Source organism: Bartonella sp. TS82HLJMH (assembly GCF_042193495.1).
Classification (GTDB): domain Bacteria; phylum Pseudomonadota; class Alphaproteobacteria; order Rhizobiales; family Rhizobiaceae; genus Bartonella; species Bartonella grahamii.
In genome coordinates, this window is the sequence record NZ_JBHILU010000003.1 from 115,343 (window position 1) to 159,642 (window position 44,300).

30 protein-coding genes, 1 tRNA gene and 3 pseudogenes (1 of these 34 cut by a window edge) are annotated in these 44,300 nt (G+C 35.5%); 27 read left to right on the plus strand and 7 right to left on the minus strand.

Going from position 1 to position 44,300, the window contains the following annotated elements; translation table 11 throughout:
• Positions 1-45 (minus strand): annotated as a pseudogene (locus ACFIKO_RS02500) (integrase); its annotated part reaches 411 nt to the left of the window's first position; the annotation flags it as partial.
• A gap of 726 nt (positions 46-771) precedes the next feature.
• Between ACFIKO_RS02500 and ACFIKO_RS02505 the strand changes: the two are divergent.
• Entirely contained in the window at positions 772-1,101 is a 330-nt protein-coding gene (locus tag ACFIKO_RS02505; protein WP_375673188.1) for a hypothetical protein, read from the plus strand.
• Between the two features lie 579 nt (positions 1,102-1,680).
• On the opposite strand, the gene ACFIKO_RS02510 is transcribed toward ACFIKO_RS02505, so the two are convergent.
• On the minus strand, positions 1,681-1,887 hold the full coding sequence (locus tag ACFIKO_RS02510; RefSeq protein WP_375673189.1) for a hypothetical protein: 207 nt from the start codon (positions 1,885-1,887) through the stop codon (positions 1,681-1,683).
• A gap of 1,120 nt (positions 1,888-3,007) precedes the next feature.
• On the opposite strand from ACFIKO_RS02510, the gene ACFIKO_RS02515 reads away from it, so the two are divergent.
• The 7 genes and pseudogenes from ACFIKO_RS02515 to ACFIKO_RS02545 all read left to right on the plus strand — a co-directional run bounded on the left by ACFIKO_RS02515 (position 3,008) and on the right by ACFIKO_RS02545 (position 14,150).
• The gene (locus ACFIKO_RS02515) at positions 3,008-3,841 is read left to right on the plus strand and encodes an outer membrane protein (RefSeq protein WP_375673190.1); all 834 of its coding nucleotides are present in this window, start codon (positions 3,008-3,010) and stop codon (positions 3,839-3,841) included.
• Positions 3,842-4,167: 326 nt separating this feature from the next.
• Positions 4,168-5,004, plus strand: a complete 837-nt coding sequence (locus ACFIKO_RS02520) for a porin (protein WP_375673191.1) — start codon at positions 4,168-4,170, stop codon at positions 5,002-5,004.
• Between the two features lie 362 nt (positions 5,005-5,366).
• Positions 5,367-6,184: pseudogene (locus ACFIKO_RS02525) on the plus strand (outer membrane protein).
• 182 nt (positions 6,185-6,366) lie between these two features.
• Positions 6,367-7,257 (plus strand): outer membrane protein, encoded by an 891-nt coding sequence (locus tag ACFIKO_RS02530; protein ID WP_375673192.1) that lies wholly within the window; start codon positions 6,367-6,369, stop codon positions 7,255-7,257.
• Between the two features lie 1,473 nt (positions 7,258-8,730).
• Positions 8,731-10,317, plus strand: a complete 1,587-nt coding sequence (locus ACFIKO_RS02535; protein ID WP_375673193.1) for a porin — start codon at positions 8,731-8,733, stop codon at positions 10,315-10,317.
• Positions 10,318-10,564: 247 nt separating this feature from the next.
• Positions 10,565-13,480: an isoleucine--tRNA ligase gene (gene ileS / locus ACFIKO_RS02540; RefSeq protein ID WP_375673194.1), complete on the plus strand. Its 2,916-nt coding sequence runs from the start codon at positions 10,565-10,567 to the stop codon at positions 13,478-13,480.
• Positions 13,481-13,658: 178 nt separating this feature from the next.
• Positions 13,659-14,150, plus strand: coding sequence for a hypothetical protein (locus ACFIKO_RS02545; protein ID WP_375619566.1), 492 nt, complete (start codon positions 13,659-13,661; stop codon positions 14,148-14,150).
• A 639-nt stretch (positions 14,151-14,789) separates the two neighbouring features.
• Here ACFIKO_RS02545 and ACFIKO_RS02550 read toward each other — a convergent pair.
• On the minus strand, positions 14,790-15,242 hold the full coding sequence (locus ACFIKO_RS02550) for a nucleoside deaminase (RefSeq protein ID WP_375619567.1): 453 nt from the start codon (positions 15,240-15,242) through the stop codon (positions 14,790-14,792).
• A 269-nt stretch (positions 15,243-15,511) separates the two neighbouring features.
• Between ACFIKO_RS02550 and ACFIKO_RS02555 the strand changes: the two genes are divergently transcribed.
• The 8 genes from ACFIKO_RS02555 (at position 15,512) to lpxK (ending at position 26,615) form a co-directional block, all read left to right on the plus strand.
• On the plus strand, positions 15,512-16,912 hold the full coding sequence (locus ACFIKO_RS02555; RefSeq protein ID WP_375619568.1) for a pseudouridine synthase: 1,401 nt from the start codon (positions 15,512-15,514) through the stop codon (positions 16,910-16,912).
• On the plus strand, positions 16,893-17,459 hold the full coding sequence (rsmD, locus tag ACFIKO_RS02560) for a 16S rRNA (guanine(966)-N(2))-methyltransferase RsmD (protein WP_375619569.1): 567 nt from the start codon (positions 16,893-16,895) through the stop codon (positions 17,457-17,459). The genes ACFIKO_RS02555 and rsmD overlap by 20 nt, the downstream gene beginning before the upstream one ends.
• A 798-nt stretch (positions 17,460-18,257) precedes the next feature.
• Positions 18,258-18,707, plus strand: coding sequence for a hypothetical protein (locus ACFIKO_RS02565; RefSeq protein ID WP_375619570.1), 450 nt, complete (start codon positions 18,258-18,260; stop codon positions 18,705-18,707).
• Positions 18,708-20,406: 1,699 nt separating this feature from the next.
• The gene (locus ACFIKO_RS02570) at positions 20,407-21,738 is read left to right on the plus strand and encodes a TldD/PmbA family protein (RefSeq protein ID WP_375619571.1); all 1,332 of its coding nucleotides are present in this window, start codon (positions 20,407-20,409) and stop codon (positions 21,736-21,738) included.
• Positions 21,725-22,528 (plus strand): 3'(2'),5'-bisphosphate nucleotidase CysQ, encoded by an 804-nt coding sequence (locus ACFIKO_RS02575; protein ID WP_375619572.1) that lies wholly within the window; start codon positions 21,725-21,727, stop codon positions 22,526-22,528. Before ACFIKO_RS02570 ends, ACFIKO_RS02575 begins: the two co-directional genes overlap by 14 nt.
• Positions 22,529-22,574: 46 nt before the next feature.
• Positions 22,575-22,820 (plus strand): DUF4170 domain-containing protein, encoded by a 246-nt coding sequence (locus tag ACFIKO_RS02580; RefSeq protein WP_375619573.1) that lies wholly within the window; start codon positions 22,575-22,577, stop codon positions 22,818-22,820.
• Between the two features lie 1,442 nt (positions 22,821-24,262).
• Positions 24,263-25,585, plus strand: a complete 1,323-nt coding sequence (gene waaA, locus ACFIKO_RS02585; protein ID WP_375673195.1) for a lipid IV(A) 3-deoxy-D-manno-octulosonic acid transferase — start codon at positions 24,263-24,265, stop codon at positions 25,583-25,585.
• Positions 25,575-26,615 carry a tetraacyldisaccharide 4'-kinase gene (gene lpxK / locus ACFIKO_RS02590; RefSeq protein ID WP_375673196.1) on the plus strand — a complete coding sequence of 347 codons (1,041 nt, stop codon included), beginning with the start codon at positions 25,575-25,577 and terminating at the stop codon, positions 26,613-26,615. Before waaA ends, lpxK begins: the two co-directional genes overlap by 11 nt.
• Positions 26,616-26,634: 19 nt before the next feature.
• Here the strand turns inward: lpxK and ACFIKO_RS02595 are convergent, their stop codons facing one another.
• Both ACFIKO_RS02595 and mutL read right to left on the minus strand, forming a co-directional pair.
• Positions 26,635-26,871, minus strand: a complete 237-nt coding sequence (locus ACFIKO_RS02595; RefSeq protein ID WP_012754677.1) for a DUF2093 domain-containing protein — start codon at positions 26,869-26,871, stop codon at positions 26,635-26,637.
• A 109-nt stretch (positions 26,872-26,980) separates the two neighbouring features.
• Positions 26,981-28,834, minus strand: a complete 1,854-nt coding sequence (mutL, locus tag ACFIKO_RS02600) for a DNA mismatch repair endonuclease MutL (RefSeq protein WP_375619576.1) — start codon at positions 28,832-28,834, stop codon at positions 26,981-26,983.
• A 284-nt stretch (positions 28,835-29,118) separates the two neighbouring features.
• Between mutL and ACFIKO_RS02605 the strand changes: the two genes are divergently transcribed.
• From ACFIKO_RS02605 to ACFIKO_RS02615, 3 genes and pseudogenes are all read left to right on the plus strand, one after another.
• A complete protein-coding gene (locus tag ACFIKO_RS02605) occupies positions 29,119-30,207 on the plus strand; it encodes a 2'-deoxycytidine 5'-triphosphate deaminase (protein WP_375619577.1) in 1,089 nt (362 codons plus the stop codon).
• 1,158 nt (positions 30,208-31,365) lie between these two features.
• Positions 31,366-32,517 carry an FMN-dependent L-lactate dehydrogenase LldD gene (lldD, locus tag ACFIKO_RS02610; RefSeq protein ID WP_375619578.1) on the plus strand — a complete coding sequence of 384 codons (1,152 nt, stop codon included), beginning with the start codon at positions 31,366-31,368 and terminating at the stop codon, positions 32,515-32,517.
• 2,670 nt (positions 32,518-35,187) lie between these two features.
• A pseudogene (locus ACFIKO_RS02615) lies at positions 35,188-35,636 on the plus strand (integrase); the annotation flags it as partial.
• A 633-nt stretch (positions 35,637-36,269) separates the two neighbouring features.
• On the opposite strand, the gene ACFIKO_RS02620 reads toward ACFIKO_RS02615, so the two are convergent.
• Positions 36,270-36,542, minus strand: coding sequence for a hypothetical protein (locus tag ACFIKO_RS02620; RefSeq protein WP_375673197.1), 273 nt, complete (start codon positions 36,540-36,542; stop codon positions 36,270-36,272).
• Between the two features lie 201 nt (positions 36,543-36,743).
• Between ACFIKO_RS02620 and ACFIKO_RS02625 the strand changes: the two genes are divergently transcribed.
• Positions 36,744-36,950, plus strand: coding sequence for a helix-turn-helix transcriptional regulator (locus tag ACFIKO_RS02625; protein WP_375673198.1), 207 nt, complete (start codon positions 36,744-36,746; stop codon positions 36,948-36,950).
• 85 nt (positions 36,951-37,035) lie between these two features.
• On the opposite strand, the gene ACFIKO_RS02630 is transcribed toward ACFIKO_RS02625, so the two are convergent.
• A tRNA-Thr gene (locus ACFIKO_RS02630) sits at positions 37,036-37,111 on the minus strand.
• Positions 37,112-37,558: 447 nt separating this feature from the next.
• On the opposite strand from ACFIKO_RS02630, the gene ACFIKO_RS02635 reads away from it, so the two are divergent.
• From ACFIKO_RS02635 to ACFIKO_RS02665, 7 genes are all read left to right on the plus strand, one after another.
• A complete protein-coding gene (locus ACFIKO_RS02635; protein WP_375619581.1) occupies positions 37,559-37,762 on the plus strand; it encodes a SlyX family protein in 204 nt (67 codons plus the stop codon).
• 1,072 nt (positions 37,763-38,834) lie between these two features.
• Positions 38,835-40,262 carry an amino acid permease gene (locus ACFIKO_RS02640; RefSeq protein ID WP_375619588.1) on the plus strand — a complete coding sequence of 476 codons (1,428 nt, stop codon included), beginning with the start codon at positions 38,835-38,837 and terminating at the stop codon, positions 40,260-40,262.
• A 40-nt stretch (positions 40,263-40,302) separates the two neighbouring features.
• Complete coding sequence (locus tag ACFIKO_RS02645; protein WP_375619582.1) at positions 40,303-40,983, plus strand: energy-coupling factor ABC transporter ATP-binding protein; 681 nt, start codon at positions 40,303-40,305, stop codon at positions 40,981-40,983.
• A complete protein-coding gene (locus ACFIKO_RS02650; RefSeq protein WP_375619583.1) occupies positions 40,980-41,618 on the plus strand; it encodes an energy-coupling factor transporter transmembrane component T family protein in 639 nt (212 codons plus the stop codon). The genes ACFIKO_RS02645 and ACFIKO_RS02650 overlap by 4 nt, the downstream gene beginning before the upstream one ends.
• Before the next feature lie 15 nt (positions 41,619-41,633).
• On the plus strand, positions 41,634-42,203 hold the full coding sequence (locus tag ACFIKO_RS02655) for a biotin transporter BioY (RefSeq protein WP_375619584.1): 570 nt from the start codon (positions 41,634-41,636) through the stop codon (positions 42,201-42,203).
• A gap of 220 nt (positions 42,204-42,423) precedes the next feature.
• On the plus strand, positions 42,424-42,969 hold the full coding sequence (locus tag ACFIKO_RS02660; RefSeq protein WP_375619585.1) for a biotin transporter BioY: 546 nt from the start codon (positions 42,424-42,426) through the stop codon (positions 42,967-42,969).
• Between the two features lie 993 nt (positions 42,970-43,962).
• Positions 43,963-44,300, plus strand: a 338-nt coding sequence (locus tag ACFIKO_RS02665) for a POTRA domain-containing protein (protein WP_375673199.1), incomplete at its 3' end; no start/stop codon positions are given.

Below are 44,300 nucleotides of genomic sequence, written 5' to 3' on the forward strand. Positions count from 1 at the left end.
CAATATTGTGGTCCCTTGGCACTTAAGACGGTTCATAAGAGGCATTTTTAGTGTTTTTTGTTTATACGCCTCTCCCCATTTGTAACATGCAATCAAATGGTTTTGATAGATTCAACATGAAAAAGATTTGGAATGAGAGAATCTTACGGTATTCAGGCTTTTTATTCAATATAAATAACGCTAAATTATCATTATAAATCAATATATTATATGATTAATGTATACAGATAACTACGATTGTATTGAATAATGCAAAGAGCAACTCCTAGAAGAGTGTGCTAGAAACAAGTCAGCAAGAGCGCTTTTTACTAAGTCAAAACGTTGCAATAGCTTTTGCATTTAAACAGATTCGTAAGAATCCCCCTGTTTTCAAGAGTTTTATCCACATACAAACTTCATTTATGATGTGGAAGCGAATAAATTTGCTTAATGTATAATGAACAAGTTTGGAATGAGAGAATATTCTGATATTTGAGGGGCTCATTTTGTGTGAGGAAATAATAAATTATATTTATAAATCAATATGTTGATGTGATATTCGTATAGTTTATTATTTTCAGACGATACTTCGTGCCTTTAATTTATTACTCAATAAGTGATTTCTATGTTGGCAGAGCAGGGCAATTTGCTTTTATTTTAAAATCAAAAGGCTCCAAAGCTTTATTTTTAAGGACTTTCACTTTTTATCTATAAACATATTATTTTTCTCTAGAAATTTGCAACGAAGGCACTAGGTAAAATCCATTATGGATATTTGATGAGGTTAAATTTATGAACATAAAATATTTTATTACAGCTTTTGCTACTTTTGCTTCAATCTCTATCGCTCAGGGTGCGAGTTTTTTAGCATCTCAAAACCTTATACAGAGAGCATTTTCGGCTGTTCCTCCAATAGATCTTTTTTCTGGTGAACAGCTTCGCAAGGTTTTATCTGAAGTTTTTCAAATAGAACTTTCTTGCACGGATAACAGCGAATTCATAACATCAGCTAAGTTAGTACCTGTGTCACATTCTGGTAAAAAAAGAGGATATAGTCCTAAAAAAGGACCAGGGAAAGGAGGACGACCAAACCTATTTAGACGAGGTCCAATGAGTTTTTAAAAAGTGAGAAAACAATATTGAGAGGTGTAACGTATGCTCGAAAAATGAAGAAAGGAGATATTATCACTTGAAAAAAGGGGGGGAGTTATTTGTTTAAAGGGTGTTATGATTGTGCACGATGAGAATGAAGAGTACTGTTCGGAAAAGACATGAGAAGGGAGATTTCAGTGAACGAATAACACTATATAATAGCAATCAGTCATTACAAAATTCATGGGTCTAGATGAATATAGCCTAGAGATTCTGCGTTATTTTCTTATGCCGTAAATATCGTCATTTTAAGTGTGATTATATAAGGCATGTAGAACGCCTTGATCAGTGTTTTTAGAGTACGTGGTGGGATTAGTGAAGGACTTGTCTATAGAACCTTTGGAATGATACATGAATGGGAAGCTAAATGAAATCTACTCGACAAAAATCTGGACTATTTGCAGACAGGGCCTGATAGAAAGCTTTATCTAAATCGAGGAGAAAACAAAGTATTTATTTTAATGTTAAACTTTTGATCTTAGTGTGTTTCAAAAAATAAAATGCCATTGAGTTGCATACTTACGTGCGCTTGTTTTAAAGAAACATTTCTCAATGCTCCCAAGCCCATTTCGCGACGCTATCTATGAAGGGTATAATGGTAAATCCATTGAGTACCATCATATTTATGCTTATGAAGGGGGCAAGACGGCATTCATCACGCACTTTGCTAGCTTTCAATGCTGTGACAGTTTTTGGTATGTGAGACGGTTCATAAGAGGCGTTTTTAATCCTTTCTTGTACAGTTTTTATCCACACGGCTTTTCCTGCTTGTAACATGCAATCAAATGGTTTTGAGTAATTGCAACATGCGACCGGTTTGGAATAGAGAATCTTACGATATTCGGATTTCTTATTTAATATGCGAAATGATGAATTATATTTATAATCAATCCATTATTCGACTTAGATTTAAAAATACTTTTTATTTGTCTATGATTCAACATCAGATATTTTTTTGCCAAATTGTTTGCTCAATTAATGACTTTCAAAGCAAAGTTTTGTGTGAACACTTTAAAGAAAGATCTCTCATCTTTTTTGCTTTAGGGAGAGTTTTAATATAGATTTCAGTATTTGTCATACCAGTTGCCTGTCTTGAGGCGTTTTTTACAGTTTCGTTTATAAATTCGTTTATAAAAGAGTATGAAATAGATAGCCTAAAAATAAGACTGAAACTCTGAAAAAGACTTTCTATGAGGTTGAGATAAGCAAAAAATGGTAAATATTTAAAAACAATAAATACCTAAAGTAAAAACAAAGAGCAGGTAAGTTGCATATGATCTTGTTTCAATCCGTGGATTATTGGAAGAATTGTTTATGTGCGATACAAGTTTATTTGTAATATAAACATTCTTTTTATGAAAAAAAACAAATATATAACTTTCACATTTTGTCATGCTAAGGATGAAGGTAAAAACGTTATTTGTATAAATTTAAATAGAACGATTGTATTTGACTGTTCTTGATATTGAAAACATTCATAAGTGACCTTTTTAGTTTTTTAACGGTTTCACATACTTGCTCGTTTGTAATGTATAGAGGGACGATTTTTGTTGCTTGAATATACAATGGTTTAAGATGAAAGCATTTAAATTTAATATAAAAGGATAATCTTGTCATTAGACAAGAGCACATGCTTTTCACGGTGATAACGCAGATATTTTTGAAAAATTTATAAAGAAGAGCAAATATAACGAGAGACAATCATTTGTGTATTGGCATAGTTCAATTCTTATTTATTAAGAGATCAAGCAATTCAGGATGCTTTCATTGGCTTTTTATTTTTTTATGAGTGTATCATTTTTGCTACAGATATCTGAAGTTTGGGCTCTATATGAAATGATGTGTTCAAATAAATATTCAGCTATGGAGAGAAAATATGAATATGAAATGGTTAATAACAGCTTCTGCTTTCGCTTTTGTTTCAGTTTCAGCGGCGCAAGCAGCAGATGTTATTGTTCCCCCAAGTCCAACACCTGTTGCTCCCGTTATTGTTGCTCCAACTTTTTCTTGGACAGGTTTCTACCTTGGTGGGCAACTTGGTGGTTTTTCGGGTAAAACGAAAATGGATATTCTTGCTAAAGGGCAAAAGATTCCGGTAGATGACGATTATTTGCCTAAACTATCTGGTTTCATGGGTGGTCTTTACGCAGGTTCCAATATTGATCTCGGCAATGGCCTTATTCTAGGTGTTGATACAGATATCATGTGGTCTAATAAAGATGACACGAAGACAGGAAACACATATGTTATTCTTCCAAATCACATAAATTATATTAAGAAGATATTAACAGAATCTGGAATTAGTATTGGTAAAGATGCGCTTGAAGCTGGTGCTAAACGGACCCACAGTTTCACTTTTAAAGAAAAGTGGGTTGGTGCGACACGTGTACGTATTGGTTTTGCAGCTGAACGCATTATGCCTTATGTTGCTGGTGGTATCGCTTATACACAGCTTCAAGATAGTGCATCGATTTCAATAACAGGCAAAGATTCAGATAAAGTAATAGCTTCTGGCACCTTGTCTGATGAAACAAAGACCCTTGTTGGTTACACCCTTGGTGCTGGTGTTGATTTAGCAATGACCAATAACGTTATTGTTCGTGCGGAATATCGTTACTCTGATTTTGGTAAAAAGAAATTCTCAAATGATAAATATGAGACATCTTACAAAACCAATGATTTCCGTGTTGGTGTTGCTTACAAATTTTAACAGATGGTAAGTTAAATAACAGAGGCGCTGTCTTTGACAGCGCCTCTGTTATTCTCTGTTGCTATATTATCACACAATACATAATTTATTGTGGATGTGAAAAGATATTATTCAGATTTTCTTAAAAAAATCATAAACAATAATTACATTTAAAAATCAATAAGTTATTTATATATATTTTTTAGGTTTTTCGTGCAAAACAAAGCTATGAAGCGATTTTGTCTTGGGTATGTTCTCCATTTTCTGTGACTGTATCATTTTTACTACAGATTTTCTTTCTGTAATCTTGTAGCACTGTGCTCATAAATAAATTAGGAGCAAAGTTTATGAATATAAAATCTTTAGTAACAACTTCTGTTATCGCTATGGCAGCAGCTTCTGCAGCGCAAGCTGCTGATGTTATCATCCCTCGTGAAACAGCCCCAGCAGTCATCTCAGCAGCCCCTTCATTTTCTTGGACAGGCTTTTATATCGGTGGTCAAGTTGGTAACTTTTCAGGTAAAGTTGATGTAGTTGATTCAGAAACAAAAAAGAAAATTACAGATAAAGACTGGTCACCTAAGCCTTCCGGTTTCATGGGTGGTATCTATGTAGGTTCCAACGTGGATCTTGGTAATGGCCTCATTCTAGGTGTTGAAACTGATGCAGTTTGGGCAGACCGCGAAGATTCAAAAACGCATTCAGAAGTTATTGGGGATGCAAAGCTTCAAGCTTTCAAAGATAAGCTTACAGCTGCTGAAGCTACAGTTGCTCCAGAAAAAACTATTGCTGGTATCGCGGCGACTGACAAACGTGTGACTAGCGCCTCTATAAAAGAAAAATGGTCTGGTGCAACACGCGTTCGTATCGGTTTTGCAGCCGTTGATCGCATTTTGCCTTATTTCGCCGGTGGTATTGCTTATACGCAGCTGCAAGTGGTTAATTCTCTTAAGGCGGAAGAAGCTGGTGGTGCCGAAATTGCTTCTGCTAAAGTGTTTGATGAAACGAAAACGATGGTTGGTTTCACTGTAGGTGGTGGTGTTGACTTTGCAATGACAGACAATGTTCTATTGCGTGCAGAATACCGTTACTCAGACTTTGGTAAAAAAGCATTTGTAAAGGATGGGGATAAAATAGCTTACAAAACCAATGATTTCCGTGTAGGTGTAGCTTACAAATTCTAATTTCGTAAACAACGAAATAAACTTCCAAGAGGCTCTGTCAAAGACAGAGCCTCTGTTATTTTTCTATTGTTATATTATTACTCACTCCATATTTATTGGAGATATAAAAAGATTTTTATAAACGACATGCAATGATTACATTCAAAATCGATAAGTTAACTTACGAATTCTCGTACGGAGTGAAGTTAATAGCGTTGTAAAGTCATGCAGCGATTTTGTTTTGAGCGCATCCTCCATTTTCTATGACTATATTATTTTTTACTACAGTTTTTCTTTATGTAATCTTGTAGCATTATCCTCTAAATAAATGAGGAGCAAAGTTTACGAATATAAAATCTTTAGTCACAATTTCTATTATCGCTATGGCAGCAGCTTCTGCAGCACAAGCTGCTGATATTATCGTTCCTCGTAAAACAGCCCCAGCAGTTGTTATAACAGCCCCTTCATTTTCTTGGACAGATTTTTATCTCGGTGGTCAAGTTGGCAACTTTTCAAGTCAAAGTTGATGTATTTGATTTAGAGACAAAAGAAAAAACTTTAGATAAAGATGGACTACCTAAGCTTTGAGGTTTCATAGGTGGTATTTATTTAGGTTCCAACATAGATCTTGGAAATGTCCTCAATTCTAGGTGTTGAAACCGATGCAGTCTGGATAGACCGAGGAGAGACGAAGACGGTCTCAAAGATTCTTGCGATTGATGAATTTGATGATTTTAATGATGAATTTGAAGATGATGGTGTTGCATTGGTGGTGTTACATTGGATTAAAATGAAAAGTTTCAAAAGGGTGACACAGCAGTGTGTCGCATTGGTTTTAAAGCAAAAAGGTCTGGTGCAACACGGGTTCGTGTTGGTTTTTCCGTCGTTGACTGCGTTATGCCTTATGTTGCCGATGGTATTGCCTATGCGCAAATACAAGGTGTCGATAAAGTTTCAGAAACAAAAAAGTCGGCAAAATGGTAAATCAAGTAAAGCAGTTTCTGCTACGATATTTGATAAAACAAAAACGATGGTGGGTTTCACCCTTGGTGGTGGTATAGATTTCGTTATGACAGATCATATTCTGCTTCGTGCGGAATACTGCTACTCAGACTTTGGTAAGAAGGAATTTAAAAAGGGTTACCTTAAACTAGGCGACAAAACCAATGACTTTCATGTAGGTGTAGCTTACAAGTTCTAATTTCATCAAAAGTGCGATTATGAATAAAAAGTATTAATAAAAAATTAAATTTTCAAGAGATCTTGACTTTGACAAAACTGCTGTTTTCTGGGCTTTTATTTGTATGACTGTGACATTTTTACTACAGCTTTTCTATCTATAATCTTGTAAGGTCATTTTATAGTTAATTTAGGAGCAAAATTATGAATACAAAATATTTAATAGCAACTTCTGTTGCCGCTTTAATTTCAGCTTCTGCAGCACAAGCTGCTGATGTGATGATCCCTCATGAAGTCGCACCAGCAGTTATCGCAGCAGCCCCTTCGTTTTCTTGGACGGGTTTTTATCTTGGTGGTCAAGTTGGCAACTTTTCGAGTAAAACTAAAGTAACTATTCCAGGAGCAGATAAAGAACTTTTCAAAAAAGATAACATACCTAGTCCTTCTGGTTTCATGGGTGGTATTTATGCCGGATCTAACGTAGACCTCGGAAATGGTCTCATTCTCGGTGTTGAAACCGATGCAGTTTGGGCAGATCGCGAAGAATCAAAAAAAGCCCGTGAATTGACTCTTACTGAAAAAGATGCAGAAAAATTTAATGCTGCCCTTGAAAAAGCTAAGGTTGAACTAAAAGATCAGCAACAGTTTCAAAAAGATGACAAGGTAACAGAAACGCACAGTTACAAAGAAAAATGGTCTGGTGCGACACGCGTCCGTATCGGTTTTACTGCTGTTGACCGCATTATGCCTTATGTTGCTGGTGGTATTGCCTATGCGCAGGTACAGGGCATTCAATCCGTTGCAGGAAAAGGAGAGAGAGCTAAAGTTGAGCAGAAAGCTGACGGGGATGAAAAAGTGCCAGATGCAGGGGCTAAGCAAACCATAGATTTGACTGGTGGTACTTGGGCTGATGACACGAAGACAATGCTTGGTTTCACTATTGGTGGTGGAGTTGACTTTGCAATGACAGACAACGTTCTTTTACGTGCAGAATACCGTTACTCCGATTTTGGTAAAAAGAAATTTGCAAACGATACGCGTGAATTCAATTACAAAACCAATGACTTCCGTGTAGGTGTCGCTTACAAATTCTAATTTCGTAAAAATGAAATTAGAAGCATAAAAAATACTAAGGCCTCGTTTAACGGGGCCTTTATTTTATTAGCTCTCTTATTCTATATCTCTTAATCCCCTCTATTTTTATTTTATATCATTTTGTAATATAAGACTTTAAAGAAAAAAGTTTTATATTATAGAGGGCGAATTGGTGCTCCATATGGATTTTATAGCTACTGATTACATAAAATCTTATATCATGGCTATCATTTTACGCTTAAGTGAAAAGTATTCAATTAATCCCAGAAATAGGAAGAGATCATAACTAGTGACTAACGTTATTCTGCATGTGCCAGATTAGAGCGGGCATATTGCGTATATCTGTTGGAGTAATCTTTGGGAAATACAGTCTCATTGGGGAAGAATATGAAGATGTAAAGATAAAGATAGAAACCAGTTTCCAACTTTACCATCTTCTTTTAATTTAGTTTTACGATTTTCAAAAGTATTTAGAGCAATGTCTTTTAAATAATGAAAATGAAGATGACGCATTGTCTTACGTTTTTGTTTATTGCATTCTTTTTATGGGATTACACTCCTCATGCAAAACAGAACGCCCCAAACGGAATACACTTGTTGTTGTGTATTCACACATTTGTTTTAAAGAAATATTTTTCAAAGTACATCAAGCCCACTTCATGTCAGTATTCGTGAGTGATATAAGACGGTAAAGCCTCCCAATAAAATAATATAAAATCTATAGAGCACCGCTATCTTTACACGCTTAATAAAAAGAGCAAGCTAGCATCATCATACAACTTTGCCAGCCATCAATGTTGTGGACAGATATTGGCTGTTAAAAGCGTTTATAAGAGGCATTTAAAATTCTTTTAATGTTTTTGATTAATACAATATGGAACAGGTTCTAAATGATAGAATCCTAAAGTATTAGTTTTTCATTCAACATGAAAACAATAAATTATCCTTATAAATCAAAATGATGTGTCATGATGAAGATGTTTATACAAAAAATCTAAAAGTTTTTTTGCGAGTGTTTGAATAAGTCCTTTGTTTTTCTTAATTTTAGATACAAAATACTATCGCTAAAGCACCAAAAGTAGATCATACTGATAAATAGATGAAACTTTGATGGCGCTTGGTTTTAAAAAAGGCAATATTTGATTTCACTGTTTGCGCTGGCATTGATTTTGCGATGACAGATGATAGTTTATTACATGCAGAATACTGTTATTCAGATTTCGGTAAAAAGAAATTTATAAAGAGTATTATCATTAATAGTTATGCGAAAATTTAATGAAAATGAATCGAACGTTAAGACACATAATTCTAGTGTGATTTAGTTTACAAATTCTCATTGAATGCAAAATTGAAGGTTTAAGAAGCCTTATTTTCAAAAAATTTTTATTTTTTTGTGAGTGTGTCATTTTTGCTACAGATCTTTCAAAAAAGATGCTCTATATACATTTCATTTTGGATATTTGGAGAGATTTTATGAGTACAAAACGTTTAATAACAGCGTCTATTTTTTCATTAATTTCAGCGTCTACAGCGCTAGCTGCTGATGTTATGATTCCTCATCAACCAGCACCATCGACTTCTTCTACCATTGTTGCCCCCACTTTTTCATGGACAGGTCTTTATTTAGGTGTCCAAGCTGGTGGTTTTTCGAGCAAATCTGATATGGCTCTTGTTGATCAAGAAAAGAATTTGCCACTAGATAAAGAGTTCTCTCCTAAACTTTCGGGTTTTGTAGGTGGTTTTTATGCAGGTTCTAATATTGATCTCGGTGATAACTTTATTTTTGGTGTCGACACGGATTTAATGATATCTGGTAAAAAACACACAAAGACAATTACCATAGGTGCGGCTGATAATACTACAGTAGAAAATGCAGTCGTAAGATCCCGCAGGTCCGCACCACAAACGCTTCCAACTTCACAATCAGTAACATCAACAGGAACACAAACACAAAAAACCACCTCAGAAGCACCCGCAGGTGCAGGAGCTACAACAGAAGGAACTCCAGCAGCAGGATCTGCGCCAGGAAAATCTCCTACACAGAAAGCCGATCAAGCACCAGCTAAGCCAGCAAGTTCAGGTCAACAACCACAAGCAGGAGCAGGACAACCAAATCAACCAGTAGCAACTGGAAATTCTGGCAAGACTAATTCAACATCACCATCAAAAACGCTCTCAGCCTCACAAGCAGGAACAGGAGCACAAACACAAAAAACCGCTTCAGGAGTATCTGCAGGTGCAGGAACTACAACAGGAGGAACTCCAGCAGCAGGATCCGCGTCAGAAAAATCTGCTGTAACGCAATCCAGTTCAGCACCAGCTAAACCAGTAAGTGCAGCTCAACCATCACAAGTAGGAGCAGCACAATCAAATCAAGCAGCAGCAGAAAGAACAGTACCGAGTAGACCCCTTGTACTGGCAAGATCAGGGTCATCTAGATCAGAGACAAACACTTCCAATGGAATAAGCGGAGCCCAGCATGGAGGTTATCATAGTCCTTCCCATGGTAGCGGAAATGCTAATCCGCATGGTGCTAATTCACATGCTTCTCGTTCTCATGGTGGACAGAATATGGCTGGATACGGTGCACAGAGTACACAAGCGGTGGATAAGAACAATTCCAGTGTATATGGTATAGAACAAATGAAAAAGCTGGCTTCTGAACTTGGTCTTGATCAAGAGGATGAAGTTGAAACTTTAAATCATACTTTCAAACAGAATTGGGGTGGTGCTACACGGGTACGTATTGGTTTTGCGGCTGATCGCTTTATGCCTTATCTTGCTGGTGGTATTGCTTATGGGCAGTTCCAAGACACTGTATCAATATCCGTTAAGGATGAGGATGGAAGAGTCGTTTCTTCTAAGAACTTAGCTGATGAAACAAAAACCATGATTGGTTACACACTTGGTGGTGGCGTTGATTTCTCGCTTCTGGATAATGTGATTGTACGTGCCGAATATCGTTACTCTGATTTTGGTAAAAAGAAATTTGCAAAGGAAAAACTTGAAGTTAATTACAAAACCAATGATTTCCGTGTTGGTGTAGCTTATAAATTCTAATCTTTTAAAGAGTAAATTTCTAAAAGGCTCCACTGTCAGTGGAGCCTTTATTTTTTTAAGATCACTTTTTGGTTTCTTTTCTTGTTAATTTCATGATAAAGCCCATAGAGTGTAATGATATATTTTCCTGATCGCTGCTTAATACGAATGATAAGCTCGGCTTTCCCTATAGATAAAAACCAGAGTTGCAGGATTCAGGGAAGTTATGCAAAAATGAAATTGTAAAAGTGGACAGGGATATTTCACAATGACTGTGAAAAATGAAACAATAGATTATTCAAAAACTCTTTATCTCCCACAGACAAATTTTCCTATGCGTGCAGGGCTTCCGCAAAAAGAGCTTGAATTGATGGCGCGTTGGGAAGATATGGGGCTTTATGCGCAATTGCGCCAACAAGCAAAAGATCGTCCATTTTATATTCTTCATGATGGTCCACCTTATGCAAATGGTCATATTCATATTGGGCATGCTTTAAACAAAGTTCTAAAGGATGTGGTTGTCCGTTCATTCCAAATGCGCGGTTTTAATGCAAATTATGTACCTGGTTGGGATTGCCATGGGCTTCCAATTGAATGGAAAATTGAAGAAAAATATCGAGCACAAGGAAAAAATAAGGATGAAGTACCTCTTAACGAGTTTCGCAAAGAATGCCGTGAATTTGCACAGCATTGGGTAACTGTTCAAAGTGAAGAATTTAAACGCCTTGGTGTCGTGGGAGATTTTAACACGCCTTATACTACAATGGCGTTTCATGCAGAAGCACGCATTGCCAGTGAATTGATAAAATTTGCTATGTCAGATCAGATTTATCGTGGTTCCAAGCCGGTGATGTGGTCTGTTGTGGAGCGTACGGCTTTGGCAGAGGCTGAGATTGAGTATCATGATCATGAATCAGAGGTGATTTGGGTTAAATTTCCTGTTTTTGAAGCAAATTCTGATGATTTATATGGTGCTTATGTCGTCATTTGGACAACAACGCCGTGGACAATTCCTGCTAACCGTGCAGTGAGTTATTCTTTGCAGATTTCTTATGGTATTTACGAAGTTGAAAGTACTGAAAATGATTTTGGTCCTCAAGTTGGGGAAAAACTTCTCTTTGCTGATGCGTTAGCTATGAGTTGTGCAGAAAAAGCCAAACTTGTTTTGAAGCGTTTGCGTGTTATTTCTGCTGAAGAATTGAAAGCTCTTGTTCTTTCTCATCCACTCAAAGGTTTGGCTGGGGGGTATAACTTTAAAATTCCATTGCTTGATGGTTCGCATGTAACAGAGAGTGCTGGTACAGGTTTTGTTCATACAGCGCCAAGCCATGGGCGTGAGGACTTTGAAATTTGGAATGATTATAAGTCCTTACTGGAGCAAGCGGGGATTGATTCATCTATACCGTTTCCTGTTGATGATGCAGGGTTTTATACGAAAGATGTTCCAGGTTTGGGACCAGATCGTGAAGGAGGACCTGCACGTGTTATTGATGATAATGGAAAAATGGGTGATGCTAATAAAGAGGTCATTAACGCTTTAATTAAAGCAGATCGATTGTTTGCACGGGGGCGTTTAAAGCATTCCTATCCCCATAGTTGGCGTTCAAAAAAACCCGTTATTTTTCGCAATACACCGCAATGGTTTATTTCAATGGATAAAGATTTTGGGGATGGTTCAACTTTACGTAGTCGGGCTTTGGAAGCTGTTTCAAAAACGCGTTTTGTGCCGTCTTCTGGGCAAAACCGCCTAGCTTCGATGATAGAAGATCGTCCTGATTGGGTTCTTTCTCGTCAGCGTTCTTGGGGTGTTCCTATCTGTATTTTTGCGAATGAGGATGGTGTTATTCTAAAAGATGAAGGTGTGAACGAGCGTATTTTACGGGCTTTTGAAGCAGAAGGGGCAGATGCATGGTTTGCTGAAGGAGCACGTGAACGTTTTTTAGGCGAGCGTGCACATGAGCCTTGGATACAGGTTTATGATATTTTGGATGTTTGGTTTGATTCTGGTGCAAGCCATAGCTTTGTGTTAGAAGATCGGGCTGATTTGAAATGGCCTGCTGATGTTTATTTTGAAGGTTCAGATCAACATCGCGGATGGTTTCAGTCTTCTCTTTTGGAAAGCTGTGGTACGCGTGCTTGCTCTCCCTATAAGGCGGTGATCACACACGGTTTTACTTTGGATGAGAATGGTAAGAAAATGTCTAAATCTTTAGGCAATACGGTTGTTCCGCAAGAGATCATTAAAACATCTGGAGCTGATATTTTTCGTCTCTGGGTTATGACAACTGATTATTGGGAAGATCAGCGTTTAGGCAAAAAAATCCTTCAAACAAATGTGGATTCATATCGTAAACTACGCAATGCAATTCGTTGGATGCTTGGAACTTTAGCATATGATGATGGAGAAGAAATATCTTATGGTGCACTGCCGGATCTTGAAAAATTTATATTGCATAGGCTTTTTGAACTTGATCAGTTGATTAATCGCGCTTACGATGAATTTGACTTTAAAAAGATTATGCGTGCATTATTGGATTTTTCAATCATTGAGTTATCGGCATTTTATTTTGATATCCGCAAGGATTCTCTTTATTGTGATGCGCCTTCATCAAAAAAACGCAAATCCTCCTTGCAGGTTGTCCGTGAGATTTTTGAGCGTATGGTAACATGGCTTGCTCCAATGTTGCCTTTTACTATGGAGGAAGCTTGGTTAGAGCGTTACCCAGAAAGCCAATCGGTGCATTTAGAACAATTTCGCTCTGTACCAGAAGAATGGCAAAATCAATCTTTGTCTGAGCGTTGGAAAAAAATTCGGCAGGTCCGTAAAGTTGTTACAGGTGCTTTAGAGCTTGAACGCGTTGATAAGCGTATTGGATCCTCGTTAGAAGCCGCTCCTGTTGTTTTTATTTCCAATCCGGCTTTACGAGAAGCAATAGAAAATGTGGATATGGCGGAGATCTGTATTACCAGTGCACTCACAATTACGCAAGATACAATACCTTCCGATGCTTTTACTTTGAATGATGTTGAAGGTGTTGGTGTATATCCAGAGAAGGCATTAGGAAAAAAATGTGCTCGATCATGGCGTTATACACAAGATGTTGGGAGTGATCCTGCTTATCCGGATGTATCTGCTCGTGATGCAGCTGCTTTGCGGGAATTGCAGATTCTTGGCAAGATTTAAAATTTTAGATCAAAGGAAAGAAATGCAAGTAAATTTCTCATATTGATGAATATAGTTTTTTGTGGTACGAGGAAAATTTCGTTGTTTTATCTGCAGGGGGGGAAATTTGTGTATGGACCGTTCTCTCATAAATAACGGGAATATTAATCAGCCATATACTTAGGAAATGGAATAGGCAGTGAGAAAACGTGAAATAAAAATATTTCCAATAGGAATTTTAGGGATGTGCTTTGTTTTAACGGGATGCAGTTTATCCGCTCCTACCTATGGTACCGATAAACCAGTTTCGATACAGTTTTTTGAAGATGTTGCTAATATTACTTCATTAACACCAACAAATAACAGTAGCCAGATTGTTATGAAACCTCATCCAAAACTTGTAATACCAAGCCCTAGTTCGCGCAGATTTTTACCGATTCCACAACAAGATAGATCTGTCCATGAAATAGCAGCATCGAAGAAGCATCAAGGAATTACTTCTTTTCCTCACAAAGGATCGTCAGTTAATGGCGCTGGTTCAGAAAACCCTTCACAGTTGAATGCGAAGCAACGACAGGAATATTTACGTCGTCAGAGAGCACAAGTTGGAAGTTCAAAATACCGTCGCTATCTTACTGAACCACCTTTAATTTATCGCCAACCAGCAAAAACCGCACCTATTGGTCGATAGGGAAAAGACAAAATATTTAAAGTAAAGTATTTTTCCAATTACTTATGATACCAGGCTCTTATTCACGCAGAGTTATAATGCTGCTGAGGGGTATTATTCTCATGAAATAGCAACATAATAACAGCATCGAGAGAATCCTTACGCGTTTCCTAAAAAGAAACATTTCTCAAGCTCATTTTACAACATCGCTCATGTGAATAGTATAACGTAAAATCTATAGTGCTTCACTATCTTTATGCTTAGGAAGGAGAAAGCTGATACTATCATTTTATTTTCTAGACTCCATTAGTTGCGACAATTCTTGCATTTGAGAGCCTTCATAAGGGACATTTTTAGTCTTTTCTAAAACGTTCCTTATCTAGACGATAATCCCGTTTATGATATGCAAGGAAGAGATTTTTATTGATTCAATATAATTTGAAATGAGAGTATATCTACGATATTTTGGACTTTGTATTTTATATACAAAATAATGAATTATTCTTATGAATGAATGTATCATCTAATAGAAGCAATATGCAGCATTAAAAGAGAGAAAAAATGCTTCGAAATGGCTTTTGCTATATATATCAGAGGAATTAATAGTTTTTTTTCGAGAAATAGGATAGTTTTTAAAGAGTGAAAGTTATGGAAGAAGAATTATTTTTCCTCACGCTTTTGTACAAAAAAATCTTTAAGTAATTGAGCAGCTTCTTTTTCTTTAAAACCAGAATAAATCTCAGGTTTGTGATGACAGGTTGGTTGCTGATAAAAACGTGGGCCATTTTCTATAGCTCCCCCTTTGGGATCATTTGTTGCGTAATAGAGACGTCGTATACGTGCAAATGAAATGGCAGCAGCACACATAGCACAAGGCTCAAGTGTTACATAAAGATCGCAATCAGGAAGCCTTTCGCTTTGCAATATTTCGCAAGCCATACGGATTGCACGCATTTCTGCGTGTCCTGTAGGGTCATATGCAGATTTTATAAAGTTACCAGCGCGTGCAATGATAGCTTTTTCACGTGTAATGACAGCGCCTACGGGAACTTCATTTTTTTTTGCAGCCCATTGCGCTTCTAAAAGGGCTATTTCCATGGGCGTCAAAGTCATAATATTCTTTCTACTGAAGGTATAGAAAATCTAAAGGTTATCTCGATAAGAAATGCGATGGAATGAATAATTTATTACGCTTTTATAATGAAAGGAATACCTCTATTTTTTAAAGTGTTTAAAACAAACGTGCAAGTCAACAGATACATTATTGTCGTTAAAGGATAGAAAATGATAAATGATTATGCTACTTCCTTTTTCAGGATAAGCGGTATGGTGCATGTGAATAATTTTCTGAACATACTGGCAAAGATTGGTTTGAAACGCAAATGAATGAAAATAATGAGAGTGAACGAATTGCTAAAAGGTTAGCGCGTGCTGGTGTTGCTTCGCGTCGAGATGCAGAAATGATGATTGTTGCAGGTCGCATTTCTGTAAATGGGACGGTCGTGACAACGCCTGCTTTTAATGTTAGCCGCTCTGATGTTATTAAAGTTGATGGCAAACCTTTACCTCCTATAGAACGAACGCGTTTATGGCTTTACCATAAGCCAGCAGGACTTGTCACCACGAACCGTGATCCTGAAGGCAGACCTACGGTATTTAGTAATTTACCAAAAGGAATGCCGCGTGTTCTTTCTGTTGGAAGGCTTGACATTAACACGGAAGGGCTTTTGCTTTTAACCAATGATGGTGGCTTAGCGCGTGTATTAGAGCTTCCTGTAACAGGATGGGTTCGCAAATATCGCGTCCGTGCTCATGGAAGAGTAAAGAAGAGCGCGCTGGATAACCTTAAAAATGGTATTGCGATTAATGGCATTTTTTATGGTTCGATTGAAGCATCAATTGAACGTGAACAAGGATCTAATATATGGCTTTCTGTCGCTTTGCGTGAAGGAAAAAATCGTGAAATAAAGAATGTTTTAGGGGCATTGGGATTATCAGTTAATCGATTAATACGTGTATCTTATGGTCCATTTCATCTCTCTGATTTAGAAGAAGGAGCCGTGCAAGAGTTAAAAGGGCGGATGTTACGAGATCAGTTGGGGGAGCGTTTGATTATGCAAGCCAATGCAGATTTTGATGCTCCTATTCTTAAGCCATTTTCAAATTCTGCAGTTGTTGCAGAAAAGCAAAGCCAGAAAGATCTTTCTGTTGCAAATGATGGTTGGGTTTTCTCAAGCGAAAGGGCGATACGGCGCCGACCAAGAGATGGTTCTGTTGAATATAGTCGTGCACGATTAAGTACAAAGTCTCATGAGAATGTAAAAAAGGAGAAAAGTGAGGAAGGAAAAGTAGAGCGTTTTCTACCGCGTTCTCGCCGTGCTAATGTTTGGATGGCTCCTGGTGCACGTCCGCAGAGTACACGTAGAAAGCCTCCCTATAGTGAGGAGAAATCGCATGATCATAAGAGCGATTTGGATGGTAGAAGATCCTTTCATCGAGGCAAGGAAAAACTAAAAGAAACTCCGTCACACAAAGAGAAGAGGGGAGGTTTTGTTCAAAAACGTGGCAAAACATCTTATGACGAGACGCATCCCTTTGGTAAGAAAGATCGCTTTTTTAAGGATAAAGAGAAAATGATAAAAAGTGGCCATGATGAGCATTCTTTTGAGAGAAAGAAAAAGGTAAAATCGTTTGGTGGTGCTATGAAAAAATCTAAACCACATAGGGATGGTGCAAAAACTTCAAAGCGATTTGGAGGTTCACGTGCGGATCATAGGCGGTAAATTTGCTGGGCGTGTTTTGTTTTCGCCTGTTAATCAGTCGATTCGCCCAACGAGTGATCGTACACGTGAAAGCCTTTTTAATATTCTTTCTAGCCGTGAAGAACAATTTTGGACCAATAAACGCATTCTTGATCTTTTTGCTGGTACTGGTGCTTTAGGCATCGAAGCACTTTCACGTGGAGCAAAGGCGGCTGTTTTTGTTGAGAACTCGGTTGAGGGGCGTGGGTTGCTTCAAAAAAATATAGAAGCCTTTGAATTACAGTCGATAGGACGGATTTTGCGTCGTGATGCGACCAAACTTGGCAATATTGGCACAATGCTCCCATTTGATGTTATCTGCGCTGATCCTCCTTATAGCCGTTGTTTAGGTGAACGTGCTTTCGTAGAAGCTTTGCGAGGGGGGTGGGCAAAAACTGATACACTCTTCATACTTGAAGAAAAGAAAGATACAATGATTCATTTACCTGACGTCTTTTATCTAGACGATGAGCGTTTTTATGGTGAGACAGCAATACGTCTCTATAAATTACGATCGTTTACATTTTGAGAAAGTTATTGTTTTGATCTAGGATGAAAAATGCTTCTTTACAGTTTTCTTCATTTTATATGGTTTTTAAAAGGTTAAGCAGAAAGTAAACAAAAGATTCTAATTTTAAAGGAATTGATGAATTTTGATTTCATTATGTTTTTTGTCTCAATCTCTCATTTTTTGAAGTTTTTTATAGCCCCAAGAGCGAGTCTTTTACAATATACGCCCTTTAATATAGAGAGGCCATCTGTTCTTTTGTCTAGCCAAAAATTGCTTTGAGGTGTAATGCTATTGGACCTAAATTAGCAGTATGTATTGCTGCTAATTTTTGTAAGTTATATGCTGATTTGTTAATTTCAGCTACATTAAAAGTGTAACACATTGCCAAAGCTTTAGTGTATTATTAGCTTTACTACCGATGAATGTTTTTTCTCCAATAGGAATATATATTTCACGACAACAGTTATGATACTTTTTTCTAATTTCTTTCGGCTACGCATTAATCCGCAACATCTCATTAGAAGCTGAAAGCTTTCAACTATGTAGTCTGCATTTATATCCTAAATAGTGCGTAACTTTTATTTTTGTTATTGTATAAACTTAAAAAAGATATTTTTTATTTAAGGTAGACAAGAGTGTTCATTATACTGAACTTTTGTGTGTTTATTTTATTAATATCGCTTGTTGAGTTAATAATTATATATTAAGTAAATCTGACAGTATGCAGTGTGTTATCGTTATTACATTTTTAAGAATAATTTTTATATTATTCTTTAGCAATAAAACTAAATGATTTCTAAAACAGGGAAGATTATCGTGTTTAAATGGATATATAGCGAAGAAATTAACACAGAAGCGAGTGCTGAGCAGATTTGGGCTATATGGGAAGATGTGGCATCATGGCCTTGCTGGGATAGTGAACTTGAATGGGTAGAACTTTCTGGTCCTTTCAAAGAAGGCGCTATAGGACGCATGAAACCTAAAAAGGGACCTACAGTAACTTTTACACTTGATAAAGTTATAAAAAATGTTTTCTTTTCTGATTATGCTAAACTTCCTCTTACTCATATGAGTTTTGATCATGAATATATTTGTTCAAAAAAATCTGATTCTTCAAATAACAAAATTCGCCATACTGTAACCATGTCTGGTTTACTTTCTCCTTTCTTTGGAATGATTATTGGGTCAAAAATTAAGTTACACCTTCGTGATGCAATGATTGAAATGAGCAGACGTGCTCTTATTGAAAACAAAATCATCTCGTAAGGGTGTGCATTTATAAAAAAGTTAATATCTTTACAAAGGCGCAGAAATCGTAGCCTTGTTAGAATGAAATCAGTTATGAGTATATAGCAAATCGATGAGCTATGATCTGGTTTTTAGTTAGTGGTTGAAATCGAGTCAAATCATCTGAGAAAATTAATTTTGCACCAAAGATCTTATAAAAGTCATTGAATTTTATTCAATATATAAAAGCTTATAAGGTGCGCATTTTTACTGAAAATAAAGAAAGTTGTAGAAGCTTATTTCTGCTCTTGTAAATCTGTAGGTCGATATTGTCATGATATTTCCTAGTTTCTAGTATTGCGATAGTTTTTGATTTGAGAGCATTTATAAAAGGCATTTTGACTCCTTCTTAAATAGGTTTTATCAATATTACCTCTATTCATGATTTGAGAGCGAATAGTTGTGATTTCCTCAATATAAATAAGTTTAAAATGGAGAAAATTTAATGATATTTGACTCTTTTATGCAAATTACAAAATGATCAATTATGATTATAAATCAAAGTGTTTTTTGATTAAAAGATGATGACTTTCTAGAGACTACAGCTTTAAAAGGCTCTAAAGAATAAATAAGCTCACTCTTAATTTCCGTAAAATTAATTTCGTATCATTGTATATATTTAGTTTAAATGTTTAAAAAAGCGATTTTTTAAAATGTGTACAGATATCCTAGTTTCTGCAAATATTTTTGTATCTGTTAAAACAATTATGAGCGATAAACTTGTCAAAATTAATTGGAAGAATACGCTTATTGCAGATTGAATTGAAAGATAAATACAACGTTGAGCTTCATATAAAAGTTTTATTGATTATCGTTTTATGACAATATTACGCTTCTTTATTTTTTAATGGAGGGGAAAGAGGAAAGAGTATAGTTCTTAAATCAAAATCTATCCAGTATCTTAGAATTTTTGTTTCAGGAAAAAGAAGTCAGTCAAATTATGCCTGTTTAATAACAAAATAACCGATTAAGGATGACGCATGAAAAAAATGAGATGCTCTCGATTAGACGTATTAGAAACGAGAGAGAATATTATGATTATAACTTATTTCTAATAAATATAAAAAATGAGTTCTTTGTGATACCACGTCCATGAGGGTAAAGAAGTTTATGACTGCTCATTTTATTGAAACCATAATGAAAGGAAAAATTTTTATTCCGTTTATGTTTTTTTGTTTACAAGATTGCCATCTTAATATGAGAGAGTTTATAGAAGAAAAGAAGTATACACAAATATAAGGCATTTTCTTGATTTTTGCTTGGAAATTAAAGAATGCTATAGGAATGAAGGAAGTTATTTGACTATCCAGAGGACATAAGGCTTGTGACTTAAGTCGTTTTATGCTTTTCGAATTTTTGAGGTTTTGGACTTAAATTCAAGTGTTATTGCTAGGTCTTTTGTTGATTGCCAAGTTTTCGGTTAATTTGATTATCAGTACAGATTGGGTTATCTAAAATGATAAGGGGCAATGAGAAATCTTGAAACTAAAGAAATTTTACGACATATTGCGTCTTTTCATAAAGAAGCTAAAAAGGAAATTATTCGATGCATTAAAAGAAAAAATGCATGAAATGTGCGTAATTTTATGAATAAACATACAAGAGTTATATTCTGATTTATATAAATTTGTCAGAGTGCTTATCAATGTAAATAATAAAATATTTTAGGGAGTCTATAATGACTGACAAAAACCAGATTGAGAAAGCTGTTTCACTGGTTGAAGCAGCAAGGCGTTCTGGGGCAGATGCTGCCGATGCCGTTATTGTTCATGCTCATTCTACCAGTGTATCAGTTCGTTTTGGGAAAGTCGAATCAACAGAAGCAGCAGAGAGCAATGATTTTACTCTAAGGGTTTTTGTTGGAAAAAAAGTAGCAAGTGTTTCTGCTAATTTAGCGTCTTATCCGCAAGAACTTGCGGAACGTGCTGTTGCGATGGCTAAAGCTTCTCCCGATAGTTTATTTGAAGGTTTGGCAGATAAAGAGTGTTTGGTTAAGTCTCCTAAAGATCTTGATCTTTTTGATGATTTTGTGCCAAGCAGTCATTTTTTAACAGAAGATGCTTTAAAAACAGAGGCAGCAGCTCTTGATGTTAAAGGTGTAAGTAATTCTGGTGGCGCTGCAACAGCTTATGGCCGGAGTGGGTTTATTCTTGTGACCAGCGATGGTTTTTGTGGAGCCTATCGCTCCAGTTGCTTTTCACGTTCTTGTAGTGCTCTTGCAGGTGAAGGAACACAGATGGAGCGGGATTATGATTATACAACAGCCTTACATTTTTCTGATTTAGAGGCAGCAGAAACTGTTGGAAAGAATGCAGGGTTTGGTGCTGTCCGACGTTTGGGTGCAGTTCGTGCGGCGACTGGGGGCGTTGATGTTATTTTTAATCCGCGTACGGCTCGCGGGATTGCAGGGCATATCGCATCTATGGTCAATGGAGCCTCTGTGGCTCGTAAAACAAGTCTTTTACAGAATTTCCTAGGCAAGGAAGTGATGAAGCCTAATGTTAATGTAACCGATCAACCTTTGCGATTACGTGGAAATGCTTCTCATCCTTTTGATGGAGAAGGGGTAGAGGGGCAAACACTCAATATTATTGAAAATGGTATTTTAAAAAGTTGGCTTCTTTCATCATCTACAGCACGTGAATTGGGACTTAAAACAAATGGACACGGTGTGCGTTCGGCATCATTAGTGCAGCCGACAAGTACAAATTTTGCTATTGAACCGGGTTTAGTATCGCCTTGCGATATGATAAAAGATTTGCGAAATGGATTTTATGTGACCGAATTATTCGGTCATGGCATTGATTTTATTACTGGTCAGTATAGTCGTGGGGCTTCCGGTTTTTGGATTGAAAATGGTGAAATTGCTTATCCGGTGAGTGAAGTAACGCTAGGTTCTGATTTGCTTCATATGTTAGCACATTTAACACCTGCCAATGATATTGATCGGCGTTATGGTACAGCGGCTCCAACATTGTTAATTGAAGGGATGACACTTGCAGGAAAATAACACGCATCATTCTTCTGATTTAAATCTTTTGCGGGATGTTTGTCGAGAGGCAGGAGATTTAGCAATGCGATATTTTGGATGCACGTTGGATGTTTGGATTAAAGAGGGTAATTCACCGGTCAGTGAGGCAGATTTTGCTGTTGATCATTTTTTGAAAGAGAAGCTTCTTGGAGCGCGTCCAAATTATGGATGGATTTCAGAAGAGACAAAAGATGATCGAGAGCAACAAGATTATAAACGCTTCTTTGTGGTTGATCCTATTGATGGAACACGAGGTTTTCTTTCTGGCAGTCCTTATTGGTGTATTTCGGTTGCCATTATTGAGAATGGGCGTCCTATTGTGGGCGTTCTACAATGTCCGGCTCAAGGAGATATTTATGCAGCTGTAATGGGTCGAGGGGCAACATTAAATGGGATAAAACTTCCTCGTTTAGCCTCGGGAGGACATCGAAAATATAAAATTTCACTTGATAAATCGCTCGCACAAAAATTACCAGATGATTTTCTCAATCGAGTCAGTCTTTACCATTATCTTCCTTCTCTTGCTTATCGTATTGTTCTTGTTGCTCAAGATGAAATTGATATCGTATTAGTTCGTCCGAATTGTCATGAATGGGATATTGCCGCTGCTGATCTTATTTTGCAGGAGTGTGGAGGGTGTTTTTTATCGCTCGATGCCCCTTTACTATCTTATGGAATTGAGCCTTACCAATATGGACTTTTAATTGCTGGTAAAAATAATTGCTGTCAAGATATGATAGATGTTGTTCGTCAAACAAAGTTAGTTTAATCACGTAAAAGCGCGCTAAAATAATCTAAATGATATGGAGGCACATATGACTGAAATCAACGAAAAAAAACAATATTTACATCTTGTATTTGGTGGGGAATTAAAAAACCTTAACAGTAACCAATTTAAGAATCCTGATGATTTAGATGTGGTTGGTATTTTCTCAGATTATCAATCCGCTCAAGAAGCGTGGCAGGCAAAAGCACAAAGCAGTGTAGATAATGCATTACAACGTTATTACATTGTAGATTTGCATCAGTTTCTTGATGCTGAGTTAGGCGATGCAGAATAAAGCTTGAATATCTGGTCATTATAGCCTGTAGATTGCTTCACGCTTTTGTTTAGCCGTCCTTTTCATAGGTACGTTTTTTGGGTAAAATAGAACGACGTAAAAAAGAATATGCTTGTTGTTTAAAATTCATATGTTTTCTTAAGGAAACATCTCTCAAGGCACCCAAGCACATTTCATAATGGTGTCCGTTCAGGGTATAAAATCCATTGTTGCATCACCATCTTTACACTTAATAGAAATGCAAGACAGTTCTATTAACCTATTTACAACAGCAATATTATCATGACAGCTATCACTCGAAGTTTATGATTATATTGTGAATAGTCACTCTGCTTTTGAATGGGGTATGAGACATTAATACGTTAAGATTAATAAAAAGAGTAGCATTATTAATGATATTAATTACTACTCCGTTGAGATTATTAGCACTCCCTACTTATCCATTGGAATTTTTCCAACAAATTATAATTATAAGCTTAGAAACCATGAAAGTCGCTAGAAACTTATCAAAATTAGAAATTTAGATAAACTGAATAGATTGATGAAGTTAACTTACCTCATAAGGGTTTCTTGAGTACTCGTTTAACACTACAATCTATAAATTAATCATTTTGTGTTGATTATATACAATATTAAAAGGAATAATATACCATGCGATCTCCTGGAAAGAGAGGATTTAAAATTTTGAAAACTCTTATTTAAATTGCTTTAAGATTTTTAAGAAATTTTTTATTAAACAAGATTGGATTTTTTTGGGTTATCTTTAAGAGATTATATCACAATTTAAAATGAGAACTTTATACCGTTCAAAAGTTTTTTTAAGATTAGTTTTACATATTCATTTTATTGAAATGAAATCATAGAGATTGGGCTTTCTTTTAAACATATTTTATTTGTTGTATTTATATAGGTTATAATATTTATATGGATTATTTTTTGAAAAATTGATAATACATAATATATGTAAAAATAAGTTTTTTCTCTAAAATACCAACGTGCAAAATTCAAAGTTTTACTAAAATCATAAGAAGTATTTATTCAGTGAGCTGAAAAAAATTGATACAATCTATGTTATAGGTTGTATGATATTTATCATTTATATTTTCAAAATTATAATCGACTGAAATGTGGCTTTGTTATTTTTTAAGTAAGATTTTTTATAGGGTGCAGAATGAAGTGATAAAATCGATATAAGTGACAAAATTTCATTAAAAGAGATTTAAATAATGTGTATATGCTATCTTTATAGGAAAATTAAAAAAAATATGGCGATAAAATTACGTTTTTTGTCCTTTATGTGTTGAATTTTCTCATGGGTGAAGCGTTTTTTGTTCAAGATATGGATGATATTAAAAAAATATGGATGTAACCAATAGTGTTGATGAATTTTTTAACAAAATAAGCATATAGATATCTTAAAGTAGCTGGATGAGGTGATTTAAATGGTAGAATTAAAGGCACATACGGCTCTTTTAAGCTATCGGATGATTGGTTTTTGCTTATGTCCTGTTATTCCTTTTTATTTGTTCTTTCGTGCTATTCGTGGAAAAGAAGAGTGGTGTCGCAAAAAAGAGCGTTTAGGTAAAAGTTCTCATGTACGCCCCCAAGGTTCGTTAGTTTGGTTGCATGCAGCAAGTGTTGGAGAAACACTTGCACTTGTCCCACTTGTAAATTATATTTTATCATTGAAAATCAATGTGTTAATGACAACTGGGACTGTAACATCTTCTACTCTTGTGAAAAAACATTTTGGTAATAGGTTGATTCATCAATATGCTCCTTTGGATTTAGATTTTGCAGTGCGCCGTTTTATTAGTCATTGGAAGCCTGATCTCGCTTTGATTTGTGAATCAGAAATTTGGCCTCTTCGTATTAAAGAACTTGCAAAAATGCGTATTCCGCAGATTTTGGTTAATGCCCATATGTCTGAACATTCTTTTAAAGCTTGGCAAAAACGACGCTTTCTTGCCAAACATATTTTTAAGGATATTGATTTGGCGATTGGTCAAAACGAAAGAGATGTAGCTTATTACCATACACTTGGCGTAAAATCTGTTACGTTTTCTGGTAATCTCAAGGCTGATGTTTTTCTGGTTGAAAATCAAGCATTGCTTGCACGTTATCGTAATGCTATCGGCAATCGCCCAGTTTGGGCAGCTGTTTCAACGCATGAAGGGGAAGAGGAGATTGCTTTTGAGGTCCATAAGATTGTTAAAAATTATTTACCAGATTTATTAACAATTATTGTGCCTCGTCATCCTGAACGTTCAGAAGATCTTATCAGAAAATGCGACAATAAGGGATTACGTTTTATTCGTAGGAGTAGAGATGCTGTTCCAAACATGAATACCGATATTTTATGGGGAGATACAATTGGAGAAATGGGGCTTTTCCTTCGCTTATCGAAAGTTTCTTTCGTTGGTAAGTCGTTATGTGGAAATGGTGGACACAATCCATTGGAATTGGCTTTGCTTGGTTCCGCTATTTTGACAGGACCCCATGTTTCAAATTTTCAAGAGATGTTCGAAAAATTTTTAACGCATGATGCAGCATATATGGTTCAAGATACAAAACAGCTTGCTATTCAGGTGTATAAGCTTTTAACAAATGAAACATTGCGACAAGAAATGGTTGATAAGGCTCATGAAGTGGCGACAGATATGGCAGGTGCACTTGAGCGCACATTAAAGATTTTAGATCCATTTTTACAACCCCTTGTAATACAAACAGGTTTACGTCAGCGTCAGGGTAGATATGCATATTAGCGCCCCCCATTTTTGGTGGAAAAATAAAAGCTTTTTGCGTTTTGTATTAGCTCCAGTTTCATGGGGGTATGGTTATTTTTCAAGTTGTTTTATGGCAAGACAGCCCCCCGTGATTGACCTGCCAGTTTTGTGTATTGGAAATTTTACATGTGGCGGTGCGGGTAAAACGCCGGTTGTTATTGCTTTTACCAAAGTGGCTAAAGAACTTGGTTTCGTACCTGGTGTTGTATCACGTGGTTATGGTGGATCAGTTAAAGGGGTACATCTTGTAAATGAGAAATATGATACTCCACACAATGTTGGAGATGAAGCACTTTTACTTGCACGGCATGCTTTTGTAGCTGTATCACCTAATCGTTATGCAGCGGCACAAAGGCTTAAGCAAGAGGGATGTAATCTTATTTTAATGGATGATGGATTTCAAAGTCGCCGTCTTTATATGGATTATACGTTACTCGTTGTTGATGCGATGCGCGGTTTCGGTAATGGAGCTGTCTTTCCAGCAGGACCTTTGCGTGTACCATTAAAAACGCAGTTTTCTTTTATGGATAGTGTTTTATTGATTGGTCACTCCGATGCGCCTGATAATGTTGCTTTTCTTATTTCTCGTACTGGAAAGCCTTTATATCGTGCTCATCTTAAAGCCAGTGCCTCTGATGAGGTTTCAGGAAAATCATTTTTGGCATTTGCCGGTATTGGCAATCCAGATAAATTTTTTAAATCTATTAAAGAATTGTCTGGTTATGTGGTGCAAACTTACATGTATCCAGACCACTATTTTTTCACAGATGAAAATTTAAAAAGCCTTATACAAAAGGCTAAAATGCACAATTTATGGCTAGCAACAACAGCTAAAGATTATATCCGTATACAGACAATTCACACGCAAAAAGATTTGAAAAATCTTATTGTCTTTGATGTGAATGTTGATTTTGTTCAGAAAGATTTCTGTCGTATAGTCCTTGAGGAGGTCATGACCCGCTTTAGAAAACGTTCCCTTGAGTTTTCTTATCTAAAAGGTAAAGGCTAAATTTATAGCTTTCGAGGGTTTATTTTTCTTTTGTTTTTAACAATTGCTTGAGATATGGGTTGCACTCAAGTTCGCGCTGATAGGAGATTTCACAACTAGCATATGCTTCTTGACGGTGATGATTCCAATATTTCAAATCATCTATAGGGATTTTTTGTCCGCTGACAGCACAAATGGTATAGGAACCATATTCTATAATGTCATATCCATTATTAGAATAATGAATTTTTGCTTCGCGTTCACTATCGGAAAACATTATAACTCCTTTTTACTGATACAAGAGATTTAAGAAAAGTGCCATAAGATATATTATAAAGTCGAGAGTTAATTTAAAAATATTTTTCTTGTCAAAACTGGTTAAGAGTTTATTTTCTGCCAAAAAGCCGTTCTATATCTGCCAATTTAAGTTCAATATAAGTAGGGCGTCCATGATTACATGTACTTGTATTGGGTATTGCCTCCATTTGTCGCAACAGTGTGTTCATTTCTTCGGGGCGTAAAAGGCGCCCTGACCGTATTGAACCGTGACAAGCCATCGTAGCTGCAACATAATCAAGCATTGCTTTTAAATTGTTTGTTGTATCATACTCAGCGGCTTCATCTGCGAGATCTTTAATAAGGGCTTGGACGTTGATCTCTCCTAACATGGAAGGTGTTTCACGCACAACAATTGCTCCTGGTCCAAATGGTTCTATTCCTAATCCAAATTTTTGCAAAGCATCTTTATGGGTTAAAAGGCATGTTGCATCCTCTTCAGAGAGTTCTACAATTTCAGGAATAAGTAATAACTGTGAAGGAAGCGGTTTGGAATAAAGTGCATTTTTGAGTGCTTCATAAACCAATCGTTCGTGAGCTGCATGCTGATCGACAATGATCAAACTATCTTGTGTTTGGGCAATAATATAGTTTTTATGGATTTGTGCTCTGGCCGCTCCTAATGGATAAGATAACTCTTCTGATGAAGATGTAGTGTTTGGAATGTATGCATCCCCACTTGGTATATTTAAGCCCTCCATAATAGGAGTAGCATCTTCTTTTAAACCAGAAGAACTAGTAATATCCAATGGTTTGTGAACCATTGAAGCGGTGGCAAAATGATGAGGCTGTGGGCTATAAGAAGAGGACTGGTGCGTATTCTTAAAATTGCCTAACGGTTGTTGTGCCAATGGTTTTTGTATTTGAAATGCAGCTAGCGTTGCTTCAGAACGGGTTGAAGTAGGACGAATACCGGATTGCTGTAATGCTTCACGAATAGCTCCAACGATCAAACCACGAATTAATCCTGGATCACGGAATCGTACATCAGCTTTGGCTGGATGTACATTAACATCTACCTCAGCAGGTGGGAGATCAATAAAAAGAATAGCGACAGGATAACGATCTCGTGTCATGACGTCAGCATAAGCGCCTCGGATAGCGCCCCATAGAAATTTATCACGCAGGGGACGCCCATTAACATAAGCAAATTGATGAAGGCTGTTATTTCGGTTGAAAGATGGCAAACAGGCAAAACCCGTTAAGCGCACTGCTTCGCGTTCAGCATTCAGTGCAATGCTATTAGGGGCGAATTCTTTTCCCATAATTTGCGTAATACGTTGTAATTGACCTTGAATATTATTTTCTGTAGCGGACAGTTCCATAGATGTTCTGTCTAGTCCTGAAAGAGAAAAGCGGATATGTGGAAATGCGATAGCAATTCGCTTAATCATATCGCTAATAGCATTTGTTTCAGCCCGATCAGTTTTCATAAATTTTAATCGTGCCGGCGTGACAAAGAAAAGATCACGAACTTCAACAATTGTTCCAAGGTTTGCAGCAGCTGGTTTGGGTCCTACAATTTTTCCTGCAGTAACGGAAATTTCAGCAGCGCTCTCAGCATCTTTTGTTCGTGAAATGAGTTTAAGTTTAGCAACAGAACCAATAGAGGGGAGGGCTTCTCCTCTAAACCCAAGGAAGCAGATATTGTGTACGTCATTGGTAATCTTTGAGGTACAATGGCGAGAAACTGCTAAAGTTAACTGATCTGCAGGAATTCCATAACCATTATCACTCACCTTTATAAAATTTTTTCCACCATTTGCTGTAATAATTTCGATGCGTGTTGCACCAGCATCAATAGCGTTTTCAACAAGTTCTTTAACAACATTTGCTGGTCGTTCAATAACTTCACCAGCGGCGATTTGATTAATAATATTTTCGCTAAGATGGCGTATAATCATAATAAATTCTAACAGGAATCTTAAGGCTTCTATAGAAAATTATGATAACATCATTTGCGCGACATTCAAGAATAAGAGAGTATGGAAGGTATTATTTTTACAATAACTCCTATTTTACTTTTAGAGAGAAGAAAAGAGTTCTTCATCATTCGAAGTATTTTATTTTATGTTAACAAATCGGTTGGAAAAAACAGAAAAAATAGTTTTTATCACCTTAAAATAGCTTGCACCAATTTATCATCTAGGTCAAAAAAGAAACAATGTAAAAAGGGAAGGCAATATATATGGCGCGTATAAGCGGTATTTTAGCAGATAGTGATATACAAGCTTTGATTGAGAATAACTTTCTCAAGGCTCAGTATCCATTTGATAGATTTCAAATACAACCAGCAAGCCTTGATCTTCGTTTAGGGGAGAAAGCTTATCGTATACGTGCTTCTTTTATGCCGGGCCCTAATACAAAAGTTTTGGATAAGCTTGAACGGTTAAAGTTGCATGAGTTTGATTTACGAGACGGAGCCGTTTTGGAAACGGGGTGTGTTTATATTGTTCCTCTTTTGGAAAGTTTAGCTTTACCAGAATTTTTATCTGGTGTTGCCAATCCCAAAAGTTCTACAGGCCGATTAGATATTTTTACGCGTGTCATTACGGATAATGCTCAGGAGTTTGATAAAATTTGTGCTGGTTATCATGGTCCACTTTATTTGGAAATTAGTCCACGCACATTTCCAATTTTGGTGCATAAAGGCTCGTATTTATCACAGCTTCGGTTTAGAAAAGGGCAAAGTTATTTAAATGAAATTGAGTTGCATACTTTGCAAAAGCAAGAAACACTGATATCGGAGGATCTTCCTAATATTAGCGTTGGTGGTATTGGTCTTTCCATTAATTTAAAGGGAGACGAAAACGGGCTTATAGGTTATCGTGGTAAACATCATACAAGTGTTATTGATATTGATAAACGTGCTGTTGCCCACGTTTTAGATTTTTGGGAACCTCTTTTTGATCGTGGTCAAAGGGAGTTGGTTCTTGATCCTGATGAGTTTTACATTTTAGTTTCACGAGAGTCTGTTCATGTGCCTCCGCTTTATGCAGCAGAAATGACTCCTTTTGATCCTTTAGTTGGTGAGTTTAGGGTGCATTATGCAGGCTTTTTTGATCCAGGATTTGGGCATATGGAAGCGGGTGGAAAAGGAGCAAGAGCGGTTTTAGAAGTGCGGAGCCATGAAGTTCCTTTTATCTTAGAGCATGGTCAAATGATTGGCCGTTTGGTCTATGAGCATATGCTTAATCGACCATCAACCCTTTATGGACATGATGTTGGATCACATTATCAAGCACAGGGTTTAAAGTTGTCTAAGCATTTTAAATGAGTTGGAAACTACGAATTTTGATAACATGTATGCAGAAAGTGTATTTTGGATAAAAGAAAAATTTATTCTTCGCAAAACCGGCGCTATTCATTCTATTTTTAGTTTCCAAAGTTATCGCATCCCTTGCATTTGAGAGGATATGAGAGGCATTTTTACTTCTTTTTTTCAAGAGGTTATATTTATACGAACTTCGTTTATGATGTGCAAAAGAATAGTTTTGATTATTTCATCATGAAAAAATCTAAAATGAACGAATTTTACTATATTTAATATGTTATTCGTACTTATTATTATAATAAATCAATAAGTTACTAAAATTCAATATAACAGTAGCGTATTTGCTTTTAAAGTAAACATGCGAGCTTGAATGCTACTATTGACTCCATTTTTCTAGAGCTTAAATGACCAGTATGTTTTATTTCGTATAAAAATTATCTTTAAGAGCCAATAAATAAGTTTTGCATTACAGTTTAGTAACAATTTTTTAATAAACATTGTTCTAATTTTAGTAACGCATTTATAGCCTCAAGATATAATATTGCTAGAAAATTATTCAATTCAATATGGAGAGCTTCTATTAGTATGAACATTAAAAATTTTTTATGCTTTATGTGAATTAGGCACTCTATATTTTTATAAACTTTCATGAGTAAGTAACAGGTCTCAATTTTGAGTATTGATATAAGAAGATTTCTGGATGTATGCGACAACTTTATTTCCAGTATTAATAAAGGATTTTTCAACTTTTAGGGGAGATTATGGTTTATAGTTAATGACTATAGGATCTATATTTTTATAACCAATAATGTAAGGATCTTTTGAGGGAAAAACAACTTTAAATTATAACTAATTAAGCTGCGGAGCAATCGCTTTCGAAGAGGTATTCGTTTAAAGAAAGTATAACATTTCAATTGCACATGAACAATATATGAGTGAGTACATTATTAATGATACCCCATACTGTGAGATTTTAAATTTGGATAGGAGAAATAAAGACATTGTTTTTATCAATTAGTTTTTTTAGAAAGTTGCAATCTCTGTTAGTTCTATCTATTCAATAGAGCGTTTTAGGAGAATATCGAATAGGCAGGTACACGGATTCGCTTTTATGCGTTTTAGGATGTCTTCTCTTTTCATTTAGGAAAAATGGTGCCATCAATGATTATTTCTTCAACACTTGATTATCGTAAGGCAGCAAAGCGTCGTCTTCCTCCCTTTCTTTTTCACTATATTGATGGTGGGGCTTATGCTGAAGAAACGATGCGACGTAACTGTACAGATCTTCAAGTTCTTGCACTGCGTCAAAGGATTCTAAGGCAAGTTGGTGAAGTTGATCTTTCAATCAAGCTTTTTGATCAGACACTTGATTTACCGATTGTACTTGCACCTGTTGGGCTAACGGGCATGTATGCACGTCGTGGAGAGGTCAAAGCAGCGCGTGCCGCAGCGGCAAAAGGGATTCCTTTTACTCTATCCTCTGTTTCAGTTTGTCCCATTTCGGAAGTGCAAGAAGCGGTTGGAGGTGCATTTTGGTTTCAACTTTATGTTCTCAAAGATCGCGGTTTCATGCGTGATGCACTAGAACGGGCTTGGTTAGCTGGTGTACGCACGTTGGTTTTTACAGTTGATATGCCAGTTCCTGGTGCACGTTATCGTGATGCGCATTCGGGGATGTCTGGCCCTTATGCTGGATTACGTCGTTTTTTACAAGCGTTTACTCATCCATATTGGGCTTGGAACGTTGGTATTATGGGGCGCCCCCATGACCTTGGAAATGTCTCCACTTATTTCAAAAAGAAAATTGCATTGGATGATTACGTTGGTTGGCTTGGTGCAAATTTTGATCCATCAATTGGTTGGCATGATCTACAATGGATTCGCGATTTTTGGAAAGGAAAAATGATTTTGAAAGGTATTCTTGATCCAGAAGATGCACGAGAAGCAGTAAAATTTGGTGCGGATGGTATTGTTGTTTCTAATCACGGCGGACGTCAGCTTGATGGTGTATTGTCAACAACACGAGTGTTGCCTGCAATTGCGAATGCTGTAAAGGATCATTTGACTATTTTAGCGGATTCAGGTGTTCGTTCTGGTCTTGATGTTGTACGCATGATAGCACAAGGTGCGGATGCTGTTATGATTGGCCGTGCTTTTGTTTATGCGCTTGCAGCAGCAGGTAAGAAAGGTGTTATGCATCTCCTTGATCTTTTTTCCAATGAAATGCGGGTAGCTATGACGCTGACCGGTACTCAGACAATCAAAGATATTACACGCAAGAGTTTAGTAAATATGGATGTTTTTAAGAAATGAAAGCAATATGTTATACTGCTTTCAGAAAAAGAAAGTCTTTTTATAGAGGAGCATAATTATATATTTTACAAATATATTGACCGTTAAAGTTAAATAGAAAAGATCAAAAAGCTCCTCTATAAAATCACAGAAAATACTCAGTAATTACAATAATATTAACGTAAAAATCTTAATAATAATAAACACACAAAAAACACTAATAACATTTCACACATCTTTTACTTACTTTATTAAAAGCCCATTCTACGGATAAAAAGGAACAAGCGCTGATATTAAAGGTAAAACAACTGTTGATATAGAAAAAATAGCTATAAATAATGCTGTGAGCATTTTTCCCTCCTATATATAAAAATATAATATGTTAATTACTTATTTTTCATATTAGCACAAAACGTAAATTTATAAACTTCAATTAATATTATTCTAATATAGAATGATATTAATTATGGTATATAAATAAAATTATTAAAAATGTCAATATGTATTTATTGTAATCTATAATTATAATAAAAAATGGATCTAATAAATAATATTTCTATAATCTATATATTATTTTATATTAAGTTTATTGGATAATATATTATATGGATATGATATTGTTTTTATGGAGTACATTTTTAAGCAATGGAAAAAATATCCATACTATCTTTAAAAAAGCTCGTTTACTGAGAGAAAGACTTCGTAAATTAATGTGCTTTTCTTTCTTACTTTCTTGTATCCTCAATGAGTTATGATGTTTTTAACTGGCGAACATATTAGGAAGCAGTTGAATCTTTTTTGTATAGTATATCATTGTTAACACTGTTTATGCTTTCTCTACTGATTTCATAATTTGTTAAAAAATCCAGTTTGTTTTTATTACAGATGGGGTCATTTGGTATTCCTAATGATACAAATTGGCATAGAATGTTTTGTTTTATAAGCGATTTAACAATTGCATCTCTAGGCTTCTCCATTAATACTATGCTCTTCACAGATAACAACAGATTGGTGAGATTGGCATAACTCTAGCACAGATATATTATCTCAAAGTTGAATTGTTGGCACACTTGTAAGCGTTGGGATAACTTTATGTTTTTTGAAGCTCTAAAGCAATATCAAGACAAATTTGAACAGGTTCTTCAGTAGCAAGTAAGAGAACATCTTTTCCTTTTTAAACAAGAGTTTTGCTGATATCAATTTTTGAAGCATTTTTATGAATATTCATAACAGCGCGCTTTCCTAAATCTATATAAACGGGTAGAGGATTACTCAGAGTGGAAAAAATTACAGTTTCCATTTGATCCAATTACTCTCATAAGTAATTGGATAATATTTACTTTATCGCTGAATAAAAAAGAAAAGTTTTTCTTTCTTTAAATAGAGGATGTGTTGTCATCTAGCAAATAGGGATAGTTTGCGAGAAATTTGTTCGATGTAAGACAACTTAACATTTCAGTTACTTTTTATCATTTGAAGCTGTGAAAAGAAGGCTAAGATAGATGAAAGAATGTAAAAAATGATGGATACATTTTAAGATAAAAAATTATAGTTCTGTTAATTCCACACCAGTTGCTGCTGATATTGGCAACAAAAGAAATTTGACTAAAAAATTATCAAAATTATTGAGGACATTCCTCATAGCATGTAGACTAAATTTTTTTGTTGGTATGGATGGGGTTTTCTTTGAGAAGAAATTGATTCTATCCCCTGAAATCAGCAATAATCTCTCAGGTGATGTCGTAAACTTTTTGGGGATGTTACAACGCCACTATCGTCCTTTTATGAAAAATGTTAGCATTTCAGATGAGTAGCTGTGAGGAGTTTCAACGTTTATACAGCAAGACCCAGCAACTCTCACGGATTTAGAACGGGCTTCAAGGTTTTTATATTTACAGCGATTAAGTTTTAGAGGGAAGGTAAATCGTACGATGAGAGTTGAAATCCGTCGTAGCGCGTGGGGTTTAAGTCTTTCCAATTTGAAGGCGTGCTAAAACTTATTTGCCTCTGTTTAGCAGGTGTTAGCATTGAACATTTAAACTGGTCTGATTTTATTGTGCGTTATGATCATCTAAAAACATTGTTTTATCTTTCACTACTTTGATTGTGGTTCTGAAGGTTATTCCAGAAAGGATTTTTATAAGCGGGAGGATTATCAGCCGATGTCTAAGCTGTTTGCATAAATAAAAGGGAGGTTTCTTTTGTCTTTAAACAATATGCTAGAAATTCGAAAAACTTTAGTTAACTTCATAAAAGAGATTACACCATCTTAATATAGATTGCTCTTCAAATAATACAATTTCTGGTAAGGAATGGAGCATCACCAATTTTGATTTCTAAAAAAGAAACAATACGCACTAAAGAGTCTTTAACTTTGCAGACTTTTTGAGAATCCTTTCAGAATCTTTTGAAAAAAGTAAACTGATAGAAGATTTGCTATCAAAATATAGAAACTTTTTTAACAAGTTACGAATAAATCTAAAAATATATATTAAATATAAAAAACAGCGTGATATGCTGGCAGACTAGGCTTTGGAAACAAGAATCAAAGTGTATAAAGATGCATAAAGGTAAGATTGGTACAGATCATTTTATGATTCAAGAAAAAATTCTATATCAAAAATTTAAAATGGTTTAAAAGGTGGGCAGGCAATGCATAGAAGGATGAGCGAGAAGGTGAATTAGGTAAGGGTGATTTATAGATTATGAGCATCTTTTGTAAAAGTATCTTCTCAAGGTAAATATTGTGATGAAGTAAGATTGTGGTTGAATGTTCGAAAAGATAATACGCGCTCTTAATTTTTCCGTTATACACATCACAATAAACACCGTGAAAGGCACGGTTCTGTTACAAACTTTCTCTAAAAGCAGCATATGAGTTTGCAAGATATTACAGTGATATTTAAAAAGAAGGTAATGATCCCATTTTATTTCAGGAACAGCTTGTCTTAAAACAGCAAAGCAATATTTTTCAAGAAATTGCGCTGGCGGCTTTTGAAAGTAAAAAAGCAGAGTTGAAAAATGAAGGTAAAAATGGTCGTTGGTTTTCTCCACTAGAGTTGCATGTTATTTTCCACATAGGGAATTTACCTATAGAAAAATTAACAGCCAATATCACTCACAATGTTTTCGCGCCACTTTAGCATGAAAAAGCAGATACAGTGCGAAACTATTTACCTTATCTTCAATATCATTATTACAATTAGAAAGCTGAAATAACGTCATTCACAAATCACATAAAAGCCGTCCATTATTCATTATACAATCCTGTGGATTGCTTTTCTTAAGCATGCCAAACACGAGATATTATTTTTGTTGAAGCCAGAACATTGTGTATCATCAGTTTTTTGAACGACGATAGCAGTGCAATCCATAAAATCTTTTCTCATCTTCTTTGATAGGATAACAAAGATGCCCTTAGAATACATCAATATACTCAATTATTTTATATAAATATAACCTGTTGAATCCTTTAGCTTCAACTCAGACATCTCCGTCACTCTAATTAAATCCAATCGACCACTAGAGTATTTTTATCCTTTAAATTCTTTTACTTTTAATCTGAATATATCCACCTCTTTCAAATCTTTTCATTGATTAATGTTTCAGAGGAATTGTATTTTTATCACTTTATTTTCCGTTTATGTCTCCAACCACATAGACGTTCACCTTGTTCGTTATGTTTTAAAATATCTCTCGCCGAATTTGGATTAATCATATTAATATCTTGTCGATTCAAATAACTTGGCAGCCATCCAATACAAGAAGTTCGTTCATTCGTCGCGCAACCAGTTAGAAAGCTTAGTGCGCTCATCAGCATCATTTTTCTTATTAATTTCATTTTCTACCTCAAGCCGTGTTGTCGCTATCTTGAAAGCTTCCTTTGTTTGCTTTTGCTTCTCAACTTGTTTCCCAAGAAAAAAGACTTTCACTAAAGCTATAAGAAAACTGCTATGATCGCTGACGTCATTGTCAGATATTTTTTTCCATATGAATAACACTTTCGTCTTTTTCATATGAGGCGTTTGTGGGGCGTTCGGGGACAATGATATTATCTTTGTCTGGTGTTATATTGGTTACGTTTCCAGAAGCGTCTTAAACAAATTAATCAAGCTATTGAAATCTTTTTAGAGGCAATAGCACAAGAGATACAAAAGATTTTAACAAAAGCCGCTTGAAGATATAGGAGGCTTTCTCTTTCTAGCATCCCCGCCTATTTACATAACAAAAAAGAGAAAGGTAATGAGATGATATTTGATGATGGATATAGATATGTAACAACACGTGAGTGTGCACAGCTTTTTAATGTATCCACAACAACGATTCGCAATTGGGTGCTTCAGAGGTTGTTTCTGGAGCCATATAAGCTAGGGAGAGCAGTGAGGTGGAGAAAGAAAGAGATCTTAGCCTTCACTCCAAAGAAAAATAAGAACAAATTAGATAAAATTATATAAACTGTAGAAGGTAGTCCAAAAGGTGGTCTGAAAATGGTTACTTAAATAAAAAATCTATATGTTCTAATATGATAAAAAGAAAATATGGTGCCGCATGCCGGATTCGAACCAGCGACCCCATCATTACGAATGATGTGCTCTACCAACTGAGCTAATGCGGCATAGGTTTGAATGAGACAAAACTAATTTGAGGGTAATAGCTAAAAGTACGTATAAAAGCAAGAATGCATTTTTTCAATAATTTATAAAATATGATAATAATTTGCAGGAGAAGTATGTAAAAGTCAGAGGACAGTATTCTTTGATCGTAATACTATAAATGCTTTCCAATTTACGATAGAACCCAAATTAAGACGCTGGGAATGTAGATCTTTAGGATGGAAAATGGTGTCAAGATAACTTAGTAAAGATAAAAATATTTTTTGATTCTTAAGAAAGAAATTTGTTGAATAAGTGATTAGGAAAATAAAGATCATTATAAACCCTTTATAATGTGCAAATAAGATGAGTAGAATTAGTTGAAAAGTTACTTCTCATTTTTATGGAAGAAAAAGGGGGAGAATCAATAAAATTAATCACGTTTTTTTATTTAAGATGGAGTAAGAATCATGTCGGATGAAGCTCGCCTAATAGAACTAGAAATGAAGCTAGCTTACCAAGAAAAATTCATTGAGGAACTTTCTCGAGAGGTAACTAATCAATGGAAAAGTTTGGATGAGATATCTAAAAAAGTTGATGTTTTAGCGAGGCGATTTTCAGATTTAAAAGAACAGAGTGTTACTGAAGCTGTTGTTTTAGCATTTTCTCAATAGGGAGAAGGTGCTTAAAAATTCTTCTGCTAATAGTCTCTTGGATTTTTTTAGATATAATGGGGTGGATATCACAACGGGAGGAAGTTGCGAAATGTTCTTTATTGCAATTGCGATTATTTACAGATTGGTTTTTATTTAACGCATTTTGTTAGACTTGTAGAATAATTTTTATAAGCTTCTTCATTAATTTCAAGAAGTTCTAATTTTATAAGGAGTACTGATATTAGAAGACGTTTTTTATATGTGATTTCTAGTACTAAAATTAAGAAAAGTTTTTGTAGAGTATAAAGAAGCATCCATAAAAAACTACGAACTTCAATATATTAAGTTTTTTCTGTATAGAGTTTTCTATAGATGGGAGTTAGATTTATTCGCTAATTTTTTTAAATTGATACAAATGAAGTGATGTTATCGTTATCTATATAAATCATAAGTGAGCGCATATATTTATAATAAAGCGTTTTAATCCATTCTGATGATCAAGTGATTTTTAGTTTTTTAATCGAGAGAGGTGCTCTAAGCGATATCGGTTGTGTATAGTACAAAGGGCTCTAGAAGTCTTTTTCAAGATTAAATGTATTCTTCATTATATGTATATGATATTTTGTGAAAAGGTTTTTGTTTTTCGTAATTTAAGATACAAAATACTATTGCTACAGCACCAAAGATAGACCATGCTGGTAAATAAGTGAGAGTAATGCAAATTGAGAACAGAAAATCAGGCATTACCTTGCATAGAGATTGATTAAGGTGATAGACATCTGTTTGCAGAAGGTTTATTAAAATTTTATTAAAGGGGGTTGTCGTCCAATGTGATGTGATTACAGAGTGTGCGTTATCAATGACCAATGCTATAATGGTTAGTGTAACGAAAATGAAGGACATTAATTTAAATAAATAGTGGAGCATATTTTTTCTTAAAACTTCAACGGGGCATATGTATAATGCACAAAAAAATGATGAGTTGCATTATGATAAAAGGGCAGTTTTACGTTTGTTTTGTGTTTTTGAAAAAGCTACCTAATTTTTCGATAAAAGTTGAGGTTAGGCTCAACAAAAGTAATGAGGCATGATGTTTGAAAAAAAACACAATGAATTGAAGCGTAGCCTTCAAAATCGCCATATTCAAATGATTGCTTTGGGTGGCGTTATTGGGACAGGACTTTTTTATGGGTCAACCGAGGCAATTCAATTAGCTGGTCCCTCAGTCATTTTATCTTATCTTGCCGGCGGGCTTATTATGTATTTCATTATGCGAATGCTTGGTGAAATGTCAGTAGAAGAACCGTCTTCAGGAGCGTTTAGTTTTTTTGCTTATAAATATTGGGGGAGATTGGCTGGTTTCATAACAGGTTGGAATTATTGGTTTCTTTATATTCTTGTGAGCATGGCTGAACTTACAGTGATAGGGTTTTACCTTGATCATTGGATTTTGATTGATCATTGGAAGGCATCTTTCATTGTTCTTTTATTTGTTACATTCATTAACTTGTTTAATGTTCGTTTTTACGGAGAATTTGAATTTGCTTGCGCTTTGATCAAAGTGGCTGCTGTTATTGGTATGATTATTTTTGGAATTTTTATCATTGTCACGGGACTAGGGGAAAATCAAGCGAATATTCATTATCTTTGGGACCATGGTGGTTTTTTCCCTTATGGAGCAGTAGGGGTTGTTTTAGCGACTTCTGTAGTAATGTTTTCTTTTGGAGGAACAGAGCTTATTGGTATTGCTGCTGGAGAGGCATCTAATCCACAAAAAACAATTCCAGCGGCTATCCGTCAAGTTATGTGGAGGATTATAATTTTTTATATTGGTTCTATCAGCGTTATTATGATAATCAGCCCTTGGAATATGATTGGAAAAAATGGTAGTCCTTTTGTTACAATTTTCGAGACTATAGGAATTCCTGCTGCTGGTCATATTTTGAATTTTGTGGTGATTATGGCTGCTATTTCTGTTTATAATAGTGGCATTTATTCTAATGGACGTATGCTTTATAGTTTAGCTGTACAAAAAAATGCACCACATATTTTTAGTAAACTGAGTGCTGCTCGTGTTCCTTATATTGCTATCCTTTTTTCATCATTCTGTACGGTGTTGATTGTCGTTGTTAATGCTCTTGTTCCTGATAATAGTTTCATGCGGATCATGGCTCTTGCAACTGCAGCAGCAGTGATTACTTGGGCTATTATTGTTATTGTTCATTTGAAATTTCGCAATGCACATAAGAACAGAAAAGGCAACTTTACTTATGCGTTTGGTTTATATCCTTACGCTAACTATCTTTGTCTCTGCTTTCTTGCTTTATTATTTTGTATTATGTTTATCAGTGGTTTTGGGCAAAATGGATTGATGACTCGACTTTTTGATATGATAGGAATAAGCGTGCCTTTTCTTGAAACATATATTCCTGTACAGATGCCTGATATGAGTTTGGCAGTCATTATTATCCCTCTATGGTGCTTATTATTACTTTTAGGTTATAAACTGAAACGATAGAGAGAGAAGAGCTAATAAAAGGGATTGATTGGAATAAATCTTGGGGACTATAAAATTTGATGAGGTAACACAAGTTTTTGGTGATTTGTGTGTTTTAAGAAATATTACTGTACAGCTTACCGAAAAACGAATTGCTGTTATAGGTGCAAATGGTTCTGGAAAAAGTACATTTGTTCGTCTTATTAATGGACTCCAATTACCATCTCACGGTTTTGTAAGCGTTGATGGGCTTGACACCAAACGCGATGCAAAAGCAGTAAAGCGTAAAGTTGGATTTGTATTTCAGAATCCCGATAATCAGATTGTTTTACCATTAGTTGAAGAGGACTTATCATTTGGTCTCAAAAATTTAAAGCTTGATAAAGATGAAATTAAGGAGCGTGTAGATGAAATTTTACAGCGCTATGAACTTCAAGATTTCAGAAATCACGCTGTCCATTTATTAAGTGGTGGACAAAAACAACTCGTTGCTATTTCCGGTGTAGTTGCAATGAAACCGGACTACATTATTTTTGATGAGCCGACGACATTACTTGATTTGCGAAATAAGCATCGCGTTACGCAAGTGATAGAAGAATTACCACAAACGGCAATAGTTGTATCGCATGATTTGGAGTTTTTGAAAAAGTTTGATAGAGTGCTGGTTTTTGATAAGGGGGAGATAGCAATTGATGATGTACCTTTTGTTGCTATCAAGGAGTATATAAGAAGAATGTCATGATCGGTTTATATATTCCAAGGGATACGTTTATTCATAGGTTAAGTCCTAGAGTTAAGTTATTGTTTCTTGCGGCGTGTGGAACTTTTATAATAATGGTTTCTTCCATAGCGCTTCTTGGGTTGTTTTTGTTGTTGGTCATCTTATTCTATAAAGTTGCCAAGGTCTCTTTCAAAACTGCGATAAAGCAATTTAAATCGATGGGATTGCTTTTAGTCCTTCTATTTGTATTTCAAACTATTTTTAGCGGTTGGCTTACGGGGGTTGAGGTCATATTACGTCTTGTTATCCTCTTTTCTTTATCATCACTTATTTCATTTACAACAAAAGTTTCAGATATGGTGGATGCAATTGAAGTCGGGCTTCAGCCTTTTTGCTGTTTTGGTATAAATCCATCAAAAGTGAGTATGGTTATCTCTATGGCGATCAGGTTTATTCCTCTTTTGAGTGAAAAGTTTAATGAGGTACATGAAGCACAGCAAGCACGGGGACTTAATACTAACATTGTCGCTCTTGCGATACCTTTAATTATACGAACCATAAGAATGGCTTCAGAAGTGGCTGAAGCATTGGAAGCGCGTTCTTATGATTCTGATACTATTGATACAGCATCTCATAATAATCAAAGTTTTTTATAGTGAAAGAAGAATCAAATGAATACAAAAGATTTAGTTTATATTGCTTTATTTGCCGCTATTTATGCTATTTTGGGCCTTTTCCCTTCAATTTATCTTCCTTTTCTTCTAGGGGTACCTATTACAGCTCAATCGATGGGACCGATGCTAGCAGGGTCTATTCTTGGGGCAAAAAGGGGTGCTTTAGCATCACTCCTTTTTCTTGTTCTTGTTGCGATTGGATTACCTCTGTTGCCTGGTGGTCGAGGTGGAATCAGTGTATTTTCAGGGATTGCAAGTGGTTATTTAATAGGTTTTCCATTTGCCGCATTTTTTATTGGTTTAATGGTAGAGTTGTTTTGGAAGCGGTTAAATTTTATAACATTATTTGTGATAAATACTGTTGGTGGCATTGGGATAGTTTATTCTTTTGGTGTTCCATGGACAGCTTATATGACTCAGGTTCCTTTACTGAAGGTTTTAATGGCTTCATCAGTTTTTTTGATAGGCGATTGTTTAAAAGTGTTGATTGCATCCTTTGTTGCACTCGCGATTAAAAGATCTGTTCCTCTCATTCATTCAAAGCATAATAAGAACAAGCTAAAATAAATGTATCACAATAAGTTTACTGAATTTAACCATAGTAATCTATGATGTAATTAAACATTGTAGAATCTAATGTGATCTATATAAGTGATATTATTAAAATAAATTATTATATTATTTTTCTCTATATCTAAGGCATTTAAAGTGTACTTTTATAAATCTGATACTTTTTATTAATTATACAACAATAACGAAAGTTTTTCCATAGTGAAGGAATAATTCAGTGAATACAAAAGATTTAGTTTATATTGCTCTATTTGCCGCTATTTACGCTGTTTTGAGTCTTTTCCCTCCTATTTATCTTCCTTTTTTGCTGGGTGTCCCTATTACAGCTCAGTCTATGGCTCCGATGTTAGCAGGTTCTATAATTGGAGCGAAAAGGGGAGCTTTAGCATCACTTCTTTTCCTTATTCTTATTGCAATTGGGTTACCTCTATTGCCTGGTGGTCGTGGTGGAATTAGTGTGTTTTCAGGAGTTACGAGTGGTTATCTGATTAGTTTTCCATTTGCTGCATTTTTTATTGGTTTAATGGTAGAATTGTTTTGGAAGCGGTTAAATTTTATAACATTATTTGTGATAAATACTGTGGGCGGCATTGGGATAGTTTATTCTTTTGGAATACCATGGGTAGCTTATATGACTCAGGTTCCTTTGCTGACGGTTTTAATAAGTTCATTAGGTTTTTTGGCTGGTGGTTTCTTGAAAGTGCTGATTGCATCCTTTGTAGCGTTGACCATTAAAAAAATCGCTCCTCTCATTCATTCTTAAAAAGGGGTAGTTCTGTACTGAAGAACAATTTTTGCCAAATGTATGTGGATTAAAAAGTACCACGGAATATCATTCTGTTTTATTTACTTTTTATTGGTATTTTTATCTGTATAGCTCTCAAAGGTAGCCATATGAAAGTTGAATATTTCGGCACCAAAATTTATTTTTTGCTTTCAGGAGCAGACCCCTAAATAGTCAATTAATATCATTTTATTCAACATGCTTGTAAGTTTTATTCGATTTGCATATTATATGCATAACGCCTTAGGATTATTTATTATTTTTTATATTTTCAGTTAATTAATCACTAATTTTTAAAGTATTAAATTATATTAATTGTACAAAAACATCGATAATTCAGTGTTCATTTAAAACTCTTGATGTACATAATACCCTTATAAATGTGTTAATATAAGGTATAAAAATAAGATTTGAATGGGATGAAGCTAAAACAAAAAATAATCTTAGAAAGCACCGTGTAAGTTTTGAAATGGCTGCATGTGTTCTTTCGGATCCATTCTCCATAGCTAAACAAAACCGTATTGAAAACGGAGAATATGGTTAGCAAGCTTTAGGACTCATGGATGGTTTTTTATTACTATTCGTAGCGCATACTGTCTATGACGATAAAGATGGCATAGAGGTAATCCGTATTATTTCAGCACGGCGAGCCAACTTGAAAGAAAGGAAACGTTATAAAGAAGAAAGTTCGTTATGAAATTGAGGTAGGTAACTTATCACCTTTGACAGATAAACAGAGAGTTGAAGTTGATAAACTGGCTGTAATGCCGGACAGTACAATTGATCATAGAGATATTTCGTCACTCAATGATGCGTTCTGGAAAAACGCCGTTCTTAATCCATTCTATAAACCAACGAAAACTGTTGCTAACTGTGCGTGTGGATTCAGACATGCTAGCGTGGCTTAAAAGTCAAGGAAAAGCAAAATAAACCTCATTAGCAGAATTTTTTAGACACTAATTCCTCTAACTGTTGGCAAATTTTAAGCCTATTTTACTCTGCCTGCACGGTCATCTCAAGATTGTTGTTGTTGAAGGAGTGATGGAAGATATCACTCTTGATGGGCATAAAGTTGAGAGGAGACTTCAAGGAGAAATCACCACGGCTTTTCCAAACCTTATTGGAAAACCGACCAATCTGCGCCAGATAGAGCAAGGGCTTGATCAAATCAATCGGCTTTTCTCACGCCAAGCCACCATTAATCTTGGTGTGGGGTGCAATTCGGGTGGTTCAATACTCGATGTTCATATTGAAAAACAGAAACCTTGGCTTATTACGCTTTCCAGCGATAATCTTGGCGCTAAAGCAAC

Coding starts and splice junctions, on each gene's coding strand:
- ACFIKO_RS02650 (WP_375619583.1), top strand. CDS start 40,980: ATGATCGGTTTATATATTCCAAGGGATACGTTTATTCATAGGTTAAGT.
- ACFIKO_RS02535 (WP_375673193.1), top strand. CDS start 8,731: ATGAGTACAAAACGTTTAATAACAGCGTCTATTTTTTCATTAATTTCA.
- waaA (WP_375673195.1), top strand. CDS start 24,263: ATGGTAGAATTAAAGGCACATACGGCTCTTTTAAGCTATCGGATGATT.
- mutL (WP_375619576.1), bottom strand. CDS start 28,834: ATGATTATACGCCATCTTAGCGAAAATATTATTAATCAAATCGCCGCT.
- ACFIKO_RS02555 (WP_375619568.1), top strand. CDS start 15,512: ATGAATGAAAATAATGAGAGTGAACGAATTGCTAAAAGGTTAGCGCGT.
- ACFIKO_RS02550 (WP_375619567.1), bottom strand. CDS start 15,242: ATGACTTTGACGCCCATGGAAATAGCCCTTTTAGAAGCGCAATGGGCT.
- ACFIKO_RS02640 (WP_375619588.1), top strand. CDS start 38,835: ATGTTTGAAAAAAAACACAATGAATTGAAGCGTAGCCTTCAAAATCGC.
- ACFIKO_RS02505 (WP_375673188.1), top strand. CDS start 772: ATGAACATAAAATATTTTATTACAGCTTTTGCTACTTTTGCTTCAATC.
- ACFIKO_RS02625 (WP_375673198.1), top strand. CDS start 36,744: ATGATATTTGATGATGGATATAGATATGTAACAACACGTGAGTGTGCA.
- ACFIKO_RS02655 (WP_375619584.1), top strand. CDS start 41,634: ATGAATACAAAAGATTTAGTTTATATTGCTTTATTTGCCGCTATTTAT.
- lldD (WP_375619578.1), top strand. CDS start 31,366: ATGATTATTTCTTCAACACTTGATTATCGTAAGGCAGCAAAGCGTCGT.
- ACFIKO_RS02520 (WP_375673191.1), top strand. CDS start 4,168: ATGAATATAAAATCTTTAGTAACAACTTCTGTTATCGCTATGGCAGCA.
- ACFIKO_RS02515 (WP_375673190.1), top strand. CDS start 3,008: ATGAATATGAAATGGTTAATAACAGCTTCTGCTTTCGCTTTTGTTTCA.
- ACFIKO_RS02530 (WP_375673192.1), top strand. CDS start 6,367: ATGAATACAAAATATTTAATAGCAACTTCTGTTGCCGCTTTAATTTCA.
- ACFIKO_RS02635 (WP_375619581.1), top strand. CDS start 37,559: ATGTCGGATGAAGCTCGCCTAATAGAACTAGAAATGAAGCTAGCTTAC.
- ACFIKO_RS02580 (WP_375619573.1), top strand. CDS start 22,575: ATGACTGAAATCAACGAAAAAAAACAATATTTACATCTTGTATTTGGT.
- ACFIKO_RS02605 (WP_375619577.1), top strand. CDS start 29,119: ATGGCGCGTATAAGCGGTATTTTAGCAGATAGTGATATACAAGCTTTG.
- ACFIKO_RS02595 (WP_012754677.1), bottom strand. CDS start 26,871: ATGTTTTCCGATAGTGAACGCGAAGCAAAAATTCATTATTCTAATAAT.
- lpxK (WP_375673196.1), top strand. CDS start 25,575: ATGCATATTAGCGCCCCCCATTTTTGGTGGAAAAATAAAAGCTTTTTG.
- ileS (WP_375673194.1), top strand. CDS start 10,565: ATGACTGTGAAAAATGAAACAATAGATTATTCAAAAACTCTTTATCTC.
- ACFIKO_RS02570 (WP_375619571.1), top strand. CDS start 20,407: ATGACTGACAAAAACCAGATTGAGAAAGCTGTTTCACTGGTTGAAGCA.